The following is a 47,426-nucleotide window of genomic DNA, read 5'->3' as shown; positions in this document are numbered from 1 at the left end:
CGGCGGCGCCTCTCGCCATTTCGACCATGCTGCTGCCGCCGAGCTGCGGTGAGCCGCTGAGCAGCCCCGTGACGAGCGCAGGGATTTTCTTCGTCAGGATATAGATCATGCCGCAGGCGAGGACGGCCTGCAGGAGGACGCCGAGGTCGTCCATCGTGCCCGGCGTCTCCTTGAGTTTCTGGATGAAGCTCTCGATGAACGGCACGGCCATCGCCGCGATGAAGGCAATCGCGCATATCTTGATGGCGAGGTTGAACATCGCGCCGATCGCCTTCTCGGTGAGGAAGGAAAACTTCGACATGACGCCGAACGCGAGGAGCGGGAGCGTCAGGAGCGCCATCGTGTAGAACTCGATGCGCGCCATGAACATCTCCAGCGCCGTCATGAACATGCAGTAGACGATGGCCACCATCGCGATGATCATGATGAGCAGGATGCCGATGCTGTCGAACGACACGTCCTGCCATATCGCGGCCCAGCAGTCTATGGCGAGCTGTACGATGCGGTCGCAGTTCGCGCCGATGATGTTGTTCGCCGCCGCGTCCCCGCCGCTCGCCTTGATGCCGAGCAGCTCGAAGCCTTCCGAGAGCGCGCCCATGAGGGAGATCCAGTTCGTCATGAGGAAGAGGTAGAAGCCGATCTTCAGCGTCATGTTGATGAGGTACTGGAGCTTGTCGCCCGACATGAACTTGATGGACAGCTCCCACGTCGCCTGCACGACGGCGAGGATGACGAGGAGGCGCGTGCAGTACGGCAGGATGTTCTTCGCGCCCGGCGCGATGACGTGTTCGGTGTAGTTGTTCATGAAGCCGCCTAGGATGCTGATGTCCTTGGAGGAATCCTTGAGCTCGGGCGTGTAGTAGGTGACGGCGGCATGGCTGGCAGAGCCCGCCGTCCAAAGGCCGGTCCCGATGAAGAACGCGCCGAGCTCCATAATTTTGAGCAAAAAAAATAAATGTTGCAAGATAACTCATAGAATAAGTTCCCACAACATTTATTTTAGAGCTAGTGACCGCATTGTATATGGAATGAAAACCTCACCGGGTTGCCTGGGCAAGTGCCTTATTCACCGCGTCAACGAACTGATCGTGTGAAATCGTCGCACCCGCAATCGCGTCGACTTTCTCGACCTGCTGCACCTTAACGAGCTCATCGGCATACGTTTTGTGTGCTTTGTATGCCGTCTGCGCCTTGCGATAGTGAAGCTGGTCCTTGATCTCGCCATCCTGCTTGCCGTAGTCTTCCGTCTTCACGGCACCGTTCTTGTCAATGCCCGTATACGTCGCCTTAGTAATCTTGTGATCTTGGATCGTAAGTTCGAGCTTGCCATAGCCAATCTTTGGATTCTTCTCTGACTCCGCCGTATACGTGCCATCTTTTGCCTTGGAAAGATCCATCTGCCCTGCCGAGGAACTTCCCGAATCGGTGCAGTACGCTGGCACGCTGGAAGTTCCTGACCCAGTGCCAGGTGCCTGTGCCTTGTCACTGCCGCAGCCCGCCGCTATCGTCAAGGCAAGCATCGCCGCAAGCGGCAGGATAGCCTTTGTCTTTTTCATGATTCTGCCTCCCTCATGTGTCCGTGTTCAATGATGACACGCCGCTCGGCTTCCGCGCCGACTTCCGCTGAGTGCGTGACGGTCAGGATCGTATGTCCCTCCTCATGCAGCTCGTGGAAAATCTTCATGACAAGCTGCTGATTCTTCTCGTCAAGGTTGCCCGTCGGCTCATCGGCAAGAATGAGCACTGGATAATTGATGAGCGCACGCGCAATGCAGACGCGCTGCTGCTCGCCGCCGGAAAGCTGGCTTGGCAGATGGTCTGCGCGATCCGCCAAACCGACACGGTCAAGTGCTTCGAGTGCTTCCTTTTTATCGGGCATGCTATGATAGTACTGCGCCGCCATAATATTTTCAACGGCTGTCAGGTAAGGAATCAGATGGAACTGCTGAAACACGATGCCGATCTTATCGCGGCGAAGCTGCGTAAGACCATCATTCGACACCTCCGAGATATCGACACCGTCGAGTATGACATGCCCGCTCGTCGCATGATCCATGCAGCCGATGATGTTCATGAGCGTCGTCTTGCCCGAACCGGAAGGTCCCATGATCGCAAGCCAATCCCCTTTCTCAACGGATAGATTGACATGCTGCAATGCAGGAACTTTCCCGTTGTAGAGCATTGAGACGTCCTTTAATTCTAATAGGCTCATAACTCCTCTACTCTCCTCTCAGTACGATCGCTGGGTCAACATTCGTAGCAATACGAACCGGTATCAGGCTCGCGATGCCCGTCACGAGAATGGACAGGACGATGGCGAGAATCGCAATCCCCGGCGCGAACGAGATGCCGCGCGAAAAGACATTCATGCTGACACTCTGTGCAAACAAGTAACCAAGACCGCTGCCCAAAAGACCACCGAGTGCGCCAAGGACACAGCCTTCGCCAAGGAACTCCATGACGATATTGTGGTTCGATGCACCGAGTGCTTTCTTGAGGCCGATTTCCTTGCGCCGTTCCGTCACGACTGCCGTCATGGTCGTCGTAACGCAGATCAGCGTCAAGACGAGCACAATGAGCGTGACGAGCAGAATGAGGACCTGCAGCTTCGAGAGCACGCTGAACTCCGATCGTGCGATTTGACGCACTTCCTGCGGCTGAACAGCGGGATCGGCCGCACCGATTTTCTCCTCTACCGCTGCGAGCTTATCGCCGTCTGCTACGATACTGAGCTGAGCTAGGCCAACCGCCCCCGCCTTGCCCGTAATCTCCTGCAGCATATGAAGATCAACAAAAGCGAACTGCTCTTCTTTGCCGCCCGTCGAAACGACACCCGACACCGTGAACTGCTTGATTGCCGTTCCCTCGCCTGCACTGACCGATACCGTCTGCCCGATGGCTTTATCCGCATCTTGTGCGATTTTCTTTGCAACCTCTGCACCGAGCAGGATCTCCTTCGACCCTTCCGCTGGGTACTCTCCCTTGACCATCCAGTAAGGGCTGACCTTCTTGAGTTCCGCGAAGTCCGTGCCACCCGTAATGACCGGCTGTTTGTTGACTTCGAGTCGTTCGTAGAGGAACGGGGCAAGCCCCACGACATCTTCGCCGGAAAGCGCATTGCGAACAGACGTGAGCGATGTCTCATCGAACGTGCTGCTGTCCCCTGCGGGAAGGACCAGCACATTCGCGCCGTAAGCACGGAACTCCCTGCCGAGCTGAGCGGGCACTTCACGGTAAACCGTGATCATACCCGAGATGATTGCCGCACCGACCGCGACGGCCAAAAGCGCGATGAACATACGCGTCTTCTGGCGCAGCAAGGCTTGGAAAATCATCGTAAAAAACATCTTGTATTTTCTATACATTTGCATCACCTGCCATGAAGAACGCTTGCCGGCTGCAAGGATAGCAGCATACGAATGGCAGGCAAGCTTCCGACGAGAAGCATGAGCGCCATAAGTGCCGCAACGATGGGCGCGACGAAGAGATTGATCGCAATCGCTGAGCCGAACACGGTCTGTCCGATTGCCTGTGCGAGCAAGAGTCCGCCAAAGTAGCCGACGATACCGCCGCCAATACCTGCGATAAAGATTTCCGCGAGAACCATGAGGCTGACGGAAAGATTCGTTGCCCCAAGCGCCTTCATGAGACCAAACTCACGGCTTCGTTCCATAATATTCGCACTGACAAGGTTCGAAACGCCGAGCGCTGCCGAAATAAGTGAGAGACCCGTGATGAGCATCATGAGCATCTCCGTTTTTTCGAGGATCTTGCCCTCAGACTCCGCAATCTGTCGTACAGGCTGTGCCGCCGATCCCGGAATTGCTTCTTCGATCTGAAATGCGATCGAGCTCACGTAAGCCGTGCAATACCAAATCTCGCGTTCTTTCTGCGAGAGGCGCTCTGGATTCGCCGCCGCCTTTCGTGCGAGATCATTCTCTGGTGTTGTGATAGCGGACACCTCGACCTTATCGACCTTGCCTTCGGCACCGACTATACCTTGTACAAAACCGAGATCCGTCGTGATGGACTCATCCTCTGCCCCGCCGCCTGTAACGATTCCCGAAACTTTAAGTGTTCCTTCCTCGCCATCCTTGCCGCGATAGTGAAGCGTGTCGCCTGCACTCACACCAAGATCTGCCGCAAGTTTCTCACCGACAAGTGCTTCGCCTGCTCCTTCCCTAGGCCATGCGCCTGCGACCGTCCACCAAGACTTGATTTCCTGCGCCCCTGTCGTGATGCTCTCACCAGTCGGAAGCGTCACGACATGTTCGAACCAAGTTCCATGGAGCGGAACCTCCTTGCCGTCCGTGAGTGTCAATGTACCTGCGAGATCCGGCGCGAACGCAACGATGTTATTGGTCCAAAAAATCGTTTTGATCTTGCTGATATCCTTCTCCTGCAAGTACTCCTTATGTCCGCTCTCCACGCCGTAGACGTCCTGCAGGACTGACGCCGTGCGCGGCGTAACCGTGATATTTGCGCCGTACGCCTTGAGCTCTTGGTTGACCTTTGCGCCAATGTCGAACATGACGTTAAGCATCGCAGCGGCAAGGGAGACGCCTAGCGCAACCGTCAGCGCAATCAGGAAGAACCGTTTCCGCTGCCGGATCAATGCGCCTTTTACCATTTGCCAAAACAAAACCTATCCCTCCCTTCGATTCCTCTATATTAACGAAATACATCGCTCGCCTTTTCAAGTGCTTCCTGCGGTACGCGCAGCTTGCCGTCTTCTACTTTGTGTTCGAGCGGAATCGGGTTGCAGCCGCCTTTCGTCCCAATCGTTGCCTTGTTCATCATGACGTCGCACAGACGGCAGATTACCTGTCCGTCCTTCTCATAGTAGCCCGTCGGTCCGCAAATATCGCAGGCATCGAGTCCGACACCGTAAGAGTTGCCGCCCTTCAGAATGACGATATAGCGAACCTTCGTGCCGTTTGCTGCCTGATAGGCGAAGCGATGGAGATGTCCGTCATTGACTTCCGTAAGCGGCACATCGACGGAGCCATTTTCAGCGAGCACGTTGACTGCTGCGACGAGCTCTTCCTTCTTGTTTGCGTAACTAGAGCCAAAGCTCGAAAGCAGGACCATGGCAATGAGAACGACCATCGTTGCCGTGCCCCAGCGACGTTTGTGGAGTGCTTTCATCAGCATCCGGCGGAAGTCCGCTGGATTCATATCAACGGGGCGCGTCGGACGCTTTTGTGAAAAAAGTGTGAGCGGCACAAAAAGGAGTGCGAAGAAGATGATGAAAATCAGCCATGAGGAATGGTCGATGATCGGTGCCATGAAAGAGAGCAAGGTTCCACTCCCAATGAACTGACGTGCCATCATGACCTGAATCAAAAAGATTCCTTGCTGAACCAACATAGCCGCCGCCTGTACGACAAAGACAAACGTGAGACGCCTGTCGTTGAGTGCCGCCGCCGCCTGATAGGCGATGACCGATGCGATCGTGCCAAAGAGCAAGCCGGCCAAAAATCCAGCAAGCTTCACCGCGACCTGTGCCGTGTAATACTCGCCCGCCGCTGCAATGAGCGTTCCGGCGGGAATGAGCCAAACCTCAATGCCATGATAGAAGAAAAGCAAGAGGCCGATGATGCAGACCGAGTAACGAAATGGCGACGAAAATACCTTCTCTAGGTCGTTCTTCTTCAAGAGAAACACAACGCAGAAAATTTCTGCCAAAACTGCGATTGCGATTGCTCCTGCTTCCACTCCTTCACGGCTCACAGCATTTTTCGTGCCGACGCGCGCTGCGACGAGTGCAATGGAAAGCCAAAAGCCCCACTTGAGCGCCGTTCCATAATTCCTTTGATAGATGGGGAACGGCAGTCGCCGGAGGATTGCAAACAGCACCCCCAATGGAACACCGAGCGTTACAGCCTGTTCCATTGCGGGGATAAACTGCTGAAGAAATGTTTGCAACATATTCTGCACCTCGTAAAAAAACGAGCTCGCCCGCAAGATACGCCGCGAAGCGAGCCACGTCTGAACTTATTCTATTGACCTGTCAAATTAGATTACCAACGCCGCGGAACGTAGTTGAAGACCCAATCCATCGTCACAGGCTCGTCCCAGAAACGTCCCTTGACACCCGTCTCCTCATCGACGTGCAAGCCGTAGTTCATGCGGTATGGGCTGTCGATCGAGAAGTGCATATCGTACGTGCCGGCACCGAGCAGCTTGACATTTGCACCGTAGTGCGGGCCGTCATCTGCATTCATCGGCATGAATACGCCTTCGACGCTCTCGCCCGTCTCACGCTTTGTAAACTTATAGTGAACCGTGAGGTACGGAATCCACTCGCCAACGCCAAAGCCCGTGTCGTTGCCTTCCGTTGCATGGATATCCGTTTCAATGTGCATATCCGCCTTGTCCGGTGAGAGCGTCATGCCCTCGGGAAGCATCTGAATCGGCTGGAAGTAAACGAGAGCGACCTTGAAATGGTTCTGCGTATTCTCGATCTCATCACCGATCGGGTACTCCGTGAATCCCGCAGCCGATGCTGAGCCAGCATTGAATGAGAATGCAGCTGCTGCAACAGCAGCGATCGCGAGTGCAGACTTGAGTTTCTTGAGCTTGAACGACTTCATAAAAAACACTCCTTTATGATGTAGGAAAAATACTTATCTTCAAGGGGAGGCAACGAAGCCGACCCATGAATACTTAGTAAACGTGAAAGGCTTACGCATTCGCCGCTTTCGGCTTCCGCTTCTTCGAGTAGATCACCATGCCAATGCCGATCAGTATGACCAGCAGCTGCGCACCGAGCGTTTCCGCTGTCGGGAAAATACCGAGCACGTCCACCGTCGGAAGACCATCAAAGCGCGTGATGCCGATGACGCCCCCCTCCTGAAGCTCCTCGATTCCGCCGCCGACAAACGTAACAGCGAGCAGGAACATCAGTACGCTCGTAAAGAGGAAGAACGGACGAAGCGGAATGTGCAGAATGCCGTGCTGGATGCCAAAGAAAATGACAGCGAGCGCGACGCAGCCTGCACCGAAGCCAAGCCATATCATCTCGACATCTGCAGCTGCATTGTTGAATAGCGCCTGATAGAACAGAATGACCTCAGCACCTTCACGGTAGACGGCAAGAAATGCTGCAAATCCTAGTGCTCTTGCGGTGCCGGACGTCACGGACGTCTTGACGAGTCCGTCAATGTACTGCTTCCACGTGTCCTTGTCTGCCTTACCGCCGAGCCATGCGCTCGTGAGAAGCAGGACAAAAACAGCGAAGAGTGCGGTTGCACCTTCCAATACCTCGCGGCTCATGCCACCCGTATTGTTATTGAGGATCGTAGCAAAAAAGTATGCCGATATGAAGCTTGCTACAACAGCAGCAATCGAAAAATTGTACACTGAACCGAGATATCTCTCATTACCTGAACGCTTAAGATATGCGATGATCGCAACGAGTACGAGGATCGCCTCAAGCCCTTCACGCAGAAGGATGAGGAATGCCGGCAGGAATGCCGCCCACCCAGAAGAGCCATGTGCATTTTCAAGTGCCTTGACATTGTCCTCAACCATCGCCTTGAGCTTTTCGCCCTCCTGATGGACGGATGCCACATCTTCGCCATTTTTTATGGCGCGTTTGACTTTGTAGAACTGATACTCCGTCAAACTCGTCTCCTTTGCGGAGACGGAGCTTCGCATGACACTCTCAAGACCTTCCTTCTCGTAGATCCCGTAGTATGAGGTATTGATAAGGTCACGTGCACCGTCGGCATCACCGGATTCATACGTTGCGACGGCCTGGTCGACCATCCGTGCGATATTTTGGGAAACTTCCTCCCACTTCGGTGCTGCCGATGCCAGCATCGTGCTCGCAAAGAGCACTGCCACGCAGAGCAGCAGGACTTTTGTCAACTTCGACTTCAGTCTCAAAGAATCACCTTCTCCTTAATTTGCTGGCACACCGCCTTCGGCCGCCTGTTTTTCCGCTTCCATCTGCTTTGCCGCCACGAGCTGCTTATTCGCGCGGATTCGCTTGTTCTCGTCATCATCGAAAGGATGGCTGCCCGAACCATCAAACGGGAATCGCAGGAGGCGCATCGTCTTCATCGGATGGCCTTCTGTATCGAGCGCCGGCTCGAACTGGAAGCGATGGACCGCATTCAATACGAGCTGGTCAACCACACGCCTGCCCGAAGTCTGTGTGAAACGATAGCCTGTGATATGTCCCGTCTCATCCAGTTTGACGAGGATACCGACCGTACCGCGAAAATCCGTGCCGCGCGTATCCGGCGTGTTGCCCGATACGACGAGCGCACCGATCTGCTGCGTAGGCGGAGCAGGCGGCAGCCCCTTCTTCCCTGTTTGCCCCGCTGCAGCATCCCCTTTTTGAATCTCTGCCACGGCCTCATCCATCTCGGCAGCTTCTGTTGGAGAAAGCTCCTGCGGGATGATATCATCCGGCGGTTGTTCTGGCTCAGGCTGCTGCTCCGGCTCAGGCTTAGGCTGCTTTTCCGGTTCGGGCTGTTTCGTCTCCTCCTGTTCATCCGAATCATCCCCTTCAGGAATGTCGACGACCTCCATCTCCTGTGCGGGAGGTGGCTGCTCTTCAAAATGAAGATGCGGGAGTATGATCGCCAAGAGCGTCCAAACGATGAAATGCAGAAAGAGCGCAACCGCAACCGTCATGCGCCAGTAGCTTTTGAACCGCATCTCAGTGCCCCCTTGCCGTCTCCGTCGCAATCGAGACGTGACGCCCTCCCGCCTGCTTCAGGATGCCAAGCACGCCGACAACGTCACCGTAGTCCGTCTTCTTATCGCCGCGCAGGACGAATACCGTATCGGGATCTTCGGCAAGCGATTCCTTGACCTTCGCCTCGATTTGCTCATTCGGGACCGTATCCTTATTGTAGAGCACATCGCCCTTATCCGTTACCGTGATCGGTACGATATTCGGGCGCGTCTCCATGTTCGCAGCTGCCGCCTGCGGAAGCGCGACCTGAATCGTGTTCGTCTGCACCATGTAAATCGTGCTGACCATAAAGAACACGAGCAAGAAGAGCATGATGTCAATCATGGGGATGATCATGACGAGCGGCTCTTTCGTGATGCGAAAGTCACGCCGCATGGTTCTCCCCTTCTTTCTTCATGCCAATTCCTTCCTGTACGGCTGCTGACGCCTTGTCGAGCACAGCAAGCATCTCGTCGAGCTTCTGCGCGAAATAGGTATGAACGAGAAGCGCGAAAATCGCTACGCAAAGACCCGTCGCCGTCGCGACGAGCGCCTCGCCGATACCCCCCGTGATCGCGAGCGGCTCACCCGCACGAACACTGAAAATACTGAAGGACTGAATCATGCCGGAAATCGTGCCGAGCAATCCCAAGAGCGGTGCGAGCGTAACAATCGTCGAAAGATAGTTCAATCGGGCGCGAAGCTCCATCGCCATCTCCCCGTAAGCCGTATCGAGTGCGAGTACTAGGTTCGTGCCTTCACTCGCCGCGCGAAGCCCTGCCGCCGCGACGTAAGCTGCAGCCGTATTCACGCTGCCGCACCGTTCCGCCGATGCCTTGATGCCCTGCCCCTTTATCTCTTGGGCAAGGTCTTTGACGAACGCGCCTGCGCCCTTTCCCGCCTGCCGATAAAACCGCCAACGCTCTATCGCGATTGCCGCAACGAAAATCGAACAAAGGAGCAAGATGTACATGACCGGCCCGCCCTTTTGAAACATTTCCCAACTACTCTGCAAAAAAACCATCCCCTAGTCTCACTTGATACTAAGGATCCATATCGTTATCAATGATACAGATTCTGTATATCACTATCAATCTCATTAGCGAGTATAGCACAGCAAACATGCAAATGCAAGGAAAAATGAAAACGGCCTGCAAGCGTGTCCATCTTACAACGACAAATCCATGTCCTTCTGCTATAATATACTCATTGAAAACCCATTTCAATGAGTATACATCCATAATCCATAATCCATAGAAAGGAGCTTTTATGCCAGTTGAAATTATAGAAGGACTTTCTATCCCATTTCTCGGCACGAGCCTCGGTGCGGCATGTGTCTTTTTCATGCGCAGTGCGCTCAATCGTTCCGTCCAAAAAGGGCTTACGGGTTTTGCAGCAGGCATCATGGTGGCGGCTTCGATTTGGAGCTTGCTCATTCCCGCGATGGAGGAAAGCGCCGCACTCGGACGCTATGCCTGTCTTCCTGCCGTCATCGGCTTTTGGATCGGCACACTTTTTTTGCTCGCACTCGATCATATCATCCCACACCTTCACATGAACGCAAAAAAAGCAGAGGGTCCGAAAAGCAGGCTTTCACGCAATACCATGCTCGTGCTCGCCGTCACGCTTCATAATATCCCGGAGGGTATGGCGGTCGGCGTTGTACTCGCAGGCTATTTATCCGGCGACGCGAACCTTTCACTCGGTGCAGCACTCGCACTTTCTATCGGCATCGCCATACAGAATTTTCCTGAGGGCGCGATTGTCTCCATGCCGCTTGCGGCAAACGGCATGAGCCGATTCAAGGCATTTATTGGCGGCGTCCTATCCGGCATCGTCGAGCCGATCGGTGGTTGTCTGACCATTTTGGCAGCGAGCTACGTCGTCCCCATTCTCCCCTACCTACTCGCATTTGCCGCCGGTGCGATGATCTACGTCGTCGTTGAGGAACTCATTCCAGAGATGAGCGAGGGCGAACATTCCGACATCGGTGTCATCACGTTCGCCGTCGGCTTCACGCTTATGATGGCGCTTGATACAATACTAGGCTAATCCTGCTATCATGGACAAAGCCTTTCATCTATGCTAATATGCTGAATTGGTGAAAAACGGTTTTCTTTCCTCTCTAATAAAGGAGTGTTTGTATTGCAAAAACGACCAATTGGCGTGACAGAGAAGCTGCCGCTTCTTGAAATGATACCGCTTTCCTTCCAGCATTTATTTGCCATGTTCGGCTCAACGGTACTCGTCCCGATCCTCTTCAAAGTCAATCCTGCGACAGTTCTCTTGTTTAACGGAATCGGAACCATTTTTTACCTCGTCCTCTGCAAGGGGCGAATTCCGGCCTACCTTGGTTCGAGCTTCGCCTTCCTCTCTCCTGTCTTTCTCGTGCTTGCTCAGTACAGCTACGAAGCAGCGCTCGGCGGCTTTATCTGTGTCGGCATCGTATTCGTGCTCGTTGCGTTTCTCATCCGCGCTGTCGGAACGAGCTGGATTGATATTCTTTTCCCGCCCGCTTCGATGGGTGCGATTGTCGCTGTCATCGGTCTTGAACTCATGCCAACGGCCGCAGGGATGGCGGGCCTCACAGGAGAGAAGACAGATGTTTCCGCTGTCACCGTATCGCTTTTGACACTCGCGATTACGATATTCGCTTCCGTTGCCTTCCGCGGCTTCCTCTCGATCATCCCCATCCTCATCGGCGTCGTAGGCGGCTACATCGTCGCTGCGTGCATGGGACTCGTCGACTGGTCGTCTGTCGAATCGGCGCCATGGTTCGCATTGCCGACCTTCTATACGCCGACGTTTGATCTTGGTGCAATTCTCATTATCCTGCCCGCTTCGCTCGTCGTCATCGTCGAACACATTGGTCATCTCATCGTGACGGGCAACATCGTCGGGAATGATCTCACAAGGGATCCCGGACTTGATCGTTCCCTTCTCGGCAATGGTATCTCGACCATTTTTTCCGGGTTCTTCGGCGCAACGCCCAACACGACATACGGCGAGAATATCGGTGTGCTCGCCATTACAAAAGTATTTTCGACATGGGTCATCGGCGGCGCAGGAGCCTGCGCTATCGTACTTTCCTGTCTCGGCAAGCTTGCCGCCATCATCCAAAGCATTCCGACGCCCGTCATGGGCGGTGTCTCCATGTTGCTCTTCGGTGTTATCGCCGCTTCCGGCATCCGCATACTCGTCGAGGCAAAGGTCGATTACAACAATCCGATGAACCTGCTCCTCACTTCCATCATCATGGGACTCGGTGTCTCGACGGCAAGCCTCACGATCGGCACGGTCACGTTCAAGGGCATGTCGCTCGCTACAATCGTCGCGATTATTCTCTCACTCGCATTTCACCTCATTGCACGCGTGCGCGGTGATCATAAAAAGGCCTCAGATCCGTGACTTTTATACGTGTACCGCAGAGCATGCTGCCAACGCCTGCGAAACAATTTCTCATGCAGACGCAGTACATCTCGCATACAATCTGGAAGCGAATCAAGCATTCCGGCACGTTTCACGTAAACGGCGTTCCTGTAAATGCCGCGCAAACCGTCATCCGAGGCGGTGATTGCATCACCTACGACATCGTGCGCGAGAGTGCCATCACGCCAGAAGATATTCCGCTCTCCATCTGCTACGAGGATCCATACCTGCTCATCGCCAACAAGCCGGCCGGCCAGCTTGTCCATCCGACGACGAAAGAATCAACGGGTACGCTGGGAAACGCCGTGCTCGCTCACTTTGCAGCGCATGGCGAACACCATGCCTACCACCCCGTCCATCGTCTTGACCGTGCGACTTCCGGGCTAGTGCTCATCGCAAAAGTGCCACAAGTACAGGATAAGCTCACAGCCCGCAAGAACGGAAAGAAACTCTTTCACCGCGAATACCTTGCCATCGTTTCAGGAGGCATTTCCCCATCTACCGGCACGATCGATGCGCCAATCGCACGGGCGTTGCCGAGCATTATACTACGCAAGGTCGCCGCAGAAGGGAAATCCGCCATCACGCACTACGAGACGCAGCGAGCAGGAAAAAATCACGCTCTGCTCCGTCTCGCACTGGAAACGGGACGCACCCATCAGATTCGCGTCCACCTCGCACACCTCGGCCATCCGATTCTAGGCGACAGCCTATACGGCGGCGCAATGAATGAAATCAAGCGGCAGGCGCTCCACGCCTACCGCCTTCACTTCACGCACCCGATGACGAATGAGCTTATTGACATCATCGCTCCCATCCCATCGGATATGAAGCAGGTTCTCTCTTCGCCCGATTTTTAGTTCCATACCAAAAGGCGTCTTTCCCATCGTCATGATAATGGAAAGACGCCTTTTGGTCCCGTATAGCACTTAACCTTCGATTGCCTGCAAGGTATTTCTGACCTTTGCCGCAACCCCCTTCATCTTGCTCGCTGCGACGGAGCAAGCCGCGATGCGGACGCCGAGCCTGAGCGGCACAGCGAAGATGAAATCGTCATGCAGCTTCTCGCAGACTGTCCTTGGATCCTTTGCCGGCACAGAGAGGAAGAATCCGCCCTTGTAGGGCAGCGCATTGAGTCCGCATGCTTTCGATTCTTCCATAAAGAGTGCACCGCGGTTCTGAATCATCTTGTAGAACGCGTCACGCTCCTTTTCGAACTGTGCGAGCGCACTCTTGTCCTGCTGAATGCGCGTAAGCAGCGTCATTGCGCCTCGATTGATATTCGACCACGTCGCGCGGCTCGTGTACTTGTTGATTTCCTTGAATTCTTCGATGACCTCTTTGCTCGCAGAGACGGCAATGAGCGCCCCCGTGCGCTGCCCATACGCCGTATAGCCTTTCGACATCGAGAACGAAAACATGATGAGAACATTTTCCGGCAGGCTGCCAAACTTCTCCATGAACTTCCTTGTCTCATTCTTTTCGCCTGCGTATTCGATGTAGGCGATATCGACGAGAATGCTGATCTTCTTCCCTTTTGCAGCATGCTTTTTCGCAAGTGCAAGAACTCCGTCCCAGTCTGCTTCCGTCAGGCTGAAGCCCGTCGGATTGTGCGCCGGCGTATTGAGAATCACGAGCAGGCTGTCCTGCTTCATCAAAAGCGCATCGACCTTCGCCGTGAAGTCAGCGAGATTGAAATTCTGCGCTTCGTCGAACAGCTTGAAATTCGTAAGGTACGAGCCGCATTCATTGCAGATGACGTTGTACGTGCCCCAAAACCAATCGCTAGTAAGCACTTCCTCACCACGCTCCGCATAGTTCGCAACGGCGTGATGGATGGCCCCCGTGCCGCCAGCCGTCGCAATCGCACCGAAGTATCCCTCCGGCTTATGCGCAGCAAACGTCAGATCAATGACAGCATCGAGATAGGCGGGCAGCCCCGAAATCGGCGCATAGCTCATATAATCCTCTATCGAAAGCGAGCGGAACATACGCTCCATGGTGGGAATGCTCGCGAGCTTTCCGGCATCATCCATCATGACGCCTATCGTCGCATTCGTCACTTTGCCTGCGCCGTATTTTTCTGCCGCTTCCCTGCAAGCCGCATTCGCGCCAAAAATGGCATCCTTCAGTCTCTTGCCTGCCGCATGCGACGCTGCCATACTCGTTGCCATATAAATGCCCCCTAAGATTCTCGTTCGTCCTTGCTATAACGTATACTATCATAAATGATATGTTTCACCTTGTCTACTGCCTTCAAGCAAAGTATACAATATATCCAGCTCCAGTTCCTACATAGAAAAAGGAGCGTTTCTTCCATCGGAAAGACGCTCCTTTTCTCCATCCTTCATGCCTGCTTTGGGAAAAATTCCTCATGTATCGCATTGACGGCTTCCTTTAGCTGTGCGCTCTTGACGAGGCAAGAAATACTGATTTCCGATGTGCTGATGATGTCAATGTTGATCGCCGCCGTCGAGAGTGCGCCAAACATGCGCGCTGCGATTCCAGGACTGCCGAGCATGCCCGCGCCGACAATCGAGACCTTTGCAACATCCTCCTCGATAAGCACGGCAATCGCATTGAGCTTGTCCGCGACCTTGTCGACAACCTGCTTCGCCTGTCCGAGATCATCCGACGCGACAGTGAAGACCATGTCTGTCACGTTCTTCTCGATGTTGCGAATGCTCTGCACGATCATATCGACGTCGATATTTGCATCCGCGAGAGCCGAGAAAATCTCATGCGCGATGCCGGGCGTATTCGGAATGCCGAGAACGGCGATCTTCGCCACCTTTGCATCATGTGCCACACCGCGAATCACAAAATCCTTGTCTTCCATCGTATAATCCTCCCTTATGATCGTGCCAGTCTTGTTCGTGAACGTCGAGCGCACATGAATGGGAATCTTGAAGTATTCCCCCATCTCGACGGAGCGCGGCTGCATGACGCCTGCGCCGAGACGCGCCATTTCGAGCATCTCATGGTACGTGATTTCCTTCATCTTGCGCGCGTCGGGAACGATGCGCGGGTCAGCCGAGTATACCCCTTCGACATCCGTAAAGATTTCACAGCTATCTGCCTTGAGTGCGCCCGCAAGTGCGACGGCAGACGTATCAGAGCCGCCGCGGCCGAGCGTTACGGGGTCACCATTCGGATCGATCCCTTGGAAGCCCGCAACGACGACGATCTTTCCGTCCGCGAGTTCCCTCTTGACGCGATCCGGCGTGATCTCCGTAATGCGTCCTTTCGTATGTGCGGAATTCGTCTGCATTCCTGCCATCGCACCCGTAATCGAGACCGCGGGCTGTCCGAGCTCCTGAAATGCCATCGAAAGCAGTGCGATCGAGACCTGCTCGCCCGTCGTAAGCAGCATATCCATCTCTCGCGCGTACTGATAGGGGTTCTTCGTGATGCCCCCTGCAAGCGCGATCAGATCATCCGTCGTATCGCCCATAGCCGAGATGACCATGACGATCCGATCCCCCGGCTGCTTTTCACTGAGCACGCGCTTTGCCACATTCAGGATCTTTTCCGTGGAAGCGACCGAGCTGCCACCAAACTTCTTTACAATAAGTGCCATGATTCTCCCCCTAAAATACGCGATCCGCCGCTCTCTTCATGCCAAATGGCCAAAAGCAAGGAACGGTTGTGATAGGACATGATCGGAATGTACGCTACATTATACAAGAATTTTGCTTCAATGTCTACTGTTATTGTGCATTTGCACCTGCTTATGCGACTTTTTATTGTATTCTATTCCTATTTGCGGTACAATGAAGCGGTAATTCGACACATGAAGGAAAGAGAGCGAAACCATGGTAAAATGCTCGCACTGCAACCGCAAAATCGATGAAAAAGCCGCCCTCGTGCACAAAGACGCAAGCGGCAGCAGGCGCGTGATCTGTACCGATTGCTTCGAGAAACTCGCTGGTGTCGACTACAAGACCTTCGCCTATCGAAAAGAAAGCGCAAAGCAGATGGCGTTCGCCATGATCTGCTGCATCGCCGCAACGATTTACGCCTTTCTTGAACGTGGATGGGAATACGGTATGATCGGTATCGTAGTGACCATTCTGCTTTACTTCTTTGCAGGCGAGTTGCGAAAGTAATTTACTCGGCAAGAAGCTGTGCCACGTCTTCGTCCGTCAGATCAAATGCCTTTTTGAGCGCATCCTTTCCCATACCGCCCGCAGAAAGGCGGCGGATGATGTCCACGCGCGCCTTGGACAATCCTTCGACAAAGCCACGCGCATACGTATCCAAGCTCGTTCCATCGGCAGGAAGCGCCGCAAGGCGCTCGTTCATCATGCGCAGCAGATACGGATCCTCGAGATTGATCTGTGGCTTCTTCCATAGTGCCGCACGCTCTGCATTCGTGAGCATCTGCTGCTTTGGCCGAAGCTGATAATCGCCATCGGCGAACATCGTCCACGTTTCATCGGCAGGCCATGAGTCCTTCAGCATGCGTTCGACATTTGGACGCTCCTTCTTCTCATAGAATGCTTCCGCTGCAGCACGTTCCATGCCCCCCTGCACCTTTCGTTCGATCAGCCGTTCGCGCAAATCAGATGGACGCGCCTTGATCATGACGGTATAATCGGCGAAATGGCGCAGTTCACACCACTTCGTATCGCCAAGGAGCAGCCAATTTCCTTCTATTATGGCAAGGGGCTTGCGCACTGCCGCGATTTCTTCGATGACATCGTGCCGTGATCGATCGTAAATTGGCCAGCGCTGGCCGCTCTCACGCACATGGGCGAGCTTTTCAATCAAATGATCCACATCGAATGTTTCGGGACAGCCTTTGACCTCACGCATCGGGATCTCTTGCCCATCCCGCGTGATGGTATGGGAAGCGATGTAGTCCGCATGGTGGTGAAAGCCATCGAGCCCCAAGACCTGCACAGGTGCAACTCCCTCGCTCGTCTGAGCGAGTTTTTCGAGCAGCAGGCCGAGCGTCGACTTTCCCGTGCCGGGAGGTGCGACGAGAAATGCGACTACACGGCTTCCTCGCTGCATGCAGAGGCTCGTAAGCCTGCGCAGAAGCGGCAAAAAAAGTCCCTCGATTGTCCGCTCATTGTAACGCGCTTTCTGTACAAGCCCATTGGCCGTCAGACGACACGTGCGCCATTCTTTTTCCACCATACGCTCACCTCAAAGAAACATTTTGACAATATCGCGGCGACTCACGATACCGATGAGCATGCCGGCTCCATCGAGCACAGGAACACGCTTTACGTGCTTGTCGTACATGATTTTCGCAACCCGTGTGACATCGTCTTCCGCATGCACCGAAACGACCTCCTTTGTCATGATATGACGTGCCGTCTGTGCTGCCATCTTGCGGAACGCTTCGCGATACTCGCGAAGTCCGTTATAATAAATGACCGCCCCCAAGATACAAAGTCCATCAGGAAGGTCAGGCGCGATTTCCTTTCGCATGAGATCGCCCTCACTGACGATGCCGACGACCCTCCCATCACCATCGACGACGGGAACGCCGGAAATGCGTTTTTCGACTAAACACTCGGCAATCTCCCGAATCGACGCATTCGGCTGTACCGTGATGACATCTTTTGTCATGATCTCGCTGACCAGCATAATAACACCGCCTCTAATAACACCGTATAAGAATGATCTTTCGTATAGAAGATTCGCTGTTTCTTTGCAGCAATCCTTCTTTTCCTGCCGCACGCTCATGCCTCCTGCAGAAAGAGGTCCATCATGCACATCAAAACATACCGAACTTCCATTATTCTCGGCATCACGTTCACGCTGCTGCTCTCGACCTTTTGGTTTTTGCCGCAGCTTGCCTTCATCATCTTTATCTCACTGCTTTTGCAGCTTCTCCTGCGGCCGCTCGTCGATTGCCTCGAATCAAAAGTGCCTCGTGCACTTTCATCCGCATTCGTTCTATGCGTCTTTCTGCTCGTCGCTTTCGCGCTGCTTTGGATCGTATCGAGCACCTTTGTGCCGACGTTTTCGCGATTCGTGACAGATTTTCCACAGCTTTCCGAGAAACTGCAAGAATCTTCCTTTCTTCAGGACACGCCGATTTTGAATGAAGAAGCCGATCGGATTTGGGCTGAGCTTAAATCGGCAAGCGTGCTTGCTTTGACTTCCTCGCTATCGCTTGTGTTTTCCGCATTCGGCAAGGCAATCGATCTCATCATCATCTTATTCGTCACGTTCTACCTGCTAAAAGACGGCGAGGCAATCAAAGAGTACCTTGCACGCCTCTTTCCGACGCGCGATTACACGCGCGTGCTCGCGCTCTTCAATCGGATTCTGATGGCACTGCGCACCTACGTTTGCACCCAACTCATAATCTGCTGCATCACGGCAGCGGTCGTCTTCTTTTACTTCACGGCAAGAAGCCTCCCTTACGCTTCTGTCTTTGCCGTTGTTTCTGGCGTCTGTGAATTTATCCCCGTCCTTGGACCGACGGTAGCGTCTGCATTCGGCACACTCCTCACAGCGACGGAAAACGGCTGGATCGCACTTCAGACGCTCGGCTTCTACATTGTGCTCACGCAGATCAATCACAATATTGTCTACCCGACGCTCATCGGCAAATCGCTGAACCTCCATCCCATCGCCATCATCCTCGGCATCATCCTTGGCGGCGAGCTTTTGGGAGCCGCGGGCATGTTTCTTGCCGTCCCATTCATCGTGATCTGCAAACTCGTCATCGAGGACATCTACACGGACCGCATACAGACACGTGAGAAACTGCGCTCATCGCGCTGGCTCGCCAAAAATCCAAAGCCCCCTACAGAATGACCTATGCAAAAGCAATAGAGAGATCCCCATATTATGATGTATGAAAATCTCTCTATTATTTATTATGGAAGCATTCTATTGCTTACCCGCGATTTAACTCCTTCTTGACACGACGCCAATCGGGATAATAGATGTCCATGCGCGCCTTGAACGCCGATCCGTGGTTGCGGACCCATAGGTGTGTGAGCTCGTGCGTCACGACGTATTCGAGTGCTTCCGGGGCGTGCTTCACGAGCGCAAGGCTCAGCCAAATGCGCGCGGCGATCACATTGCATGTCCCCCAGCGCGTTTTCATCTTGCGAATATGCCACTCCTTCGCACGCTTGCCGACGACTTGTTCGCATCTCGCGAGCACAGCGGGTATCGCACGCGCGAGGAGCGTGCGATACCACCCCTCGATGACGGTTTCGCGCTGCTCGCGCGTCGCATGCGGCGGCACGCAGAGCAGGACGTGGCTTCCCTTTTGGCAGACCGTCGCCATCCTCCCTTCGGCAGGGCGCACGATGAGCTCGCAAGAGATGCCCCATACGGAGATCCTATCGCCTGTCTCGTACTGCTGCTGCACTGCGCTTTTTTCACATCGCTCCGCTTGTTTCATCTTCGCCCACGCCCAATGCTTCGCAAGAAATGCAACAATCGCTTCGCGCGGCATGCGAGCGGGAGCGGATAGTGCCACGCGCCCATCACGTGAAACGCGTAGGTAGATGTTCTTGATTCGCTTGCGGCTTAGAAGGACAGGCTGTCCCGCATAGATGAGAATTTCCTCATTACATGCCATGTTCATGCCGCTTTCGTGCCTCTGCAAGGATCGCTTCGAGCTCTTCTTTGCTGAACGGATACTTCTCGCCACAGAAATGGCAGCAGACCTCGGCATGCCCATCGGAAACGAGCGCCTTTAGATCCGGCTCGCCAAGGCTGAGCAGAACTTCGCTGATACGCGCCTTCGAACACGGACAGCGGAAGGCAAGTTCCGTCGTCGTCAGATAATGGACATCAAAGCCCTTGAGAAGCGCAGCGATGATGGCATGCGCGTCATAGCCCTGTCCCACGAGGCGTGAAACGGACGAAATTGCTTTAAGATTGGCCTCGATGCGATCGATCGTTTTATTCGTTGCATCGGGGAGCGGCTGAATGATGAAACCACCCGCGCCGATACAGGAAAAGTCTGGATTGACGAGAACGCCTAGTCCAACACTCGACGGCGTCTGCTCAGAGACGTAGAGATACTTTGTGAGATCGTCTGCAATTTCGCCGTCGGTGATCGCGATGCTGCCCGTCACGGGGCTTTTAAGTCCCGTGAAGCGCGTAACGGCAAGCATTCCGTCCGTACCGACACCACCTCCGACGTCGATCTTCCCCTTCGCGTTGAGCGGCAGGCTGACATGCGGCTCACTGACGTAGCCGCGCACGTAGCCTTCCGGCGTCGCGTCTGCCGTGACCTTGCCGAGCGGGCCATGCCCATCAAAAGAGACCGTCACCGCTTCTTCATTTTTTAGGTTTGCTGCGAGCAGCAACGCGCCCGTCATGGTACGTCCGAGTGCTGCTGCAGCGACGGGATAACAGTCGTGGCGGCGGATCGCTTCATTGACAAGATTCGTCGTGACGGCGGCGTAGGCGCGAACGCCGTCCGCCACCGCTTTTACAAGATGGTCTTGCATGGTTTCCTCTCTTTTCCTGATACGGTGCATGTCAAAGCGTCATGGATTCGAGCACTTCGTCCGTCGCGAGGTCGTAAATGTGAATCGTCCCATCTTCGAGCACAGCAGCCGTCTGCCGCCCGTCCGCACGCTTCGAAAGTGCGGCAGATCCAGGATTGAGGAACACGGTATCACCGCGTTTTTCAAGTACAGTGACGTGAATATGGCCGCTGATAAAGAGATCGGCGTTGAGATGTTTTGCCATCGCATCCTTTTCCGCATCCGTCATGACGGCATCGCCATGCGTCACGATGATGCGTTTGCCTTCCCATACGACGTAGGCATACGGTGCCTCGATCGGCGTTTCAAGACAGCTTGCGTCGACCGAAGAATCGCAGTTGCCGCGCGCGATGACGACGGGAACGGGTGATCTGTTGATGCGCTCGACCAGCCCTGCAGGATTGTAGTCTGCCTTCATCGGGTTACGCGGTCCGTGGTAGAGCACGTCGCCCGCATGCAGGATGAGGTCTGCGTCCTTAAAATGCTTGTCAAATGCCGTCTGCCAGGCCATTTCATGCCCGTGCGTGTCGCTGATGATGCCGATTTTCATAAAATCTGCTCCTTTTCGCTTTCGTTCTATTTTTTGGTTTGCTCCACTTTGACTGCGTTTGGTTCAGCCGATTTTCTTCAGCAAGCTCGCCATTTCCATAGCGCCCATTGCACAATCTGCCCCTTTGTTTCCTGCCTTTGTGCCCGCACGCTCGATGGCCTGCTCGATGTTTTCCGTCGTCAGGACGCCGAAGAGCGTCGGCACGCCTGTCTGCATGCCGACCTGCGCGACGCCTTTCGAAACCTCGTTGCAGACGTAGTCGTAATGCGTCGTCGAGCCGCGGATGACCGCTCCGAGACAGATCATGGCATCGTACTTACCGCTCTCCGCCATCTTCTTCGCAACGACGGGGATCTCGAATGCCCCAGGCACCCATGCGACGTCGATATCCGCGTCTGCCGTCTCGTGCCGACGGAGCGTATCGAGTGCACCGCCGAGAAGCTTATTGGTGATGAATTCGTTGAACCGAGCGACGACAATGCCGAACTTTAGCCCTTTTCCGCGGATATATCCTTCGATGATGTTTGCCATAATGCAATCCTCCTAAAATCGTAGCTTACGAACTTACTTCAAGGTCTCATCGGAAAAAATGTGACCCATTTTTACCTTTTTTGCCGTCAGGTACTTCTTATCGAACTTGTTCGCATGAACCTGAAGCGGCACGCGCCCCGTGACCGTAAGCCCGTACCCCTCAAGCCCCGCACGCTTGGCTGGATTGTTCGTCATGAGGCGGATGCTCGTAAGGCCAAGCTCAGCGAGTATCTGCGCGCCAATTCCGTAGTCACGGAGATCCGGCGCGAAGCCGAGCTCGACGTTCGCTTCGACGGTATCGCGCCCCGCATCCTGCAGCGCATAAGCGCGCATCTTGTTCGCGAGTCCGATGCCGCGTCCTTCCTGCCGCATGTAGAGGACGACACCTTCGCCTTCCTGTTCGATTTTCTTGAGTGCTAGCGCGAGCTGATCACCGCAGTCACACCGCAGCGAGCCGAGCGCATCGCCCGTCAGGCATTCGGAATGGACGCGGACGAGCACGTCCTTCTTTCCGCGCACCTCGCCCTTGACGACGGCGAGGTCGCATTCATTGTTGAGCCTGTTCTCGAATGCATGAATGCGAAAATGCCCGTACTTGCTTGGAAAATCGACGTCTGCCACCTCACGCACAAAGTTTTCCGTACGCTTGCGATACTCGATGACCGACTGTACCGTGATGATGTGAAGCCCATGTTTCTGCGCAAATTCCTTGAGCTTCGGCGTGCGCATCATATGCCCGTCCTCGTCCATGATCTCACAGCATAGACCGGCAGGATAGAGTCCGGCGAGACGCGCGAGATCGGTCGTCGTCTCCGTGTGCCCCGCACGACGCAGGACGCCGCCAGGGACGGAGCGAAGCGGGAATACATGCCCGGGGCGACGGAAGCTCGCCGGCTTTGCTGCAGGATCGAGCAGTTTGTGGATCGTCTGGCAGCGCTCAAATGCGGAAATACCCGTCTCCGTATCATAGGCATCGATCGAAACAGAGAATGCCGTCTCGTGATTGTCCGTATTGTTCGCAACCATCGGCGCAATATCGAGCTCATCGAGCCGCTTGCCGTCAATCGGCGTGCAGATAATCCCTTTTGCATGCGTTGCCATGAAGTTGATGTCCTCCGGCGTGACCGTCTCCGCCGCAATGATAAGATCGCCCTCATTCTCACGCGTCTCATCGTCGACGACGACGATCATCTTGCCGTTTTTGATATCCTCAATGGCCTGTTCGACCGTTGCAAAGTCTGCCATGTTATTTCCTCCTAATCAAAATCCATTCGCCTGCAGAAATTCAGAAGTGATAGTATGCTTTTCGGCCGTGCTCTCTCCTGAACTGCCGAGCAATTTCTCGACGTATTTGCCGAGAATGTCATTCTCAACATTGATTCGGTCATGCGGTTTTCGCGTGCCGAGATTCGTCATGGTGCGCGTGTGCGGGATAAGGCTTACCGTAAAATCCGTATCGGTCACGGCGACGACGGTAAGGCTGATGCCATCGAGCGCGACCGATCCCTTTTCGACAATGCCACGCAGGATCGAGGCGTCCGCCGAGATTTTCATCAAAATCGCATGAGCCTCCTCGCAAAATGCGAGAATCTCGCCCGTCCCATCGATATGTCCGCTGACGATGTGTCCGCCGAATCGCCCGCCGAGCTGCAAAGCGCGCTCAAGATTGACAGGGCTTCCCTTTTGTAGCCCTGCCAGCGAGGTACGCCGCACCGTCTCCGGCATGATGTCCGCATGAAAGGAACGTGCATCAAACTTCGTGACGGTCAGGCAGATCCCATTGACTGCAATGCTGTCGCCAACAGCAACATCCTCGAGTACCTTTTTCGCCGCAATACGGAGTGTGCCGGCGCCGATTTCCCGAATCGTGCCGACCTCCTCAATGATGCCCGTAAACATCTGCATTCTCCTTTTTCTCGACGTAGCCCGTGATGAGGAGATTGTCTCCGATAGGTTCGTGCTCAACGCGCGCGAGCCTCACCGCATCCGAGAGACGGCCAAAGCCTTCCCCTTCGACAGGTGTCTCCGCATCCCTGCCGCCGATGAAGATCGGCGCGATAAAGGCATGCACCTTGTCAACGATCCCTGCCTTTAGCAGCGCAAAGTTCACCGTACCGCCGCCCTCAGCAAAAACAGAACTGACTTCTTCTTTTCCGAGCTCTTGCAGGAGCTGATGCAAATCGACGCGCGTGCCATCGCCTGCAAAAATCACGCGGACGCCCGCCGCATTGAGTGCCGCGCAGCGCTCCTTCGGTGCACGCTCTGTCACGGCGACAATGGTCCTTGCTGCACCGTCCATGACAACTTTCGCCGTAAGCGGCGTGCGCGCAAGACTGTCAACAATAACGCGGATGGGATTGTGTCCCGTGCCATCCGGCAGCCGCGCCGTAAGACTTGGATCGTCTGCAAGCACCGTGCCGATGCCGACAAGAATCGCTGCGTACGTATCGCGCCATTGATGGACGCGAAGGCGCGCCGCTTCATTTGTGATCCACGCCGAATCCCCTGCATGCGTCGCGATCTTCCCATCGAGACTCATCGCCGTCTTCAGCACGACGAACGGCATTTTCGTCGCAATCCATTTCAGGAACACTTCATTGAGCCGACGCGCCTCTTCTTCGAGCACACCGACCTTGACCTCGATGCCTGCCTCCTCCAAGATGCGGATGCCCTTTCCCGCAACGAGCGGATTCGGGTCGCGCATGGCGATAACGACGCGCCGGATGCCTGCCTCAGCGACCGCCTTGGCACATGGTCCAGTCCGTCCATAGTGCGCACACGGTTCAAGCGTTACGTATAGCGTCGCGCCTCGTGCAAGCTCGCCCGCCATACGAAGCGCGTGAATCTCCGCGTGCGGCGTTCCTGTCTCGCGGTGCCAGCCTGCCGCGACGACGCGCCCCGTGCGCACAATGACGGCACCGACGAGCGGGTTCGGTGCCGTGCGCCCCGTTGCATTTCGCGCGAGCATTAGTGCCTCACGCATAAAGTCTTCATCCTGCAAGATATCACCTCAAATCAAGCAACTTTGCGCGCAGGTACAAGAAACCCAAAAGCCATCAGAAGATTTCCTTCTGATGGCTTAAACGACATGCGTAATACACACTGCCTTTTCTCATCCCGACTATACGGTCGGCTTCGGAATCTCACCGAATCATGCCATGCCATGGGCAGAAATGACATTCTGCCATAGGCTCAAGCTCGCGGGCTATACCGCCGGTGGGGAACCGCCCCCCGCCTCAAAGACAAATCATCTATATTCTCTTTCTATTATAGCACAGGCATTTCACGAATTCAAGCCACAAAGCGATGACCGCACCGAACCGCATCCCGTGGATCCGAATCCGCCGCTGCGCAATGCCCCCGCACCTGCAGCGTCCGCATCAACGACCAAATATTTCACGAAAATGCCTTGTGCAATCCGCTCGCCACGTGCAATCGCTGCGGTTTTTTCTCCACCATTCCATATTGCGATAAGGATATGCCCCTCGTTGTCCGCATTGTTGTAGTAGTCTGCGTCGATGATGCCAACGCAGTTCGCCAGCATGAGATGCTGGCGAACTGCCATGCTCGAACGAATGTGAATCATGAGTACCTCATCCGTCTGCATGTATGCCTTCAGTCCCGTCGGCACAAGTGCCATCGCATGTGGCGGTATCGTCATGGATTCCGCTGCTTCCATATCGTACCCTGCGCTCGACGCGGTCTTTCGGACGGGTATGCTGACACTTCCAGCATAGGTGGAAACAGGCTCAAAGCCTCTCTGTTTCATCTTCATGCCTCTCCTGCTTTGTCTTGCGATTCCATTTTTCAAAATAACGTTTCACATCCGCATGAACGCATGTCAGAAGCGCCGCGTCCTCCGTATCGGCTTCGTACCAATGAATATAGCCCATCCTGCGGTACCATGTGAGCTGGCGCTTCGCAAAACGGCGCGTCGATTTTTGGATGGATTTGATCGCCTCCGCGCGCAGGCATTCGCCTGCGAGATACGCTGCTGTCTCTTTGTAGCCGATTCCCTTCATGGCAGGCATCTCACGTGTGACGCCATGGCGCAGAAGCATCCGAACCTCCTCTTCCAGCCCCGCATCGAACATCCGCACGACACGTGCATTGATGCGCGCGTAGAGTTCCTGACGATCACGCCGAAGTCCAACAACATAAGCATCGTAGGAAAGCGCCCCTTCCTGCGCCTCATTCGTCGTCGAAATATGCTCTCCTGCCTGCGCGACCTCAATGGCGCGAACCACGCGCTGAAAATCATTGACATGAAGCCGTGCCGCAGCCTTGGGATCGACCCTTTTCAGCATCGCGTGCACATACGCCTTTCCATGCGTCCGTCCGAGTTCTTCGAGGGATCGACGAAATGCATCGTCTCCGCCTGCGGCGTTGAACTGGTAGCCCTCCAAGAGTGCCTTGATGTAAAGACCTGTGCCGCCTGCGAGAATCGGAATTTTGCCGCGGGCGTTTATGGCATGAATCGCTTCTTTGGCAAGCGCGACGAAGCGAGTGACACTGAATCCTTCCCATGGCTGCAGGATGTCGACGAGGTGGTGCGGCACGCGTGCGAGCTCTTCTCGCGACGGCTTTGCCGTACCGACATCAAACCCGCAATAGACGAGCATTGAATCGCCCGAAATGATTTCGCTTCCCATTCGCTCTGCAAGCGATAACGAAAGCACTGTCTTGCCGACAGCCGTCGGTCCCAGCAGGACGACAAGCCGCTCTCTTTTCTGTGAGCCGCCCCTGCTCATTCGAGCATTTCCATCTGTCCGATCTCGAAGATGTGAACGTCGGCGCGCGTCATTGCTTCTGTGATTTCCTTGTAGTGGCGCACATCCTGATTGATGATCGGCCACGTATTGTAATGAACGGGAATGACGTTCGGCACATTCAGGAGTTGTGCCGCCATCGCCGCGTCTTCAAGCCCCATCGTATAGTTGTCACCAATCGGAAGGACCGCGTAATCAAGGGGATCCTTCTGTCCGATGAGCCTCATGTCGCTGAAGAGCGCCGTATCGCCTGCGTAGTAGAGGATCTTGCCTCCCATGTAGATGACGAAGCCGCATGCGATGCCTCCCGCGACGCCTGCACTATGCTGCGCAAGCGTCATGCGCACCTTGCCGAACGGCAAGTTGAGCGAGCCGCCAAGGTTGAGCGGGTGCTGCTTTAGCCCGGGCACGCGGGTCTCGCAGACCTGGAGCACTTCGGGCGTGCTGACGAGCTCTGCTCCCGTGCGATCCGCGATCTCCGGCGCATCACCGAGATGATCGGAATGCGCATGGGTAATGAGAATGAAGTCGCAGTCGACTTGATCCGCCTTGATCGGCGCCTTTGGGTTATCCGTCAGGAACGGATCGACGAGAACTTTATGTGTGCCATCGGACAGCAAAAAGCATGAATGGCCGTAATATGTAAATTTAAGCATAAAATCCACTCCTTTGTAGGATGAAAGAATTTGCACCCCGCTTTTCCACGTGATATGCTTATCTATAACATTATAACATAAGTATTTCACGAAAGAAACAAGGTGCTGTATGAATACGCATTTGTGTCTGCCGGAGCTCACAGCAACATTCGCTTCGCAAACCGTCGGCTTTGAACGCCCTTGCCTGCTAGTGATCGGAGGCCGACCGCCTGAAAGGGCGTGGCTGCGAAGAATCGCGCACCACCGCACGGTATGGGCAGTAGACCGAGGGCTCGGCTTCTGCAGGGAATCGGGCATCCTCCCCGCAAGAATCATCGGCGATGGAGATAGTGCGACAAAGGAAGCATGGACATGGGGCGAAGCGCTTGCCATCCCGATGGATCGATTCCCCCCCGAAAAGGATCTCACCGATACGCAGCTCGCGATTCGGATTGCGAACGATGCAGGATTCGCTGCTGCCATTCTTACGGGCGCATTCGGCGGACGCCTTGACCATGCTTATAGCACTGCCTTTACCGCCGCACACGCGCCAATTTCCTGTGTGCTCGCCGATGCGCGCGAGACCATGCTCTTCCTAAGGGACGGAGAACACGCCACCATCACGTGCCATGCGCACCCTATCGCCATATCACTCCTGCCCTTTAGCGAGCAGGTGAACGACGTCCGTACGGAGCATCTGCATTGGACGCTTCAAAATGCTGTGCTCTCGCAGGACGAGCCGGCTGCCGTCAGCAACGTACTCGAAAGCGGGGAAAATACCTTCTCCGTCTCAATCGGACAGGGGATTCTCGCCGTCTATCTCTGCTGGGCAGAGTGATTGTAGTTTCGTTGCCGCACGGCTTCGTAAAGAAGGATGGCAGCCGAAGTCGCGACGTTCAATGACTCCGCTCGTCCGTACATCGGAATAAAGACATGCGCCGCCTCCTGCAGAATGGTTTCCGAAATGCCATTTCCCTCGTTTCCGAGCACAATGGCGCAAGCCCGCTGAAACAATGGGTCAAAAAGAGGCTTTGCAGCCGGATCGAGCGCCGCTGCACAGAGCGCAATGCCGTGTGCTGTGCAGAATTCCATCAAGGCTTCAGTCGTCACCTCCGTAAAAATGGGAAGATGAAAGAGCGACCCCATCGTGCTGCGCATCGTTTTATCGCCGAATAGATCTGCCGTGCCGCACAGACAGATGACGCCATCCGCGCCCGCCGCATCTGCTGTGCGGATGATCGTTCCGACATTGCCGGGATCCTGTACGCCGTCCAAGACGATGTACAGGCTTTCTTTTCGTCTCACCGAATGCGCACCGAGCGATTGGTGCTGTGCCCGCATGACGAGCGCAATCCCCTGCGGGCTGTCCGTCGCAGCGACCTTCTTGAAACATCCCTCATCGACTTCGTAGAGCGGGCATCGCGCTTCCAATCGTTCGAGAAGCCTTGCGCCGCGCGCTTTTTGGGCAAATGCCTGCGTAAAAAGCGCATACTCCGTCTGCCAATGCGATTCTGCAGCCATCTCCGCAAGGCGAAGCCCTTCTACGAGGAAACAGTTTGCCTTCTCCCTTCCCCTTCGTGCGTGCAGGCTGGCGGCAAGCTTGATCTTTCGGTTGGCATGGCTCTCGATTCGCTCGCGCATAAATGTCCTCCTAAAAGAAAGGCTCACGGGACTGCAATCAGGTCCCGTGAGCCAGTCACATCATTTCGATGTGGGTTTACTGGTTTTCCTTTGCCACTGCAACGAGCTGAGCGAATGCCTGTGCATCTGCAATCGCGAGATCCGCAAGCATCTTGCGATTCACTTCAACACCAGCTTTCGTGAGGCCATTGACAAGGCGGCTGTAGGAAATCCCATTCGCGCGGGCTGCAGCGTTGATACGCGCAATCCAAAGGCGGCGGAACGTCCCCTTCTTTGCACGGCGGTCACGACGTGCGTAGTAGAGTGCCTTCATGACCGTTTCATTTGCCTTCTTGAATTGCTTGCTCCTCGCTCCACGGTACCCCTTTGCGAGCTTCAAAATCTTCTTATGGCGCCTATGTGCCGTCACGCCGGCTTTAACTCTTGGCATGTCTTTATCCTCCTATCGTTTATCCTTGGGGCTATCAGCCGTTCGGAAGCATGCGTTTGACACGGCTGTAATCCGCACTGGATACGAGCGTAGCCTTGCGCAGGTTGCGCTTGCGCTTTGGGGACTTCTTCTCGAGAATGTGGCTCTTAAACGCCTTGTTGCGCTTGAACTCACCGCTTCCCGTCTTGGTGAAGCGCTTCGCTGCAGCTCTGCGCGTCTTAATTTTTGGCATTGCTATTTCCTCCCTCAGTATCTGCCTTTATGGGCTTCTTCGCCTTTATGGGCTTCTGCACTTTCGGCGCGACGATCATCGTCATGTTCTTTCCTTCGAGCTTTGCATTTCGCTCAATGGAAACGCTGTCGCCAAGCTTCTCCGCCACGCGCGAAAGCACTTCCTTGCCGAGCTCCGGATGCGAAAGCTCTCGTCCACGGAACATAATCGTGACCTTGACCTTATTTCCTTCCTCGACAAAGCGAATTGCATTCTTCAGCTTGACGTCGAAGTCATGCTGCTCGATATTCGGGCGAAGCTTGACTTCCTTGATGCTGATGATCTTCTGCTTCTTGCGCGCTTCCTTTTCCCGCTTCTGCTGTTCGTAGCGGTACTTTCCGAAATCCATGATGCGGCAGACCGGCGGCTTCGCTTTCGGCGCGACCTCAACGAGATCAAGATGCTGCTCCTCCGCCATGCGAAGTGCGTCACGCGTCGCCATAATGCCGAGCTGCTCGCCCGTCGCACTGGTCACGCGAACCTCTCGTATGCGAATCTTTTCATTGATGCGTAACGATTCCTTGCTAATCAAAAACACCTCCCAATAAAAGAATAAGCAAAAAGGAGGTGGCAAAAAGCCACCTCTAAAATCCTTGCATTGACGCCTTATAGACCCAACTGACCGAATCAGCAGGTGAGAAGCGGTGGCTCCTTCTTGATAAATCACGCAATCAGTGTATCATGGGAAAAATCGCCTGTCAATACCTGGCAGATGATTTTCCCTGCGGCTATGCAAAACGATCCCAATTCGTGTAAAACGCATGCAATCAGTAGGCACCGTCACGCGTCTGAATCTTTTTTCCGATGTAGGCGATAAAGGCATCTGCCTTCATCGTCTCGCTGTCCTTTTCCCCGTGCTTGCGGACGGCAGCCGTCCCATCCTGTATTTCCTGGTCGCCGACGACGAGCGTGTACGGCGTCTTCTTGATCTGTGCCTCACGGATCTTGTAGCCGATCTTCTCATTGCGGTCATCGACCTCAACGCGGACACCGCGTGCAAACATCTTTTCCTTGAGCTGCTCGGCGTAATCGGCATGGCGCTCCGTGATCGGCAGGATGCGCACCTGCACAGGAGCGAGCCACGTGGGGAATGCGCCCGCATAGTGCTCAATGAGGATGCCGATAAAGCGCTCGATCGAACCGTAAACGACACGGTGCAGCATGACGGTGCGATGTTTCTCGCCATCTTCGCCGATGTAGTTGAGGTCGAACTTCTCCGGCATCTGCATGTCGAGCTGGATCGTGCCGCACTGCCACGTACGTCCGATGGAGTCGCGCAGATGGAAGTCGATCTTCGGGCCGTAGAATGCGCCGTCCCCTTCGTTGACGATGTACTCGAGTCCGCGATGCTCCAGTGCACCCTGCAGCGCATTCGTCGCCTTCTCCCACATCTCATCCGAGCCCATCGAGTCGTCTGGACGCGTCGAGAGTTCCGCCATGTACGTGAGGCCAAACGTCTGATAGACCTCATCGAAGAGATCGATTGTGTGCTGAATCTCCTTTTCGATCTGATCCGGCGTTACAAAGAGATGCGCGTCATCCTGCGTGAAGTTGCGGACGCGGAAGAGACCGTGCAGCTCCCCCGACTTTTCGTGGCGATGGACGAGTCCGAGCTCGCCAAGGCGAAGCGGCAGATCGCGATAGCTGTGCTGCTTGGAATTGTAAACGAGCATGCCTCCCGGACAATTCATTGGCTTTACCGCATAGTCCTCGCCGTCAATCTTCGTGAAGTACATGTTCTCTTTGTAGTGCGCCCAGTGCCCCGACTGTTCCCAAAGCCTTCGATTCAGTATGATCGGCGTGCGAATCTCCTGATAGCCGTAGCGGCGATGTACCTCACGCCAGTAATTGATGAGCTCGTTGCGAATGACCATGCCGTTCGGATGAAAGAACGGGAATCCAGGGCCTTCCTCGTGCAGGCTGAATAGATCAAGCTCCTTTCCGAGCTTTCGGTGATCGCGCTTCTTCGCCTCTTCGAGCATGTGCAGGTAGGCATCGAGATCCTCCTGCTTCTCAAACGCCGTGCCGTAAATGCGCTGCAGCATTTTGTTCTTCTCATCGCCGCGCCAGTAAGCACCCGCGATGCTCAAGAGCTTCAGGGACTTCACCTTGCCCGTCGACACGACGTGCGGGCCAGCGCAGAGATCCGTGAACTCGCCCTGTGTATACATCGAAATCGTAGCGTCCTCTGGCAGGTCGTGGATGAGCTCGACCTTGTAGCCCTCCCCTTTCTCCTCGAAGAATTTCAGTGCTTCGGCACGGCTGACTTCCTTGCGCTCAAGCTTTAGGTTCTCCTTGACGATGCGCTTCATTTCCTTTTCGATCGCCGCCAGATCCGCCGTCGTCAACTGGCGGTCGATGTCAAAGTCATAGTAAAATCCATTTTCGATCGCCGGTCCAATTGCGAGCTGTACGTTGCTGTCCTTGTAGAGGCGCTTGACCGCCTGCGCGAGAATGTGGGAAGCCGTATGGCGCAGCGCCCAGCGGCCATCCGCATCCCCAAACGTCAAAAACTCGACGTGGCAGTCCTTCGTGAGCGGCGTCGCGAGATCCTTCGTCTCGCCATCCACCTTTGCCGCGAGAACCGTCTTCGTAAGACTGTTCTTCACCTGTTTCATGAGATCGAAAATGGATGTGCCCGCTTCTACTTCGCGCTGCGCCCCATCGTGTAACGTAATCTTGAGCATCGTAACCCTCCTAAAAAATAAAAGCCTCGTCCCGCTTAGGGACGAGGCATCGGCTCGTGGTTCCACCCTGATTGCCGCCAAAGTCGGCCACTCAGCACTTGATAACGGAGATTGCTCCGACCCCGCTTATCGCGTATCGCGTTCAGCAAGGCAGCTCGGAAGTGGTGGCAACGACGCTCGTATGGACAACTCGCAGCATACGTCGTCCTCTCTGCGATAGAGCACTTCGTGGCCGTGTCTTCTTCATCGCTTTCGATACGCCTTATTATAGGCAGCACATCCCACCTTGTCAAGCCCTCTTAAGGAAAAATCAATTGCCTTGAAGAATGTCCATCTCCCGCGACGCAACTTCTTTGCCACTGCTTCGCGCAAGCACAGGAATGCGTAGGCTTTGTCCCGCACGCAGCGCCCCGTCCGGCGTAAGTGCATTGATGTCGATGATCGCCTCGCAAAGACGCTTTGCCTGAGCGGTGTCGTTCGTATAACGAAGTGCAATCGCAGATGCATTTTCATCTTCCTGTACGATGACAACATCGAAATCAGACGCGCGAAGATAGCGGTTTGAAAGATGCAGCGGGCTGGCGATAAGAAGCACCCCTACGATAATAAAAAACGGCAGCCACGCATGCTTCAGATCCATATTGCAAAACATAATGCGTTCTCCTTTCGCATATATACGAACATACCTTCTCAAAACCTTTGTTCGCCTATAATATATCATAGAACATTTGTTTTTGCAATAGAATATCGAACATTTTTTCGCTTTGCTTATCGCATTCGTGCTTCCCCTTCTTGACGCAATCCCATCGCCTGCTTACAATAGAGAAGCAATCGCGCGCGAAAGGAGCTTTTATGACACTGCAAGGAGCTGTTATTATCGAGCAGGGCGTGACCTTCGCCATCGTCGCGGTCAAACAGACTGTCACGGTGTATACGACGCGCAGTACCCAAATGCGACGTGCGCTCACGCCCTTTTTCCCGAACATGCCCATTATCCTCATGAGCCAGGACGCAAACGGCACACCGCATTATTACGGCCGAAAAGATATCGTGGATTTTCTAAAAACCGTTCGGCTCGACCAAATTCCATGGAAAGAATTCCATATTTACTGACGCAGGACTACGCCATTGGCCTAAGGGGCGTAACGCAACGACCCTTAGGCAGAAAGGATAAAAGAGGAATATTTATGAGTCTTGACGGTTTTTCGATGCGTCCGCTCGTCCGCGAGCTTGACGCTGCACTTTCTGGCGGACGCATCGATAAGATTACCCAACCCAATAAGCAATCCATCATTCTCGCCATCCGTCAGCCCGGCGAAAATCACCTGCTGCACATCTCCATCAACCCGCAGAACCCGTCTGCTCATCTGCTCCAAAAAAATCTCGAAAATCCGCCTGAGCCGCCCGTCTTTTGCATGGTGCTCCGCAAGCAGATTGAATCAGGCCGCATTGCCTCCATCCGGCAGCATGGGCTAGACCGCCTGCTTCTCATCGACATTGACGCGCTCGCGGCAGGCGGACAGATCGTAACGAAAACACTTGTGCTGGAGCTTATGGGCAAGTACAGCAACATCATCCTCCTGCAAGATAACATCATTGTGGACGCACTGCGCAAGATTGGCGAAAACAGCAGCCGCGTCCGCACGGTGCTTCCGGGTCAGCGTTACAAACTTCCGCCCCATCAGGAAAAACGCGACCTTCTCGCGGATGATCCGCATACGATCTTAGATGCGATCCGCGTCGACGGCGAGCAGCGTCTCGACAAGGCACTCCTTGCCACATGCATGGGATTCGGTCCCGTCTCAGCAAAAGAGGTCTGCTTCTCAGCGGGACTTGCGCCTGCAGTGCGCATTGCGACGCTTGATAAAGCAGATTTTGCAGCCGTCCGATCGGCCTTGGAAGAACTCCGAGCAGCGTGCGAAGAAGCGGCTTGTCCTACCCTTCTCGTCGACGATGCAGGCAAAGTTCTCGCCATGGCGTCCTTTCCGCTCCACTATCTCCCTGTGGCAACACCGCTTTTCTTCCCGACCGTCAGCGCAATGCTCGAAAAGGCAGATCTCCTCTTCGGCTCGTACGTGCTCCCCGACAAGGATCGCTTCAAAAAGCTCGTAAGAAATGAGCTGTCGCGCGCACAGAACAAGCTCGTGAAGCTCGATGCAGAAATCGAAGAGGCAGAAAATGCAGAAGCGTATCGCGTGCGCGGTGACAACCTGCAAACGTATCAATACGAGTTCAAGGACCACGCGGATGCGAGCATCACGGTTACAAATATTTACAGCGAAACGAGCAAGACGATCACCATCCCGCTTGATCAGCGGCTCACGCTCATCGAGAATATGCAAGCCTGCTACAAGAAGTATGACAAGCTGAAGCGCGCACAGGATCTCCTGCAAGTGCAGAAGCGGGAATGCAGGGCGGGTATCGCCTATCTCGAAAGCATTGAGGCTTCGCTGCTCGCCTCCTCGAGTCTCGGCGAAATTGCCGAGATCCAAAATGAGCTTATCACGACAGGCTATCTCCATGAAAAACCGAAAAAGAAACACCACGATAAACCTGTGCGCCCGTTCCACTTTCGTGCGCCCGACGGCACCGATATTCTCGTCGGGAAAAACAATTACCAAAACGACAGGCTGACATTCAAGACAGCACGCTACAACGATACGTGGCTGCACACAAAGGATATCCCCGGCTCCCACGTCATCCTGCAAAACGGAGGCGAAGAACCTGCTGAGGAAACGCTCCTGCTCGCGGCGAGCCTCGCGGCTCATTTCAGCAAGGCACAGGGCTCGTCGAAAATTCCCGTCGACTACACTGAGGCGCGTTACGTCAAAAAGCCATCCGGAAGCAAGCCAGGATTCGTCATCTTTACAAACCAGCGAACGCTCTATGTCACACCGGACATGAAAGCGCTCACACCGATTCTCATGCAGGATTCGATCACGTAGCCGTGCGGCATAAATCCGATCGAACAGACAAAATGCGCAGCAGCTTAAAGCTGCTGCGCATTTTGCATCCCCATCCATCCCCATGCGGGTCGTTCATTCCATGCAGTACACCATGATGGCATGCGGGATCGCATCAATGTGAATCGGCAGAGCAGGGCCGCACTCTCCGTCCAAATCGCTTTGCAGCGGTTCTTCCGAAGAAACAGTCAGACTCTTTGCCTGAATGTGAATCACGCTTTCCTTTTCCGAAATGGGCTTTCCCGCAATAAGATCCGCTGTAATTCCCATGAGCTTCGTTATGCTGCATTTCTCGACCGCGAGGAGGTCCAGCTTCCCGTCGTCAATCGCGATTCCTTCCGCAATGTTTTTCATGCTGCCGACGACGGCACTGTTCGCTACGACGAACAAAAAGATTTCCGCATCCAAGCGAACACCATCTGCCTCAATGCGGAGTGGAAAGGAATGGAATCGCGGCAGCTCGCCGATTCCCCTGATGTAGTATGCCATTTTGCCGAGCGCATTTTTAAGCCGCACATCCACTTCATGCGCAATCGAAGTCATCATGCCCGCACTCGCTACGTTGATGAAATAGGTATCCGCGACACGTCCAAGATCTGCTGGACGCACCTTCCCTGCCGCAATCGCATCGAAGTAGCGATCCATATCGGACTCGATGCCGAGAAACGTCGCAAAGTCGTTCGACGTTCCGCTCCCAATGATGGCAAGCGGCAAATCAAGATGCCCGTGCAGCATGAGATTGACGATTTCATGTACGGTACCGTCTCCGCCCGCAACAATGAGTCCATCCGGGGAAAGCGCACGCACGAAATCGACAAATCTTTCGTTTCCTCCTTTGCGCGTGCGATACGGGATCACGAGCATGTCGCGCGCCTGAAAGGCTTCGATGATCCAGTCGAGTTTATTCTTGAACGCCGCATGGCCGGAAACGGGATTATAAAAAAGCACAAACTGTTTCAAGTCTTACCTCCTACTCCGCTGGCTTTTCCTTCATGACGCCAATGCGGCACAGGAGGCGAATGCCGATACGACCAATCAACGGGATGCGAACGAGGTCTCCCTCTACGAGGCCGCCCGTCAAAAGCATTGCGGCGATGTAGATAAAGCAGCCAAAGAACACGGCGCCGAACGTCGAAATCGTACCGATCCCCCACCATGCAAACGTCCAGTCATAAAAGAAATAGACAGCTCCCGCCATAATGGCAGCAGAAAAAATCGTCTTCAAGAGCTGCACAAACTCCATGCGATAGCCGATAAACCGATAGATGAAGAAAAGATTGATGAGCGCCGCGACGCCCATATCCGCTGCCGTTGCCCATGCTGCGCCCATGATTCCAAGCCACGGAATTGCCGTGAGCTCCCAGTTCAGAACAACTTTCGCCGCAGCGGCAAGAATCATGTTGACCATCGGAATTGTCGGATGCCCGAGTCCTTGCAAAATCCCCGTCGAAACCTGATGCAGCCCCAAGAGTACAATGCTGACCGCGGAAATCATGACAGCCGGGCCGGCACCCGGCGCATTGTAAATCAAAGAGGCGATCGGCGTTGCGAGGACGAAGACGATGACAAACGCCGGGAAGCAGACAAAGTTCGATATGCGAACCGAAGCCGCCGTTTGGCTGAACACGCGCTTCATATCCCTCAATGCGCGCGCCTCCGATATGGCAGGCACGATGCTCATTGCCATCGATGCCGTAATGATGCACGAGAGATTGACGAGCGGAACGGCCATGCCCGTGAGGTAGCCAAACAACTCTGTCGCTTCATTGACGCTGTAGCCTGCGACCTCCAGCCGCTGCGGCACAATCATCAAATCCAGATTCGATACGACGGGCAGCATGATGCTCGCCGCCGAAACGGGAAGAGAAAGCGTAAAAATGCGGCGAATGATCGAAACCACGCTCTCGTTTTCCGTACCCGGCGCGGGCGCAAGATCATGCCCGTAGTCCTTTTCAATATCGCGGTCAAGCTTGATGTGATAGTAGACAAGGACGATAAGTCCTGTCACGGCTCCCGCAAGTGCGCCGAGCGAAGCGCCCGCCGCCGCATAGTCCAGCCCCCACGGCATGAGCAGGCTCGCGAGCAGGATCATCGTGATGACGCGGAAGATCTGTTCCACGATCTGTGAGACAGCCGTCGGCGTCATGCGCTGCCATCCCTGCAGGTAGCCGCGCGAACTCGCGAGAAACGTCACGAAAAAGACGGTCGGCGCGAGCACGACCATCGCCATATAAGCGCGCGGATCACGGATAAAATGCCATTCGATGAGCCAGTCCGCAGCAAAGTACGTCAACACCGAGAAAAAGAGACCCGTGATTAGCATGAGTCCCATCGAAATGTGAAAGACGCGACGCGCTCCATAAATATCTTTGAGCGCGACACGTTCTGCCGTAATAATCGAAATGGCAACGGGAACGCCTGCCTGTGATACGGTCATCGCAAAAAAGTAAATGGGAAAGGCCATCTGATAAAGGCCTATGCCCTCGCCGCCCAATATGCGCGAAACAAAAATCCAGTTCAGCGAGCCGATGACCTTGACGACGAATCCTGCGACCGTCAGGATGAACGTCCCTTTTAGGAATGACTCTCCCTTACTGGACTTCGATTCCTCTGCTATCTCATGACTGCTAATCGAAAACACCGCCTATATGAAGCAAACTTACATTCATGAAAATTGCTGTTACATTCATTCAATACGTAGGATTATATCATCATTGCCGAAATCATTCCAGTAATAAATCTGGAATGGACCGGATAGGACTCAGCTATGCAGGATATGCAGGAAGTGCGCTTGGTATCGCTGCATGAGAATGGGTAGGACGGCATCCAATCCTTCATGCGAATGAATCGTTTCCATCGCCGCTTTTCGTGCCTTCAGCAGGATATCCATATCCTGAAGGACATTTGCCACCTTGAGATCCGGCATGCCGTGCTGAAGCGAGCCGAAAAACTGTCCCGGCCCGCGAAGCCGCAAGTCCGCTTCGGCAAGCTTAAACCCGTCCGTCGTCTCCACCATGAGATGCAGGCGTTCCCTTGCGCTCTCCGTCTGCATCTCCGATACGAGGATACAGCATGAATCGTAGCTTCCGCGCCCAATGCGTCCACGAAGCTGGTGAAGCTGCGAAAGACCGAATCGCTCCGCATGTTCGATGACCATGACGGAAGCATTCGGCACGTTGACTCCGATCTCGATGACCGTCGTCGCGACGAGGAGCTGGATCTCGCCTTTATAGAACGCCTGCATCACGCGATCTTTTTCTGCCGCTTTCATGCGTCCGTGAACGAGTCCGCAGGAAATGCCGCGCATGATGTTTGCACGAAGTTCTTCGTAGACCTCTTCTGCCGCCATGAGATCCATCCCGTCGCTGTGTTCGACAAGCGGACATACGACGTATGCCTGCCGGCCGCTTTCGATCTGTTTCCTAACGTATTGATAGATGAGCGGACGTCTGCTCATCGGGCGCAAAAAGGTACGAATGGGCTTGCGCCCCGGAGGCAGATGCCAAATCGTCGAGACATCCAAATCCCCGTAGATGGTGAGCGTCATCGTGCGCGGGATCGGCGTTGCCGTCATGATGAGCGCATCTGGTATCATCTTCCCCTTTTCTGCAAGCTTCGCGCGCTGTGCAATGCCAAAGCGATGCTGCTCATCCGTCACGACGAGCCCCAGGCTCGCAAACGATACACCATCTTGTATGAGCGCATGCGTCCCGATGACGATATCGACATCATGAGCGGCAATCGTCTCGTAAATCGTCTGGCGTTTTTCCCTTCCCCATCTCCCCGTCAAGAGTGTGATCCGTATGCCAAGCGGCTCCAAAATTCGGCAAAACGATTCGTAATGCTGCTCGGCAAGAATTTCTGTCGGTGCCATGAGCGCGCCCTGAAGCCCATTTTCTACGGTCTTGACAAGCGCGAGCATCGCGATGACAGTCTTCCCGGATCCGACATCGCCCTGCACGAGCCGGCGCATCGGAATAGGGCGCTCCATATCGCGTTTGATTTCCTTCCACGCCGTCGCCTGATCCTCCGTCAAGGCAAAGGGAAGAAGAGACAAAAGCGTCCGAATGAGCTTGTGGTCGGGCAGATGGCGAATGCCTTTTTTTTCCTCATGGGTATGTTTCCGTATGAGGAAGAGACCGCACTGGATGAGGTAGAGTTCCTCAAAGGCAAGCGAGTCACGTGCGTGCTTGAGATGCGCCAAATTTTCGGGAAAGTGGATCGCGCGGACGGCATCCATGCGTCCCATAAGTTTGTACTTCGCGCAAATCTTTGGCGGAAGCGTCTCCTCTGCCGAAAAATCCTCTGCAAAAATCTGTCGAAAAATTTTATGGAAAAACGTTTGGCTGAGCGACCCCGCAACGGAGTAAATCGGGAAAATGCCGCAAAGGGATTCCGTTCCTTCCTGTCCATCCAAAATCTCAAAAGCCGTCACCCGTTTCATTGCAAGCTGGCCATGACCGCCAAACGCATAGCCAACCTTTCCCGCGATGAACACCTTGACGCCTGCTTTGATCTTGCCAGAAAGATAGCGCTGATTAAACCATGAAACGGATATCATGCCCGTTCCATCATCGATGTAAGCCATTAGGATGGAAAGCCCGCGCCGTGGCCTTTTTTCCTGCACCCGGCGCACGACGCCGCGTATGGCAGCCGGTTCATCCGGCACAAGGGATGCGATGGCTTTCACCCTGCTGCGATCTTCATATGCGCGCGGATAGTACGACAAGAGATCCTGTATCGTATCGATGCCGAGCCGATGGAGTTCGCTTGCTCTTTTCGGTCCGATTCCCTTGAGCGACCGGACATCCCGTTTCCAGTCCATGCAAAGGCCTCCTCTTTTTTTATTTCCGGCAAGCGAAAAGGAGAAAAAAGGGAGGCTTCCCAAACAGGAAGCCCCCTCACGCAATTCATTTGCCACGCCGCAATACGATAATCAGAGCTTCGGGCCTGCCGCAACAAGAGCCTTGCCCGTCGCCGTCGACGTGTACTTCTCGAAATTCTTGATGAAACGCGCTGCAAGGTCTCTTGCCTTCTTGTCCCACTCTGCCGGATCCTTGTAGGTATCCTTCGGGTCAAGAATATTCGTCGCAACGCCTTCCAGTTCCGTCGGAACCTCAAAGCCGAAGTACGGAATCTTCTTCGTCTTTGTCTTCTTGATGGCACCACTGTGGATTGCATCGATGATGCCGCGCGTATCCTTGATGGAAATGCGCTTGCCGCTGCCGTTCCAGCCCGTGTTGACGAGATACGCCTTCGTTCCATTCGCCTGCATTCTCTTGACAAGCTCCTCTGCATATTTCGTCGGATGCAGCTCGAGGAATGCCTGCCCAAAGCAAGCTGAAAACGTCGGCGTAGGCTCCGTAATGCCGCGCTCCGTGCCGGCGAGCTTTGCCGTGAACCCGGACAGGAAGTAATACTCCATCTGTTCCGGCGTCAGAATCGAGACGGGAGGCAGGACGCCGAACGCGTCAGCAGAAAGGAAGATAACACTCTTCGCTGCCGGTGCAGCACTGCGATCTGCGACGATGTCCTTGACCGTGCTCTTGATGTGATCGATCGGATAAGAAACGCGCGTATTCTCCGTGATGCTCTTATCCGCGAAGTCAATCTTGCCCGTGCTGTCGAGCGTGACGTTTTCAAGAAGCGCATTGCGTTTGATCGCGCCGTAGATATCCGGCTCCGACTCCATATCGAGATTGATGACCTTTGCATAGCAGCCGCCCTCGAAGTTGAAGACACCGTTATCGTCCCAGCCGTGCTCGTCGTCGCCAATGAGAAGGCGCTTCGGATCGGTCGAGAGCGTCGTCTTGCCCGTGCCCGAAAGACCGAAGAAAATTGCCGTGTTCTCGCCGTGCTTATCCGTATTGGCAGAACAGTGCATCGAAGCGATGCCTTTAAGCGGAAGGAAGTAATTCATCATCGAGAACATGCCCTTCTTCATCTCGCCGCCATACCACGTATTGATGATGACCTGTTCTTTTTCCGTCAGATTGAATACGACCGCCGTCTCCGAGTGGAGACCGAGTTCTTTGTAGTTTCCGACCTTCGCCTTCGAAGCGTTGTAGACGACGAAATCCGGCTCAAAATTCTTGAACTCCTCTTCCGTCGGCTGAATGAACATATTCGTGACGAAATGCGCCTGCCACGCAACTTCTACGATGAAGCGGACTGCCATGCGCGTATTCTTATTCGCGCCGCAGAACGCATCGACAACGTAGAGCCTCTTATTCGAGAGTTCCTTTTTCGCAAGCTCCTTGACCGCATTCCAAGCCTTCTGCGAAGCCTTGTGGTTGTCGTTCGGATACGCATCGGATGTCCACCAAACCGTATCGCGGGAAGTATCGTCCTCGACGATGTACTTGTCCTTCGGCGAGCGCCCCGTAAAGATACCCGTCTTGACGTTCACCGCGCCAAGCTCCGAAACCTGCCCCTTTTCATAGCCAGTCAATCCCTCTTTTGTCTCTTCCTCAAACAAGACCTTGTACGAGGGATTGTGCACGACTTCCGTCGTGCCCGTAATGCCATACCGAGTAAGATCGACTGTTGCCATAGCTCTCAACCTCTTTCACTTCGCGTTATTTTTCACATACCTATGTGAACGATTACCACAAAAAATATAGTATCTTATTTTGTCGTAATTGTCAACCATTTTTATGCATTTAAGACTATATGCCTCTTTTCTCAGAAAAAGCAAGCGACAAAACGCACGTCTCGTTTTATCGCTTGCTTTCTTGATTCGCTTTAGTTCGGATCAAAGTGCTTCCATGCATTTTCTAAAATCGCGTCACGCCGCTTGCGCGACGCGTCAAAATAGTCATAAATCGCCTGTCGGTCCTTTTTCTCCACTGCCTCGATGACCTCGCTCAGGATCGATTGAAGCTCATGCAAATTCGCCACGATCGCCTTTCCGTTCGTCATGCAGATATCCGCCCACATATCTGGATTCGAGGATGCGATGCGCGTCGTATCCCGAAAGCCGCCACCGATGAGCTTCAGGCACGACTCCATATCATCGCCCGAACGATTGAGAAGCGTCACCAGCGCCGCTGCCACAACATGCGGCACATGGCTGATAACGGAAGCGCAGCGGTCGTGGCTTTCAAGGTCGAGTTCCGTAAAGTTCGCGCCCGTATGGCGAAGTACGCGCATGAGCTTCTCATGCGCCTCGCGCGAAGCGCCCGTATCCTCGACGATGACATACGCCTTGCCTTTAAAGAGATCCTTTTTCGCCGCCTGCACGCCGCTTTTTTCGCGGCCCGTCATCGGATGCCCTGCGATGTAGTAGATATCGTCGGGCAGAATTTTTCTTAAGTGCTCCCAAATATACGCCTTCGTGCTTCCCGCATCCGTCAAAATTACCCCCTTTTTCAGATACGGAAGGATCTTTTCGACCATTGGAAGGATTTGGAGAACGGGCGGACTCAAAAAGACGATATCCGCTTCCTCCACGACTTTCCGCACGTCAGCGGATACCGCATCGACCGCACCGAGCGCAACGGCTGCATCCATGGACTTCTGCGTGCGGCAAAGCCCCGTGATATAGATGGAATCGCCCATTTTGTCCTTGAGACAAAGTCCGAGCGAACCGCCGATAAGGCCGACGCCGATGATGGCTAGATGGAGTTGTTTCATAGCTTGCGCCCCATGACCGTCGCAATCGCGCCAAGCTCTTCCATCAATGCATTGAAATTCTTCGGCGTGAGACTCTGGTCGCCATCGGACAGTGCGGCTTCCGGATGCGGATGCACCTCGATGATGAGGCCATCACAGCCGGAGGCGACGGCAGCGCGTGCCATCGGGCGAACCATCTGCCAACGGCCCGTTCCATGGCTCGGATCGACAACGACCGGCAGGTGCGAGAGTTCCTTGACTGCCACGACAGCGCTGAGGTCAAGCGTATTGCGCGTAAACGTCTCGTACGTGCGTATGCCGCGCTCGCAGAAAATGACGTTTTCGTTGCCACCGGCCATGATGTACTCAGCAGCGTTGAGCCACTCGCTGATCGTCGCCGAAAGACCACGCTTGAGCATGACGGGCTTTTTCGCCTTGCCGAGCGCCTTCAGAAGCTGGAAATTCTGCATGTTGCGCGCACCGACCTGGTAGAGATCCGTATACGCGCCGACAAGGTCGATATCATCCTTGTCGACAATCTCCGTGACGACGCGAAGACCTTCCTCGTCTGCAATCTTGCGAAGCATCTTGAGTCCCGTATCGGCAAGGCCCTGGAAATCGTACGGGCTCGTGCGCGGCTTGAATGCGCCGCCTCGCAGGAATCTTGCACCGCCAGCTTTGACGGCACGCGCCGCCTCGCGGAGCTGCTCCTCGCTCTCAACCGAGCAGGGACCTGCCATGACGACAATCGCATTGCCGCCGACCTTGACGCCGGCGACGTCAACGATCGTATCTTCGGGATGGAAGTTTCGGCTTACGAGCTTGTACTTTTCCGTGATGCGCACCGTCTTTTCGACGCCGTCCATCATGCCGACCTCAAGCCCGGCGATCTTCTTGCGGTCGCCGATGACACCGATGATCGTACAGTCCTCACCAGTCGAAAGGTGCGCCTTTAGCCCAACCTTCTCGAGGTGCTTCACCATACCGTGAATATTCTCCTTCGTCGCGTTCGGCTTCATTACAATAATCATGTCTGTTCCTCCTGCAAAGTGCTTTGCGCCGCGAAATGAATGTTCCCGAAGATTCCCCTGTCAATCGTTTATCAGACGCGGACCATTGCGATTTCATCGCAGTTCGGAAACTTCGGGCAATCGATGCATTCCTTCCATACCTTATGAGGAAGTTCTTCCTTCGTGATGGCCTGAAAGCCCATCGTTTGGAAAAATCCCGGCTTGTAGGTCAGCGTAAAGTATTTTTCGACGCCGAGTGCATCGCCCTCCTCGATAAGGCGGCGCACGATTTCTGCACCGATCCCCTGCCGCGTCATATCGGGTGAGACAGCGAGCGTGCGAATCTCAGCGAGCCGATCCCATATCACATGAAGGCCGCCGACGCCAACGAGCTTCCCCTCGTCCGTCACGGCGACGATCATATCGCGCAGTGTCTCATAAAGCGTATTGCGCGAGCGCGCAAGCATGACACCATCCGCCGCATAGGCATTGACGAGCTCGATAATCGCCTCGACATCCTGAAACGTTGCTTTCCTGTACTCCAACTTTATCCCCTCATTCGACGCCCGCACTCGGACAGACCGCCGCGAGCGGACAGCTCGCACAAGCCGGCTTTCGCGCCTTGCAGATCTTACGCCCATGCCAAATCAGCCAATGGTGCGCGTCGGACCACTTTTCCCGCGGAATCGCCTTCTTCAGCCCTTCTTCCACCGCAAGCGGCGTCTTTCCCACAGCGAGCTTCAGCCGATTCGCAACGCGAAACACATGCGTATCGACCGCAATCGCCGGATAGTGGAACGCGACGCTCATGACGACGTTCGCGGTCTTGCGTCCGACCCCCGGCAGCTTTTGCAGCGTTTCGAAGTCCGCCGGCACCTCACCGCCATACTCCCTACAGATCATTTGGCACGTCGCCAAGATGTTCTTCGCCTTTGTGTGGTAAAGGCCACAGTCTTTGATCTCTGCCTCAAGCGCGGAAAGTCCCATCGCTGCAATTGCTTCCGGTGTATTCGCCTTCGAAAAGAGGCGCGCTGTCGTAACATTGACGCGCTTGTCCGTACACTGTGCCGAGAGTATGACGGCAATCAAAAGCTCAAATGCACTCGAAAAATGAAGTTCTGGCTTTGTACCTCCATAGACACATTCGAGAATGGCTATCTGCTCCGCCTTTACCTTTTTCGTCACACGCATGACATACTCTCCCCCATCAATTCGTCAAGCTGCGCACGGGTGCAGGGATCCGTCCGCCACGTGCGATGAATGCATCAGAACTGTAGCGATCCGACACGGGAACGATCGGGCAGTAACCCAAGAGCCCGCCAAATTCGACCGTATCGCCTACCTTCTTGCCCGGTACAGGGATGACGCGGACGGCCGTCGTCTTATTGTTGATCATGCCGATTGCCGCCTCATCTGCGATAATGCCGGAAATCGTCGCCGCGCTCGTATCGCCCGCAATCGCAATCATGTCGAGTCCGACGGAGCAGACACACGTCATCGCTTCGAGCTTTTCAAGCGAAAGGCTTCCATTCGAAACGGCATGGATCATGCCCTCATCCTCGCTGACTGGGATGAATGCGCCAGAAAGGCCGCCGACGTGCGACGAAGCCATGAGACCGCCCTTCTTGACCGCATCATTCAAGAGTGCAAGCGCCGCCGTCGTGCCCGGTGCGCCGCATCCCTCAATGCCCATCTCTTCGATGATGCGCGCGACACTGTCGCCGACAGCAGGCGTCGGTGCGAGCGACAGATCGATGATGCCAAACGGTACGCCGAGGCGCTTCGAGGCCTCGCGCGCGACGAGCTGGCCGACGCGCGTGATCTTGAATGCCGTCTTCTTGATCTGCTCGGCAATTTCCGTAAAGTCTGCTCCCTTTAGCCCTTCCAGCACATGTTTGACGACACCTGGGCCGCTGACGCCGACGCTGACGACTTGATCTGCTTCACTGACACCATGGAATGCACCTGCCATAAACGGATTATCCCCCGGCGCGTTGCAGAATACGACGAGCTTCGCACAGCCAAGCGCCTCCTTGTCGCGCGTAAGCTCCGCCGTGCGCTTGATGATCTCGCCGATCTCGCGCACGCAATCCATGTTGATGCCCGCCTTCGTCGAGCCGAGATTGACGGATGAGCAGACGAGATCCGTAGCAGCGAGAGCCTGCGGGATGGAATTTATGAGCACGCGGTCGCCGTGCGTGAATCCCTTTTCGACGAGCGCCGAAAAGCCTCCGATGAAATCGATGCCGATCGCCTTTGCAGCGCGATCCATCGCCTCCGCCACGGGAACGTAGGAATCCGTCCTGCAGGCGTCTGCCGCAATCGCAATCGGCGTGACGGATACACGCTTGTTGATGATGGGAATGCCGTACTCCGCCTCGATGTCCTCGCCCGTCTTGACGAGAAACTCCGCCGACGTCGTGATCTTATCATAAATGTTCTGACAGAACTTTTCGAGATTCGGATGCGCACAGTCGCGAAGCGAAATGCCCATCGTGATCGTGCGCACGTCGAGACGATTTTCCATTATCATACGGTTGGTTTCAATAATATCATCTATCGTGATCAATGGATTCTTTCCTCCTATCCACGAGCCGGTTCAAATGTTATGCATGACGTTGAAAATGTCCTCATGCTGCGCCTTGATGTCGACGTGGATCTCCTGCCCCTTCTCTTTGAGTTTCTTTTGCAGATCCGCAAGCTTTATTTTGCTCTCGCTGATTTCCGCGATCAGTACCATGTTGAAGAAGCCGTCCATGATATTCTGATTGATGCTTAGGATATTGACATTGTTTTCCGAAAGAATCCGACTGACCATTGCAATGATACCGACGCGATCCTTGCCTACAACCGTGACTACTAATTTCATCGAGAATCTTCCTTTCCATTGATTCCATCGTCTCGCCTCATTATAGCAAGCGGCAATCAAAAAATCCAATACTTTGTAGACTTCAAAACGTGGCGGATTGTATAATTAACTTGCACACGAAAAATTCATAGCAAGAATCCCTCATGGCAAAATGTAATTTGCCCGTCGCCGACTGCTACAAGATACAGGAAATCCATGACCGACATAACGTGTCGTGGGAATGCACGCAGGAAGACTACAACACGACAGCATCTGATGCTCAATCGAACGTTCTTGTATGTAACTTTCGACTCGAAAAATCAACCGATTTTCATCAACCTTACGGCCAGCCTCAGCGCGTCAAGATAACCGAAAAAGCCCGCCAGTACTGGACTGACGGGCTTTTGTAACGTTCTATCCGATTCTTTCTGCTTAACGCTTCGAGAACTGCGATGCCTTGCGGGCCTTCTTGAGACCGTACTTGCGGCGTTCCTTTTCACGCGGGTCACGCGTGACGAAGCCGGCTTTCTTGAGCGCTGGGCGGAGCTCTGCGTCCATCTCCATGAGTGCACGCGTGATGCCGTGGCGAATCGCGCCTGCCTGCCCCGTTACGCCGCCGCCTGCGACGTTTGCGATGACGTCATACTTATCGGCCGTCTCCGTGAGGTTCAGCGGCTGACGAACGATGAGTTCGAGCGTCTTGAGGCCGAAATATTCTTCCATGTCGCGGCCATTGATCGTGACTTTGCCTTCGCCTGGAACCAGACGAACACGGGCAACGGACGACTTTCTACGACCCGTGCCGTAATAGCTGACTTGTGCCATATTATATGTTCCTCCCTTTCCAGATCAGCGGATGTTGAACGTGAGCTTCTC

At 54.5% G+C, this 47,426-nt stretch carries 51 protein-coding genes and 1 riboswitch (1 of these 52 only partly in view); of the genes, 8 read left to right on the top strand and 43 right to left on the bottom strand.

The window, feature by feature from the left end; genetic code table 11:
* From HMPREF1985_RS02255 to HMPREF1985_RS02205, 11 genes are all read right to left on the bottom strand, one after another.
* Positions 1-964, bottom strand: a 964-nt coding sequence (locus tag HMPREF1985_RS02255) for a type IV secretion system protein (protein ID WP_231385154.1), incomplete at its 3' end; no start/stop codon positions are given.
* A gap of 73 nt (positions 965-1,037) precedes the next feature.
* Positions 1,038-1,556 (bottom strand): FMN-binding protein, encoded by a 519-nt coding sequence (locus HMPREF1985_RS02250; RefSeq protein ID WP_021770815.1) that lies wholly within the window; start codon positions 1,554-1,556, stop codon positions 1,038-1,040.
* Positions 1,553-2,212, bottom strand: coding sequence for an ABC transporter ATP-binding protein (locus tag HMPREF1985_RS02245; RefSeq protein WP_021770814.1), 660 nt, complete (start codon positions 2,210-2,212; stop codon positions 1,553-1,555). Before HMPREF1985_RS02245 ends, HMPREF1985_RS02250 begins: the two co-directional genes overlap by 4 nt.
* Before the next feature lie 7 nt (positions 2,213-2,219).
* The gene (locus tag HMPREF1985_RS02240; protein WP_040636807.1) at positions 2,220-3,365 is read right to left on the bottom strand and encodes an ABC transporter permease; all 1,146 of its coding nucleotides are present in this window, start codon (positions 3,363-3,365) and stop codon (positions 2,220-2,222) included.
* A 5-nt stretch (positions 3,366-3,370) separates the two neighbouring features.
* Positions 3,371-4,642 carry an ABC transporter permease gene (locus HMPREF1985_RS02235; protein WP_040636806.1) on the bottom strand — a complete coding sequence of 424 codons (1,272 nt, stop codon included), beginning with the start codon at positions 4,640-4,642 and terminating at the stop codon, positions 3,371-3,373.
* 29 nt (positions 4,643-4,671) lie between these two features.
* Entirely contained in the window at positions 4,672-5,931 is a 1,260-nt protein-coding gene (locus tag HMPREF1985_RS02230; RefSeq protein ID WP_021770811.1) for a DUF2318 domain-containing protein, read from the bottom strand.
* Between the two features lie 92 nt (positions 5,932-6,023).
* Positions 6,024-6,596: an iron transporter gene (locus HMPREF1985_RS02225; protein WP_021770810.1), complete on the bottom strand. Its 573-nt coding sequence runs from the start codon at positions 6,594-6,596 to the stop codon at positions 6,024-6,026.
* Positions 6,597-6,687: 91 nt separating this feature from the next.
* The gene (locus HMPREF1985_RS02220; protein WP_040636823.1) at positions 6,688-7,875 is read right to left on the bottom strand and encodes an FTR1 family iron permease; all 1,188 of its coding nucleotides are present in this window, start codon (positions 7,873-7,875) and stop codon (positions 6,688-6,690) included.
* A 33-nt stretch (positions 7,876-7,908) separates the two neighbouring features.
* Positions 7,909-8,673 (bottom strand): energy transducer TonB, encoded by a 765-nt coding sequence (locus tag HMPREF1985_RS02215; RefSeq protein ID WP_021770808.1) that lies wholly within the window; start codon positions 8,671-8,673, stop codon positions 7,909-7,911.
* A 1-nt stretch (position 8,674) separates the two neighbouring features.
* Complete coding sequence (locus tag HMPREF1985_RS02210; protein WP_021770807.1) at positions 8,675-9,088, bottom strand: ExbD/TolR family protein; 414 nt, start codon at positions 9,086-9,088, stop codon at positions 8,675-8,677.
* Entirely contained in the window at positions 9,078-9,665 is a 588-nt protein-coding gene (locus HMPREF1985_RS02205) for a MotA/TolQ/ExbB proton channel family protein (RefSeq protein WP_298593640.1), read from the bottom strand. Before HMPREF1985_RS02205 ends, HMPREF1985_RS02210 begins: the two co-directional genes overlap by 11 nt.
* 296 nt (positions 9,666-9,961) lie before the next feature.
* Here HMPREF1985_RS02205 and HMPREF1985_RS02200 point away from each other — a divergent pair, with 296 nt between their 5' ends.
* The 3 genes from HMPREF1985_RS02200 (at position 9,962) to HMPREF1985_RS02190 (ending at position 12,981) form a co-directional block, all read left to right on the top strand.
* Positions 9,962-10,744, top strand: a complete 783-nt coding sequence (locus HMPREF1985_RS02200; protein ID WP_021770805.1) for a ZIP family metal transporter — start codon at positions 9,962-9,964, stop codon at positions 10,742-10,744.
* 93 nt (positions 10,745-10,837) lie between these two features.
* Positions 10,838-12,100, top strand: coding sequence for a uracil permease (gene uraA, locus HMPREF1985_RS02195; RefSeq protein ID WP_040636805.1), 1,263 nt, complete (start codon positions 10,838-10,840; stop codon positions 12,098-12,100).
* Positions 12,101-12,123: 23 nt separating this feature from the next.
* The gene (locus tag HMPREF1985_RS02190) at positions 12,124-12,981 is read left to right on the top strand and encodes an RluA family pseudouridine synthase (protein WP_021770803.1); all 858 of its coding nucleotides are present in this window, start codon (positions 12,124-12,126) and stop codon (positions 12,979-12,981) included.
* Positions 12,982-13,050: 69 nt separating this feature from the next.
* Here the strand turns inward: HMPREF1985_RS02190 and HMPREF1985_RS02185 are convergent, their stop codons facing one another.
* Complete coding sequence (locus HMPREF1985_RS02185) at positions 13,051-14,295, bottom strand: aminotransferase class I/II-fold pyridoxal phosphate-dependent enzyme (RefSeq protein ID WP_021770802.1); 1,245 nt, start codon at positions 14,293-14,295, stop codon at positions 13,051-13,053.
* 173 nt (positions 14,296-14,468) lie between these two features.
* Complete coding sequence (locus HMPREF1985_RS02180) at positions 14,469-15,701, bottom strand: aspartate kinase (protein ID WP_021770800.1); 1,233 nt, start codon at positions 15,699-15,701, stop codon at positions 14,469-14,471.
* Positions 15,702-15,936: 235 nt separating this feature from the next.
* On the opposite strand from HMPREF1985_RS02180, the gene HMPREF1985_RS02175 reads away from it, so the two are divergent.
* Positions 15,937-16,230 carry a hypothetical protein gene (locus HMPREF1985_RS02175; RefSeq protein ID WP_040636804.1) on the top strand — a complete coding sequence of 98 codons (294 nt, stop codon included), beginning with the start codon at positions 15,937-15,939 and terminating at the stop codon, positions 16,228-16,230.
* A gap of 1 nt (position 16,231) precedes the next feature.
* Here the strand turns inward: HMPREF1985_RS02175 and HMPREF1985_RS02170 are convergent, their stop codons facing one another.
* On the bottom strand, positions 16,232-17,266 hold the full coding sequence (locus HMPREF1985_RS02170; RefSeq protein WP_021770797.1) for a nucleoside/nucleotide kinase family protein: 1,035 nt from the start codon (positions 17,264-17,266) through the stop codon (positions 16,232-16,234).
* A gap of 9 nt (positions 17,267-17,275) precedes the next feature.
* Entirely contained in the window at positions 17,276-17,722 is a 447-nt protein-coding gene (locus tag HMPREF1985_RS02165; RefSeq protein WP_040636803.1) for a CBS domain-containing protein, read from the bottom strand.
* A 123-nt stretch (positions 17,723-17,845) separates the two neighbouring features.
* Between HMPREF1985_RS02165 and HMPREF1985_RS02160 the strand changes: the two genes are divergently transcribed.
* On the top strand, positions 17,846-18,904 hold the full coding sequence (locus HMPREF1985_RS02160) for an AI-2E family transporter (protein WP_021770795.1): 1,059 nt from the start codon (positions 17,846-17,848) through the stop codon (positions 18,902-18,904).
* Between the two features lie 82 nt (positions 18,905-18,986).
* Here the strand turns inward: HMPREF1985_RS02160 and HMPREF1985_RS02155 are convergent, their stop codons facing one another.
* The 10 genes from HMPREF1985_RS02155 to HMPREF1985_RS02110 form a co-directional block, all read right to left on the bottom strand.
* The gene (locus HMPREF1985_RS02155; protein WP_040636802.1) at positions 18,987-19,682 is read right to left on the bottom strand and encodes a M48 family metallopeptidase; all 696 of its coding nucleotides are present in this window, start codon (positions 19,680-19,682) and stop codon (positions 18,987-18,989) included.
* Positions 19,672-20,562: an Hsp33 family molecular chaperone HslO gene (gene hslO, locus HMPREF1985_RS02150; protein ID WP_040636801.1), complete on the bottom strand. Its 891-nt coding sequence runs from the start codon at positions 20,560-20,562 to the stop codon at positions 19,672-19,674. Before hslO ends, HMPREF1985_RS02155 begins: the two co-directional genes overlap by 11 nt.
* A gap of 31 nt (positions 20,563-20,593) precedes the next feature.
* Complete coding sequence (yfcE, locus tag HMPREF1985_RS02145) at positions 20,594-21,151, bottom strand: phosphodiesterase (RefSeq protein WP_021770792.1); 558 nt, start codon at positions 21,149-21,151, stop codon at positions 20,594-20,596.
* 63 nt (positions 21,152-21,214) lie between these two features.
* Positions 21,215-21,682, bottom strand: a complete 468-nt coding sequence (ribE, locus tag HMPREF1985_RS02140) for a 6,7-dimethyl-8-ribityllumazine synthase (RefSeq protein WP_021770791.1) — start codon at positions 21,680-21,682, stop codon at positions 21,215-21,217.
* Positions 21,683-21,715: 33 nt separating this feature from the next.
* Positions 21,716-22,927 carry a bifunctional 3,4-dihydroxy-2-butanone-4-phosphate synthase/GTP cyclohydrolase II gene (locus tag HMPREF1985_RS02135; RefSeq protein ID WP_021770790.1) on the bottom strand — a complete coding sequence of 404 codons (1,212 nt, stop codon included), beginning with the start codon at positions 22,925-22,927 and terminating at the stop codon, positions 21,716-21,718.
* A gap of 15 nt (positions 22,928-22,942) precedes the next feature.
* Positions 22,943-23,581 carry a riboflavin synthase gene (locus HMPREF1985_RS02130; RefSeq protein WP_040636800.1) on the bottom strand — a complete coding sequence of 213 codons (639 nt, stop codon included), beginning with the start codon at positions 23,579-23,581 and terminating at the stop codon, positions 22,943-22,945.
* Positions 23,562-24,683, bottom strand: coding sequence for a bifunctional diaminohydroxyphosphoribosylaminopyrimidine deaminase/5-amino-6-(5-phosphoribosylamino)uracil reductase RibD (ribD, locus tag HMPREF1985_RS02125; protein WP_021770788.1), 1,122 nt, complete (start codon positions 24,681-24,683; stop codon positions 23,562-23,564). The genes HMPREF1985_RS02130 and ribD overlap by 20 nt, the downstream gene beginning before the upstream one ends.
* A gap of 99 nt (positions 24,684-24,782) precedes the next feature.
* Positions 24,783-24,930: riboswitch (FMN riboswitch) on the bottom strand.
* 35 nt (positions 24,931-24,965) lie between these two features.
* Entirely contained in the window at positions 24,966-25,451 is a 486-nt protein-coding gene (dut, locus tag HMPREF1985_RS02120) for a dUTP diphosphatase (RefSeq protein WP_051349033.1), read from the bottom strand.
* Entirely contained in the window at positions 25,432-26,433 is a 1,002-nt protein-coding gene (miaA, locus tag HMPREF1985_RS02115) for a tRNA (adenosine(37)-N6)-dimethylallyltransferase MiaA (protein WP_021770786.1), read from the bottom strand. Before miaA ends, dut begins: the two co-directional genes overlap by 20 nt.
* Positions 26,430-27,107, bottom strand: coding sequence for a metal-dependent hydrolase (locus tag HMPREF1985_RS02110; RefSeq protein WP_021770785.1), 678 nt, complete (start codon positions 27,105-27,107; stop codon positions 26,430-26,432). Before HMPREF1985_RS02110 ends, miaA begins: the two co-directional genes overlap by 4 nt.
* 109 nt (positions 27,108-27,216) lie before the next feature.
* Here HMPREF1985_RS02110 and HMPREF1985_RS02105 point away from each other — a divergent pair, with 109 nt between their 5' ends.
* Positions 27,217-27,924 (top strand): thiamine diphosphokinase, encoded by a 708-nt coding sequence (locus tag HMPREF1985_RS02105; protein ID WP_021770784.1) that lies wholly within the window; start codon positions 27,217-27,219, stop codon positions 27,922-27,924.
* On the opposite strand, the gene HMPREF1985_RS02100 is transcribed toward HMPREF1985_RS02105, so the two are convergent.
* From HMPREF1985_RS02100 to HMPREF1985_RS02075, 6 genes are all read right to left on the bottom strand, one after another.
* The gene (locus HMPREF1985_RS02100; protein WP_021770783.1) at positions 27,903-28,727 is read right to left on the bottom strand and encodes a TrmH family RNA methyltransferase; all 825 of its coding nucleotides are present in this window, start codon (positions 28,725-28,727) and stop codon (positions 27,903-27,905) included. The genes HMPREF1985_RS02105 and HMPREF1985_RS02100 overlap by 22 nt on opposite strands.
* A 76-nt stretch (positions 28,728-28,803) precedes the next feature.
* Complete coding sequence (gene rplT, locus HMPREF1985_RS02095; protein WP_021770782.1) at positions 28,804-29,157, bottom strand: 50S ribosomal protein L20; 354 nt, start codon at positions 29,155-29,157, stop codon at positions 28,804-28,806.
* A 34-nt stretch (positions 29,158-29,191) separates the two neighbouring features.
* The gene (gene rpmI, locus HMPREF1985_RS02090; protein WP_021770781.1) at positions 29,192-29,389 is read right to left on the bottom strand and encodes a 50S ribosomal protein L35; all 198 of its coding nucleotides are present in this window, start codon (positions 29,387-29,389) and stop codon (positions 29,192-29,194) included.
* Positions 29,376-29,966: a translation initiation factor IF-3 gene (gene infC, locus HMPREF1985_RS02085; protein ID WP_021770780.1), complete on the bottom strand. Its 591-nt coding sequence runs from the start codon at positions 29,964-29,966 to the stop codon at positions 29,376-29,378. The genes rpmI and infC overlap by 14 nt, the downstream gene beginning before the upstream one ends.
* Positions 29,967-30,195: 229 nt before the next feature.
* Positions 30,196-32,115 (bottom strand): threonine--tRNA ligase, encoded by a 1,920-nt coding sequence (thrS, locus tag HMPREF1985_RS02080; protein ID WP_021770779.1) that lies wholly within the window; start codon positions 32,113-32,115, stop codon positions 30,196-30,198.
* A gap of 310 nt (positions 32,116-32,425) precedes the next feature.
* The gene (locus tag HMPREF1985_RS02075; protein ID WP_021770778.1) at positions 32,426-32,767 is read right to left on the bottom strand and encodes a LysM peptidoglycan-binding domain-containing protein; all 342 of its coding nucleotides are present in this window, start codon (positions 32,765-32,767) and stop codon (positions 32,426-32,428) included.
* 200 nt (positions 32,768-32,967) lie between these two features.
* Between HMPREF1985_RS02075 and HMPREF1985_RS02070 the strand changes: the two genes are divergently transcribed.
* Positions 32,968-33,228, top strand: a complete 261-nt coding sequence (locus tag HMPREF1985_RS02070) for a hypothetical protein (protein ID WP_021770776.1) — start codon at positions 32,968-32,970, stop codon at positions 33,226-33,228.
* Between the two features lie 74 nt (positions 33,229-33,302).
* A complete protein-coding gene (locus HMPREF1985_RS02065) occupies positions 33,303-35,060 on the top strand; it encodes an Rqc2 family fibronectin-binding protein (RefSeq protein WP_021770775.1) in 1,758 nt (585 codons plus the stop codon).
* Positions 35,061-35,153: 93 nt separating this feature from the next.
* Here the strand turns inward: HMPREF1985_RS02065 and HMPREF1985_RS02060 are convergent, their stop codons facing one another.
* The 12 genes from HMPREF1985_RS02060 to rplM all read right to left on the bottom strand — a co-directional run.
* A complete protein-coding gene (locus HMPREF1985_RS02060) occupies positions 35,154-36,038 on the bottom strand; it encodes a diacylglycerol/lipid kinase family protein (RefSeq protein WP_021770774.1) in 885 nt (294 codons plus the stop codon).
* A 10-nt stretch (positions 36,039-36,048) separates the two neighbouring features.
* A complete protein-coding gene (locus tag HMPREF1985_RS02055; RefSeq protein WP_021770773.1) occupies positions 36,049-37,719 on the bottom strand; it encodes a putative polysaccharide biosynthesis protein in 1,671 nt (556 codons plus the stop codon).
* 120 nt (positions 37,720-37,839) lie between these two features.
* Positions 37,840-39,903, bottom strand: coding sequence for an ATP-dependent DNA helicase RecG (gene recG / locus HMPREF1985_RS02050; protein ID WP_021770772.1), 2,064 nt, complete (start codon positions 39,901-39,903; stop codon positions 37,840-37,842).
* Between the two features lie 111 nt (positions 39,904-40,014).
* Positions 40,015-41,631 carry a phosphoenolpyruvate carboxykinase (ATP) gene (gene pckA / locus HMPREF1985_RS02045; protein ID WP_021770771.1) on the bottom strand — a complete coding sequence of 539 codons (1,617 nt, stop codon included), beginning with the start codon at positions 41,629-41,631 and terminating at the stop codon, positions 40,015-40,017.
* Positions 41,632-41,822: 191 nt separating this feature from the next.
* The gene (locus HMPREF1985_RS02040; protein WP_021770769.1) at positions 41,823-42,713 is read right to left on the bottom strand and encodes a prephenate dehydrogenase; all 891 of its coding nucleotides are present in this window, start codon (positions 42,711-42,713) and stop codon (positions 41,823-41,825) included.
* Positions 42,710-43,723, bottom strand: a complete 1,014-nt coding sequence (gene aroF / locus HMPREF1985_RS02035) for a 3-deoxy-7-phosphoheptulonate synthase (RefSeq protein ID WP_021770768.1) — start codon at positions 43,721-43,723, stop codon at positions 42,710-42,712. The genes HMPREF1985_RS02040 and aroF overlap by 4 nt, the downstream gene beginning before the upstream one ends.
* A gap of 71 nt (positions 43,724-43,794) precedes the next feature.
* A complete protein-coding gene (locus HMPREF1985_RS02030; RefSeq protein WP_040636797.1) occupies positions 43,795-44,247 on the bottom strand; it encodes an N-acetyltransferase in 453 nt (150 codons plus the stop codon).
* Positions 44,248-44,257: 10 nt separating this feature from the next.
* Complete coding sequence (gene nth, locus HMPREF1985_RS02025; RefSeq protein ID WP_021770766.1) at positions 44,258-44,893, bottom strand: endonuclease III; 636 nt, start codon at positions 44,891-44,893, stop codon at positions 44,258-44,260.
* Positions 44,894-44,909: 16 nt separating this feature from the next.
* Complete coding sequence (locus HMPREF1985_RS02020) at positions 44,910-46,271, bottom strand: PFL family protein (protein ID WP_021770765.1); 1,362 nt, start codon at positions 46,269-46,271, stop codon at positions 44,910-44,912.
* A gap of 30 nt (positions 46,272-46,301) precedes the next feature.
* Positions 46,302-46,571 (bottom strand): ACT domain-containing protein, encoded by a 270-nt coding sequence (locus HMPREF1985_RS02015; RefSeq protein ID WP_021770764.1) that lies wholly within the window; start codon positions 46,569-46,571, stop codon positions 46,302-46,304.
* Positions 46,572-46,982: 411 nt separating this feature from the next.
* The gene (gene rpsI / locus HMPREF1985_RS02005; RefSeq protein ID WP_021770762.1) at positions 46,983-47,375 is read right to left on the bottom strand and encodes a 30S ribosomal protein S9; all 393 of its coding nucleotides are present in this window, start codon (positions 47,373-47,375) and stop codon (positions 46,983-46,985) included.
* 24 nt (positions 47,376-47,399) lie between these two features.
* Positions 47,400-47,426 carry the end of a 50S ribosomal protein L13 gene (rplM, locus tag HMPREF1985_RS02000; RefSeq protein WP_021770761.1) on the bottom strand. It continues 414 nt past the right edge of the window, so the window shows 27 of its 441 coding nt (coding positions 415-441); its start codon lies beyond the right edge, outside the window; it ends in the stop codon at positions 47,400-47,402.

Source organism: Mitsuokella sp. oral taxon 131 str. W9106 (assembly GCF_000469545.1).
Classification (GTDB): Bacteria; Bacillota; Negativicutes; order Selenomonadales; family Selenomonadaceae; genus AWVT01.
This window is presented reverse-complemented; position numbering and strand designations above follow the sequence as displayed.

Bases quoted from the DNA above. Each gene is read 5' to 3' on its own strand.
- HMPREF1985_RS02240 (WP_040636807.1), bottom strand. From the start codon at position 3,365: ATGTATAGAAAATACAAGATGTTTTTTACGATGATTTTCCAAGCCTTG.
- HMPREF1985_RS02180 (WP_021770800.1), bottom strand. From the start codon at position 15,701: ATGGCACTTATTGTAAAGAAGTTTGGTGGCAGCTCGGTCGCTTCCACG.
- HMPREF1985_RS02070 (WP_021770776.1), top strand. From the start codon at position 32,968: ATGACACTGCAAGGAGCTGTTATTATCGAGCAGGGCGTGACCTTCGCC.
- recG (WP_021770772.1), bottom strand. From the start codon at position 39,903: ATGGACTGGAAACGGGATGTCCGGTCGCTCAAGGGAATCGGACCGAAA.
- pckA (WP_021770771.1), bottom strand. From the start codon at position 41,631: ATGGCAACAGTCGATCTTACTCGGTATGGCATTACGGGCACGACGGAA.
- HMPREF1985_RS02205 (WP_298593640.1), bottom strand. From the start codon at position 9,665: ATGTACATCTTGCTCCTTTGTTCGATTTTCGTTGCGGCAATCGCGATA.
- HMPREF1985_RS02185 (WP_021770802.1), bottom strand. From the start codon at position 14,295: ATGGCAACGAGTATGGCAGCGTCGCATGCGGCAGGCAAGAGACTGAAG.
- HMPREF1985_RS02015 (WP_021770764.1), bottom strand. From the start codon at position 46,571: ATGAAATTAGTAGTCACGGTTGTAGGCAAGGATCGCGTCGGTATCATT.
- HMPREF1985_RS02170 (WP_021770797.1), bottom strand. From the start codon at position 17,266: ATGGTGGAAAAAGAATGGCGCACGTGTCGTCTGACGGCCAATGGGCTT.
- HMPREF1985_RS02190 (WP_021770803.1), top strand. From the start codon at position 12,124: ATGCTGCCAACGCCTGCGAAACAATTTCTCATGCAGACGCAGTACATC.
- HMPREF1985_RS02210 (WP_021770807.1), bottom strand. From the start codon at position 9,088: ATGCGGCGTGACTTTCGCATCACGAAAGAGCCGCTCGTCATGATCATC.
- HMPREF1985_RS02075 (WP_021770778.1), bottom strand. From the start codon at position 32,767: ATGTTTTGCAATATGGATCTGAAGCATGCGTGGCTGCCGTTTTTTATT.
- HMPREF1985_RS02135 (WP_021770790.1), bottom strand. From the start codon at position 22,927: ATGGCAGACTTTGCAACGGTCGAACAGGCCATTGAGGATATCAAAAAC.
- HMPREF1985_RS02245 (WP_021770814.1), bottom strand. From the start codon at position 2,212: ATGAGCCTATTAGAATTAAAGGACGTCTCAATGCTCTACAACGGGAAA.
- nth (WP_021770766.1), bottom strand. From the start codon at position 44,893: ATGCGTGTGACGAAAAAGGTAAAGGCGGAGCAGATAGCCATTCTCGAA.
- HMPREF1985_RS02225 (WP_021770810.1), bottom strand. From the start codon at position 6,596: ATGAAGTCGTTCAAGCTCAAGAAACTCAAGTCTGCACTCGCGATCGCT.
- yfcE (WP_021770792.1), bottom strand. From the start codon at position 21,151: ATGAAAATCGGCATCATCAGCGACACGCACGGGCATGAAATGGCCTGG.
- HMPREF1985_RS02165 (WP_040636803.1), bottom strand. From the start codon at position 17,722: ATGCTGGTCAGCGAGATCATGACAAAAGATGTCATCACGGTACAGCCG.
- HMPREF1985_RS02040 (WP_021770769.1), bottom strand. From the start codon at position 42,713: ATGAAACAACTCCATCTAGCCATCATCGGCGTCGGCCTTATCGGCGGT.
- rplT (WP_021770782.1), bottom strand. From the start codon at position 29,157: ATGCCAAGAGTTAAAGCCGGCGTGACGGCACATAGGCGCCATAAGAAG.
- HMPREF1985_RS02160 (WP_021770795.1), top strand. From the start codon at position 17,846: ATGCACATCAAAACATACCGAACTTCCATTATTCTCGGCATCACGTTC.
- miaA (WP_021770786.1), bottom strand. From the start codon at position 26,433: ATGAGCAGGGGCGGCTCACAGAAAAGAGAGCGGCTTGTCGTCCTGCTG.
- HMPREF1985_RS02130 (WP_040636800.1), bottom strand. From the start codon at position 23,581: ATGTTTACGGGCATCATTGAGGAGGTCGGCACGATTCGGGAAATCGGC.
- HMPREF1985_RS02105 (WP_021770784.1), top strand. From the start codon at position 27,217: ATGAATACGCATTTGTGTCTGCCGGAGCTCACAGCAACATTCGCTTCG.
- hslO (WP_040636801.1), bottom strand. From the start codon at position 20,562: ATGCAAGACCATCTTGTAAAAGCGGTGGCGGACGGCGTTCGCGCCTAC.
- HMPREF1985_RS02175 (WP_040636804.1), top strand. From the start codon at position 15,937: ATGGTAAAATGCTCGCACTGCAACCGCAAAATCGATGAAAAAGCCGCC.
- rpsI (WP_021770762.1), bottom strand. From the start codon at position 47,375: ATGGCACAAGTCAGCTATTACGGCACGGGTCGTAGAAAGTCGTCCGTT.
- HMPREF1985_RS02250 (WP_021770815.1), bottom strand. From the start codon at position 1,556: ATGAAAAAGACAAAGGCTATCCTGCCGCTTGCGGCGATGCTTGCCTTG.
- ribE (WP_021770791.1), bottom strand. From the start codon at position 21,682: ATGGCAAACATCATCGAAGGATATATCCGCGGAAAAGGGCTAAAGTTC.
- HMPREF1985_RS02065 (WP_021770775.1), top strand. From the start codon at position 33,303: ATGAGTCTTGACGGTTTTTCGATGCGTCCGCTCGTCCGCGAGCTTGAC.
- HMPREF1985_RS02110 (WP_021770785.1), bottom strand. From the start codon at position 27,107: ATGCTTAAATTTACATATTACGGCCATTCATGCTTTTTGCTGTCCGAT.
- HMPREF1985_RS02215 (WP_021770808.1), bottom strand. From the start codon at position 8,673: ATGCGGTTCAAAAGCTACTGGCGCATGACGGTTGCGGTTGCGCTCTTT.
- dut (WP_051349033.1), bottom strand. From the start codon at position 25,451: ATGAAACAGAGAGGCTTTGAGCCTGTTTCCACCTATGCTGGAAGTGTC.
- aroF (WP_021770768.1), bottom strand. From the start codon at position 43,723: ATGATTATTGTAATGAAGCCGAACGCGACGAAGGAGAATATTCACGGT.
- rpmI (WP_021770781.1), bottom strand. From the start codon at position 29,389: ATGCCAAAAATTAAGACGCGCAGAGCTGCAGCGAAGCGCTTCACCAAG.
- HMPREF1985_RS02100 (WP_021770783.1), bottom strand. From the start codon at position 28,727: ATGCGCGAGCGAATCGAGAGCCATGCCAACCGAAAGATCAAGCTTGCC.
- thrS (WP_021770779.1), bottom strand. From the start codon at position 32,115: ATGCTCAAGATTACGTTACACGATGGGGCGCAGCGCGAAGTAGAAGCG.
- HMPREF1985_RS02200 (WP_021770805.1), top strand. From the start codon at position 9,962: ATGCCAGTTGAAATTATAGAAGGACTTTCTATCCCATTTCTCGGCACG.
- HMPREF1985_RS02155 (WP_040636802.1), bottom strand. From the start codon at position 19,682: ATGGCATGTAATGAGGAAATTCTCATCTATGCGGGACAGCCTGTCCTT.
- HMPREF1985_RS02230 (WP_021770811.1), bottom strand. From the start codon at position 5,931: ATGTTGCAAACATTTCTTCAGCAGTTTATCCCCGCAATGGAACAGGCT.